The 55917-nt window shown below is 70.3% G+C and carries 53 protein-coding genes and 3 pseudogenes (2 of these 56 running past the window's edge); 31 read left to right on the top strand and 25 right to left on the bottom strand.

All coding sequences use genetic code 11. From position 1 onward, the window contains the following. Positions 1-224: the 5' portion of a DUF4180 domain-containing protein gene (locus ACH5AF_RS04700; protein ID WP_398899943.1), read on the bottom strand. Its footprint begins 133 nt before the window's first position; only the first 224 of its 357 coding nucleotides appear in the window; its start codon is at positions 222-224; its stop codon lies off the left edge, out of view. A 292-nt stretch (positions 225-516) separates the two neighbouring features. Beyond that, a complete protein-coding gene (locus ACH5AF_RS04695) occupies positions 517-966 on the bottom strand; it encodes a nuclear transport factor 2 family protein (protein WP_398899942.1) in 450 nt (149 codons plus the stop codon). A gap of 94 nt (positions 967-1060) precedes the next feature. Here ACH5AF_RS04695 and ACH5AF_RS04690 point away from each other — a divergent pair, with 94 nt between their 5' ends. Further along, positions 1061-1630 (top strand): PadR family transcriptional regulator, encoded by a 570-nt coding sequence (locus ACH5AF_RS04690; protein WP_398899941.1) that lies wholly within the window; start codon positions 1061-1063, stop codon positions 1628-1630. Next, entirely contained in the window at positions 1617-2450 is an 834-nt protein-coding gene (locus ACH5AF_RS04685; protein ID WP_398899939.1) for an SGNH/GDSL hydrolase family protein, read from the top strand. The genes ACH5AF_RS04690 and ACH5AF_RS04685 overlap by 14 nt, the downstream gene beginning before the upstream one ends. A 403-nt stretch (positions 2451-2853) precedes the next feature. Here ACH5AF_RS04685 and ACH5AF_RS04680 read toward each other — a convergent pair whose 3' ends face one another. Further along, complete coding sequence (locus tag ACH5AF_RS04680; RefSeq protein ID WP_398899938.1) at positions 2854-3216, bottom strand: signal peptidase I; 363 nt, start codon at positions 3214-3216, stop codon at positions 2854-2856. Positions 3217-4150: 934 nt separating this feature from the next. On the opposite strand from ACH5AF_RS04680, the gene ACH5AF_RS04675 reads away from it, so the two are divergent. The 13 genes from ACH5AF_RS04675 to ACH5AF_RS04615 all read left to right on the top strand — a co-directional run bounded on the left by ACH5AF_RS04675 (position 4151) and on the right by ACH5AF_RS04615 (position 14997). Then, entirely contained in the window at positions 4151-4582 is a 432-nt protein-coding gene (locus tag ACH5AF_RS04675; RefSeq protein WP_398899937.1) for a cupin domain-containing protein, read from the top strand. Further along, positions 4579-5622: a methyltransferase gene (locus tag ACH5AF_RS04670; RefSeq protein ID WP_398899936.1), complete on the top strand. Its 1044-nt coding sequence runs from the start codon at positions 4579-4581 to the stop codon at positions 5620-5622. Before ACH5AF_RS04675 ends, ACH5AF_RS04670 begins: the two co-directional genes overlap by 4 nt. A gap of 9 nt (positions 5623-5631) precedes the next feature. Continuing rightward, positions 5632-6714 carry a methyltransferase domain-containing protein gene (locus tag ACH5AF_RS04665; protein ID WP_398899935.1) on the top strand — a complete coding sequence of 361 codons (1083 nt, stop codon included), beginning with the start codon at positions 5632-5634 and terminating at the stop codon, positions 6712-6714. After that, complete coding sequence (locus tag ACH5AF_RS04660; protein WP_398899934.1) at positions 6711-8012, top strand: beta-ketoacyl-[acyl-carrier-protein] synthase family protein; 1302 nt, start codon at positions 6711-6713, stop codon at positions 8010-8012. Before ACH5AF_RS04665 ends, ACH5AF_RS04660 begins: the two co-directional genes overlap by 4 nt. Then, positions 8009-9250 (top strand): beta-ketoacyl-[acyl-carrier-protein] synthase family protein, encoded by a 1242-nt coding sequence (locus tag ACH5AF_RS04655; RefSeq protein ID WP_398899933.1) that lies wholly within the window; start codon positions 8009-8011, stop codon positions 9248-9250. The genes ACH5AF_RS04660 and ACH5AF_RS04655 overlap by 4 nt, the downstream gene beginning before the upstream one ends. Beyond that, positions 9229-9720, top strand: a complete 492-nt coding sequence (gene acpS, locus ACH5AF_RS04650) for a holo-ACP synthase (RefSeq protein ID WP_398899932.1) — start codon at positions 9229-9231, stop codon at positions 9718-9720. Before ACH5AF_RS04655 ends, acpS begins: the two co-directional genes overlap by 22 nt. 71 nt (positions 9721-9791) lie before the next feature. Continuing rightward, positions 9792-10064 carry an acyl carrier protein gene (locus tag ACH5AF_RS04645; protein ID WP_398899931.1) on the top strand — a complete coding sequence of 91 codons (273 nt, stop codon included), beginning with the start codon at positions 9792-9794 and terminating at the stop codon, positions 10062-10064. A 3-nt stretch (positions 10065-10067) separates the two neighbouring features. After that, positions 10068-10523: an SRPBCC family protein gene (locus ACH5AF_RS04640; RefSeq protein ID WP_398899929.1), complete on the top strand. Its 456-nt coding sequence runs from the start codon at positions 10068-10070 to the stop codon at positions 10521-10523. A 139-nt stretch (positions 10524-10662) separates the two neighbouring features. Next, a complete protein-coding gene (locus ACH5AF_RS04635; protein WP_398899928.1) occupies positions 10663-11646 on the top strand; it encodes a PfkB family carbohydrate kinase in 984 nt (327 codons plus the stop codon). Continuing rightward, complete coding sequence (locus ACH5AF_RS04630; RefSeq protein WP_398899927.1) at positions 11643-12203, top strand: methyltransferase family protein; 561 nt, start codon at positions 11643-11645, stop codon at positions 12201-12203. Before ACH5AF_RS04635 ends, ACH5AF_RS04630 begins: the two co-directional genes overlap by 4 nt. Further along, entirely contained in the window at positions 12200-13036 is an 837-nt protein-coding gene (locus ACH5AF_RS04625) for a cyclase family protein (protein ID WP_398899926.1), read from the top strand. The genes ACH5AF_RS04630 and ACH5AF_RS04625 overlap by 4 nt, the downstream gene beginning before the upstream one ends. Positions 13037-13047: 11 nt before the next feature. Next, positions 13048-14310, top strand: coding sequence for an acyltransferase domain-containing protein (locus ACH5AF_RS04620; protein ID WP_398899925.1), 1263 nt, complete (start codon positions 13048-13050; stop codon positions 14308-14310). Between the two features lie 162 nt (positions 14311-14472). Continuing rightward, positions 14473-14997: a TetR/AcrR family transcriptional regulator gene (locus tag ACH5AF_RS04615; RefSeq protein WP_398900439.1), complete on the top strand. Its 525-nt coding sequence runs from the start codon at positions 14473-14475 to the stop codon at positions 14995-14997. Positions 14998-15025: 28 nt separating this feature from the next. Here ACH5AF_RS04615 and ACH5AF_RS04610 read toward each other — a convergent pair whose 3' ends face one another. The 5 genes from ACH5AF_RS04610 to ACH5AF_RS04590 all read right to left on the bottom strand — a co-directional run bounded on the left by ACH5AF_RS04610 (position 15026) and on the right by ACH5AF_RS04590 (position 22598). Beyond that, positions 15026-16273, bottom strand: a complete 1248-nt coding sequence (locus ACH5AF_RS04610; protein WP_398899924.1) for an FAD-dependent oxidoreductase — start codon at positions 16271-16273, stop codon at positions 15026-15028. 91 nt (positions 16274-16364) lie between these two features. Beyond that, entirely contained in the window at positions 16365-17909 is a 1545-nt protein-coding gene (locus ACH5AF_RS04605; RefSeq protein WP_398899923.1) for a DHA2 family efflux MFS transporter permease subunit, read from the bottom strand. A 90-nt stretch (positions 17910-17999) separates the two neighbouring features. Next, positions 18000-18674 (bottom strand): response regulator, encoded by a 675-nt coding sequence (locus ACH5AF_RS04600; protein WP_398899922.1) that lies wholly within the window; start codon positions 18672-18674, stop codon positions 18000-18002. A 425-nt stretch (positions 18675-19099) separates the two neighbouring features. Continuing rightward, positions 19100-20107 (bottom strand): NUDIX domain-containing protein, encoded by a 1008-nt coding sequence (locus ACH5AF_RS04595; RefSeq protein WP_398899921.1) that lies wholly within the window; start codon positions 20105-20107, stop codon positions 19100-19102. 667 nt (positions 20108-20774) lie between these two features. Next, the gene (locus ACH5AF_RS04590; RefSeq protein WP_398899920.1) at positions 20775-22598 is read right to left on the bottom strand and encodes a glycoside hydrolase family 15 protein; all 1824 of its coding nucleotides are present in this window, start codon (positions 22596-22598) and stop codon (positions 20775-20777) included. Between the two features lie 391 nt (positions 22599-22989). Here ACH5AF_RS04590 and ACH5AF_RS04585 point away from each other — a divergent pair, with 391 nt between their 5' ends. Beyond that, entirely contained in the window at positions 22990-25287 is a 2298-nt protein-coding gene (locus ACH5AF_RS04585; RefSeq protein WP_398899918.1) for an MMPL family transporter, read from the top strand. A 180-nt stretch (positions 25288-25467) separates the two neighbouring features. Here the strand turns inward: ACH5AF_RS04585 and ACH5AF_RS04580 are convergent, their stop codons facing one another. The 3 genes from ACH5AF_RS04580 to ACH5AF_RS04570 all read right to left on the bottom strand — a co-directional run bounded on the left by ACH5AF_RS04580 (position 25468) and on the right by ACH5AF_RS04570 (position 28168). Beyond that, complete coding sequence (locus ACH5AF_RS04580) at positions 25468-25992, bottom strand: hypothetical protein (protein WP_398899917.1); 525 nt, start codon at positions 25990-25992, stop codon at positions 25468-25470. Between the two features lie 360 nt (positions 25993-26352). Next, complete coding sequence (locus ACH5AF_RS04575) at positions 26353-26850, bottom strand: potassium channel family protein (RefSeq protein ID WP_398899915.1); 498 nt, start codon at positions 26848-26850, stop codon at positions 26353-26355. Between the two features lie 355 nt (positions 26851-27205). After that, the gene (locus ACH5AF_RS04570) at positions 27206-28168 is read right to left on the bottom strand and encodes an antibiotic biosynthesis monooxygenase (protein WP_398899914.1); all 963 of its coding nucleotides are present in this window, start codon (positions 28166-28168) and stop codon (positions 27206-27208) included. 100 nt (positions 28169-28268) lie between these two features. On the opposite strand from ACH5AF_RS04570, the gene ACH5AF_RS04565 reads away from it, so the two are divergent. Next, positions 28269-28835 (top strand): nucleoside deaminase, encoded by a 567-nt coding sequence (locus ACH5AF_RS04565; protein WP_398899913.1) that lies wholly within the window; start codon positions 28269-28271, stop codon positions 28833-28835. A 52-nt stretch (positions 28836-28887) separates the two neighbouring features. On the opposite strand, the gene ACH5AF_RS04560 is transcribed toward ACH5AF_RS04565, so the two are convergent. Further along, positions 28888-31356 carry an ATP-binding protein gene (locus ACH5AF_RS04560; protein ID WP_398899912.1) on the bottom strand — a complete coding sequence of 823 codons (2469 nt, stop codon included), beginning with the start codon at positions 31354-31356 and terminating at the stop codon, positions 28888-28890. A 177-nt stretch (positions 31357-31533) separates the two neighbouring features. On the opposite strand from ACH5AF_RS04560, the gene ACH5AF_RS04555 reads away from it, so the two are divergent. Together ACH5AF_RS04555 and ACH5AF_RS04550 are read left to right on the top strand one after the other, a co-directional pair. Continuing rightward, positions 31534-31989 (top strand): carboxymuconolactone decarboxylase family protein, encoded by a 456-nt coding sequence (locus ACH5AF_RS04555; RefSeq protein ID WP_398899911.1) that lies wholly within the window; start codon positions 31534-31536, stop codon positions 31987-31989. Positions 31990-32349: 360 nt separating this feature from the next. Further along, positions 32350-32745, top strand: a complete 396-nt coding sequence (locus ACH5AF_RS04550; protein WP_398900437.1) for an iron chaperone — start codon at positions 32350-32352, stop codon at positions 32743-32745. Between the two features lie 98 nt (positions 32746-32843). Here the strand turns inward: ACH5AF_RS04550 and ACH5AF_RS04545 are convergent, their stop codons facing one another. From ACH5AF_RS04545 to ACH5AF_RS04530, 4 genes and pseudogenes are all read right to left on the bottom strand, one after another. Beyond that, positions 32844-33125: a hypothetical protein gene (locus tag ACH5AF_RS04545; protein WP_398900436.1), complete on the bottom strand. Its 282-nt coding sequence runs from the start codon at positions 33123-33125 to the stop codon at positions 32844-32846. 69 nt (positions 33126-33194) lie between these two features. After that, a pseudogene (locus tag ACH5AF_RS04540) lies at positions 33195-35212 on the bottom strand (fructose-specific PTS transporter subunit EIIC). A gap of 4 nt (positions 35213-35216) precedes the next feature. Beyond that, positions 35217-36164 (bottom strand): 1-phosphofructokinase family hexose kinase, encoded by a 948-nt coding sequence (locus ACH5AF_RS04535; protein ID WP_398899910.1) that lies wholly within the window; start codon positions 36162-36164, stop codon positions 35217-35219. A gap of 930 nt (positions 36165-37094) precedes the next feature. After that, entirely contained in the window at positions 37095-37883 is a 789-nt protein-coding gene (locus ACH5AF_RS04530) for an MBL fold metallo-hydrolase (RefSeq protein ID WP_398899909.1), read from the bottom strand. A 110-nt stretch (positions 37884-37993) separates the two neighbouring features. Here ACH5AF_RS04530 and ACH5AF_RS04525 point away from each other — a divergent pair, with 110 nt between their 5' ends. Continuing rightward, positions 37994-38626, top strand: coding sequence for a CGNR zinc finger domain-containing protein (locus ACH5AF_RS04525; RefSeq protein WP_398899908.1), 633 nt, complete (start codon positions 37994-37996; stop codon positions 38624-38626). A 175-nt stretch (positions 38627-38801) separates the two neighbouring features. On the opposite strand, the pseudogene ACH5AF_RS04520 reads toward ACH5AF_RS04525, so the two are convergent. Beyond that, positions 38802-39494, bottom strand: a pseudogene (locus ACH5AF_RS04520) (response regulator). A 109-nt stretch (positions 39495-39603) separates the two neighbouring features. Here ACH5AF_RS04520 and ACH5AF_RS04515 point away from each other — a divergent pair. After that, positions 39604-40872 (top strand): cytochrome P450, encoded by a 1269-nt coding sequence (locus tag ACH5AF_RS04515; protein ID WP_398899907.1) that lies wholly within the window; start codon positions 39604-39606, stop codon positions 40870-40872. 175 nt (positions 40873-41047) lie between these two features. Here ACH5AF_RS04515 and helR read toward each other — a convergent pair whose 3' ends face one another. Next, positions 41048-43210 carry an RNA polymerase recycling motor ATPase HelR gene (gene helR / locus ACH5AF_RS04510; RefSeq protein WP_398899906.1) on the bottom strand — a complete coding sequence of 721 codons (2163 nt, stop codon included), beginning with the start codon at positions 43208-43210 and terminating at the stop codon, positions 41048-41050. Positions 43211-43399: 189 nt separating this feature from the next. Beyond that, positions 43400-44587, bottom strand: coding sequence for a glycosyltransferase (locus tag ACH5AF_RS04505; RefSeq protein WP_398899905.1), 1188 nt, complete (start codon positions 44585-44587; stop codon positions 43400-43402). Positions 44588-44829: 242 nt separating this feature from the next. Between ACH5AF_RS04505 and ACH5AF_RS04500 the strand changes: the two genes are divergently transcribed. Together ACH5AF_RS04500 and ACH5AF_RS04495 are read left to right on the top strand one after the other, a co-directional pair. Continuing rightward, positions 44830-45036: a hypothetical protein gene (locus tag ACH5AF_RS04500; protein WP_398899904.1), complete on the top strand. Its 207-nt coding sequence runs from the start codon at positions 44830-44832 to the stop codon at positions 45034-45036. Positions 45037-45158: 122 nt separating this feature from the next. After that, positions 45159-45611: a DUF4383 domain-containing protein gene (locus ACH5AF_RS04495; RefSeq protein ID WP_398899903.1), complete on the top strand. Its 453-nt coding sequence runs from the start codon at positions 45159-45161 to the stop codon at positions 45609-45611. A 111-nt stretch (positions 45612-45722) separates the two neighbouring features. Here ACH5AF_RS04495 and ACH5AF_RS04490 read toward each other — a convergent pair whose 3' ends face one another. Then, positions 45723-45944 (bottom strand): hypothetical protein, encoded by a 222-nt coding sequence (locus tag ACH5AF_RS04490; RefSeq protein WP_398899902.1) that lies wholly within the window; start codon positions 45942-45944, stop codon positions 45723-45725. Between the two features lie 376 nt (positions 45945-46320). Between ACH5AF_RS04490 and ACH5AF_RS04485 the strand changes: the two genes are divergently transcribed. Then, a complete protein-coding gene (locus tag ACH5AF_RS04485; protein WP_398899901.1) occupies positions 46321-46455 on the top strand; it encodes a hypothetical protein in 135 nt (44 codons plus the stop codon). Between the two features lie 129 nt (positions 46456-46584). Here the strand turns inward: ACH5AF_RS04485 and ACH5AF_RS04480 are convergent, their stop codons facing one another. After that, on the bottom strand, positions 46585-46761 hold the full coding sequence (locus ACH5AF_RS04480; protein WP_398899900.1) for a hypothetical protein: 177 nt from the start codon (positions 46759-46761) through the stop codon (positions 46585-46587). Between the two features lie 404 nt (positions 46762-47165). Next, positions 47166-47528, bottom strand: a complete 363-nt coding sequence (locus tag ACH5AF_RS04475; RefSeq protein ID WP_398899899.1) for a DUF5335 family protein — start codon at positions 47526-47528, stop codon at positions 47166-47168. Between the two features lie 147 nt (positions 47529-47675). Here ACH5AF_RS04475 and ACH5AF_RS04470 point away from each other — a divergent pair, with 147 nt between their 5' ends. After that, on the top strand, positions 47676-48248 hold the full coding sequence (locus ACH5AF_RS04470) for a YceI family protein (RefSeq protein ID WP_398899898.1): 573 nt from the start codon (positions 47676-47678) through the stop codon (positions 48246-48248). A gap of 15 nt (positions 48249-48263) precedes the next feature. Here ACH5AF_RS04470 and ACH5AF_RS04465 read toward each other — a convergent pair. After that, positions 48264-48365: pseudogene (locus tag ACH5AF_RS04465) on the bottom strand (IS481 family transposase); the annotation flags it as partial. Between the two features lie 246 nt (positions 48366-48611). Here ACH5AF_RS04465 and ACH5AF_RS04460 point away from each other — a divergent pair. Next, on the top strand, positions 48612-49754 hold the full coding sequence (locus tag ACH5AF_RS04460) for a site-2 protease family protein (RefSeq protein WP_398899897.1): 1143 nt from the start codon (positions 48612-48614) through the stop codon (positions 49752-49754). A 380-nt stretch (positions 49755-50134) separates the two neighbouring features. Continuing rightward, a complete protein-coding gene (locus ACH5AF_RS04455; protein ID WP_398899896.1) occupies positions 50135-50974 on the top strand; it encodes a hypothetical protein in 840 nt (279 codons plus the stop codon). Here ACH5AF_RS04455 and ACH5AF_RS04450 read toward each other — a convergent pair. Together ACH5AF_RS04450 and ACH5AF_RS04445 are read right to left on the bottom strand one after the other, a co-directional pair. Then, on the bottom strand, positions 50952-51290 hold the full coding sequence (locus ACH5AF_RS04450) for a hypothetical protein (protein ID WP_398899895.1): 339 nt from the start codon (positions 51288-51290) through the stop codon (positions 50952-50954). The two genes, ACH5AF_RS04455 and ACH5AF_RS04450, sit on opposite strands and share 23 nt — an antisense overlap. Positions 51291-51469: 179 nt before the next feature. Then, entirely contained in the window at positions 51470-52567 is a 1098-nt protein-coding gene (locus tag ACH5AF_RS04445) for a M20 family metallopeptidase (RefSeq protein ID WP_398900435.1), read from the bottom strand. A 204-nt stretch (positions 52568-52771) separates the two neighbouring features. Between ACH5AF_RS04445 and ACH5AF_RS04440 the strand changes: the two genes are divergently transcribed. The 4 genes from ACH5AF_RS04440 to ACH5AF_RS04425 form a co-directional block, all read left to right on the top strand. Next, positions 52772-53671, top strand: coding sequence for a LysR family transcriptional regulator (locus ACH5AF_RS04440; RefSeq protein ID WP_398899894.1), 900 nt, complete (start codon positions 52772-52774; stop codon positions 53669-53671). A 129-nt stretch (positions 53672-53800) separates the two neighbouring features. Then, positions 53801-54229 (top strand): alpha/beta fold hydrolase, encoded by a 429-nt coding sequence (locus tag ACH5AF_RS04435; RefSeq protein ID WP_398899893.1) that lies wholly within the window; start codon positions 53801-53803, stop codon positions 54227-54229. Continuing rightward, on the top strand, positions 54141-54755 hold the full coding sequence (locus ACH5AF_RS04430) for an SDR family NAD(P)-dependent oxidoreductase (RefSeq protein ID WP_398900434.1): 615 nt from the start codon (positions 54141-54143) through the stop codon (positions 54753-54755). Before ACH5AF_RS04435 ends, ACH5AF_RS04430 begins: the two co-directional genes overlap by 89 nt. A 148-nt stretch (positions 54756-54903) precedes the next feature. Beyond that, positions 54904-55917, top strand: the 5' portion of a protein-coding gene (locus ACH5AF_RS04425) for a PucR family transcriptional regulator (RefSeq protein ID WP_398899892.1). Its footprint extends 633 nt past the window's final position; the window shows 1014 of its 1647 coding nt (coding positions 1-1014); its start codon is at positions 54904-54906; its stop codon lies beyond the right edge, outside the window.

Raw genomic sequence — 55917 nt, 5'->3', positions numbered from 1 at the left:
CCCACACGGTAGTTGACGAACTTCTGGATAATGTCGCCGGCGACGCGCGTGCGCAGAAGGAAGAACGCCTCGTCGAATCGTCCCGCGGGGACGACGACCCACTGGACACCCTGGTACGCGGCATTGCCGACGAGATCCAGGACGTCGCGTTCGCTGCGAATCGTCTCGCCCTCGGAGGCGCACATCAGGACGGAAACGTCACGGATCTTCTCCAGAGTGGTCATGGCAGGCAAGGCTAGTTCTGTTCGCGGACGAGGTCGACGTCATTGTGTTCCGCCACCTCCGACCACTGGCACCAGAGCCCGCGGCAAAGGGCGTTCGCGTCTCACGACGCGATCGGCCGGTACTTCAGCGCCTCGTCGACGATCCGTTCCGCGGAGGCGTTGTGCGCCAGCGTGGGCCGGCGGCATCAATGCCGCCGGCCCGGGCCGGGCCACGCCGGGTCCGGAATGAGCCTTGTGGGCCGGCTCGGCCGTTCCCCGTACCCTGCCCCTACGCGGTCGACTCGGCCCGCCCCTACGCCGATTGCCGCCCTGCGGGGACCGCGGGCGCGGGGACCAGGCCGTCGTCGATCAGGCCGGCGAGGACCGCCTCGCCCAAGGCGTGGACGGCCGACTGCGGGCGGACCATGACCGTGAACTCCTTGATCCGGCCGTCGCTGTGGAAGTGCAGCAGGTCGATGCCGTGGATCTGCTTGCCGTTGACGGTGGCCCGGAACAGGAGCACCTCCGAGGGAGAGGTGGTGCCGTCGGCGCTCGTCTCGGCTGTGCCGGCGAAACCGCCGACATAGCGGAAGTCCTCGAAGGTGCGCAGGAGGACCCCGAAGAGGCCCAGCACCATGGGCCTGCCCTCGAAGGGCGTGAACTTCACGGGGCTGTAGAGGCGGATGTCGTCGGTGAACAGGTCCTCCAGGGCTGTGAGATCACGGCTCTCGACGGCGGCGCGGAAGCGATCGGCTGTGGTCATGACGTACCCCTCCATACTCATGAATGTGACTAGTCAGATTCATGAGTATCATGAAGGTGTTCGTGAGCGGACGCAAGAAGGAGGAAGCGACCCGATGGCGCTGCGGCACGCGGTTCTGGCGGCACTGCTCGACGAGGAGCTGAGCGGGTACCAGCTGGTCAAGGCGTTCGACCTCGGGGTGGCCAACTTCTGGCACGCCCAGCCCCAGCAGGTGTACGCCGAGCTGACCCGGCTGGAGAAGGACGGGCTGATCACGGGCCGTGAAGTGGTCCAGGACACCCGGCCCAACAAGCGCCTGTTCAAGGTCACCGACGCAGGCCTGGCCGAGCTGGACCACTTCACCGGCACCGCCGCCAAGCCGTCGTTCCTGCGCGACGACCTCGTCGTCAAAGTCCAGGCCGCCGACCACGTCGACACCCGGACGCTGATCGGTCAGCTCACCGAACGCGCCGCCATGGCACAGGCCAAGGTCGAGGTGTTCACCAAGTTGCTGCACACCATGCGGGGGGAGCGCACCGAAGAGGAGTTCCTGCGCCACGGCGAGCGCATCGGCCCCTACCTGACCTGCCTGCGCGGCCTCGCCTTCGAGCGGGGCAACCACGACTGGTGCGTACGTACGGTCACCATCCTGCGGGAGAGAGAAGGCATCCATGCCCGGCGATGAGCCGCACGACCTGCCCCGCGCCGATCTGCGCCGCGCCGACCTACCCCGCGCCGACCTGCGCTATGTCGCCCTGGGCGACAGTCAGACGGAGGGACTCGGTGACGGCGACGACACCGTCGGACTGCGTGGATGGGCCGACCGGCTCGCCGAACACCTCGCAGAGCATCACGCCGGTCTGAGATACGCCAATCTGGGCGTACGAGGACGCCTGGCCCACCAGGTACGCGCCGAGCAGCTCGCTCCCGCCCTTGCCCTGCGCGCCGACCTGGCCACCGTGGTCGCCGGGGTCAACGACCTGCTGCGGCCGCGGTTCGACGCCGATGAGGTCGCCGGCCACCTCGAGGCGATGTTCGCCGCACTCACCGCTCAGGGAGCCCGCGTCGCCACCCTCACTTTCCCCGACATCGCGCGTGTCACCCCGCTTGCCCGGCCGCTGAGTTCCCGCGTCACGGCTCTGAACGACCGTATCCGCCGAGCGGCCCGACGCCACGGCGTGATCGTCGCCGAGACCAGCCGTCATCCCGTGGTCACCGACCCCCGCCTGTGGAGCCCGGACCGACTCCACGCCGGCCCGCTCGGCCACCAGCGGATCGCTGCCGCCATGGCCCACGCCCTCGCCCTGCCCGGCAGCGACGACACGTGGACGCACCCCTTGCCCCCTCCCGAAACTCCCTGGCCCACGGGATGGAGCACCATCACCGCCGAACTGCGCTGGGCCGGCACCTTCCTCGGCCCGTGGCTGGGCAGACGCCTGCGCGGCCGCTCAACAGGCGATGCCCGCACGGCCAAACGCCCGCACCTTGAGCCCGTACGGAGTTGAGGGCAGCGCGGGTGCCGACGGCGGAACACGTCTCGTCGGCCCCGTGCGGACCGGCAGCCGACGCCCGGGCCGAGCCGCGGCGGCCGGTGTTCGTCACCCACCGCCGCCCCGGGCCGGGCGAGGTCGTCAGCCCCCGCGGTGTCTGCCCCGACACCGGGCCGGCCCGGCTGTCCTAGGGCCAGGCCCGTGCGCCGCTGGACGAGCACACCGCGGTGCGCGGGACGGGGTCGGGCTGGGAGGCTTCCCGAACCGCCGCGGGAGTTTCCGGGGCCGGCAGATTCGCCGCTGCGGCACGATCGCGGACTGCCTCGACCACCTCGTCATCCGTCATGGAAGCACCTTCGTAGACCAGGAGAGCGGCGACGAGGCGAGATCGAAGGGGAAGCGACTCCCGGTCTCGTGCCTACGGGGTCGCGTAGCCGGGTATGGACGGCCACCGAACCGTCAGCACGACCGATTCTTCTTCCGCACACCATGAGTGGCCGACACCGCGTCCCCAGACCACGTAATCGCCCTGCTCTTTCAGCAGCACGCTCCGATCGGGAAGTTCGACCCTGAAGCGCCCGCTGACGAGGACGAGAAGAGCCGTTCTGACCTCGCCGTTCACCCAGTGCATGCGCTTGTCACCGCGCGGGTGGACGCCCCATTTGATCTTGATGTCCGTACTGTGGCGGGGGTCGTCAGCACTTTTGAAGTGCCCCAGGAGCCATCCCCGGTCCAGTGCCGCGTCCTTCCCCGCATTGCCCACGTACACGCTGTCGTTCACGCTCTCAGACGCTAGCAGCCGCGCCCGACGCAGCGATCAGCTTGGCTGATGCTTTCCCCGCGACGGCCATCGCGTGATCGTTTGTCTTCACACACCGATGATCAACGGTGGCCGCATCCAAGGGCCGACCGGTCCCGGCCAGCAAGATCGTGAAGTGCGCGGTCGGCTGGGAACGGCCCGGACGCCGGTCACCCCTCCTTGCGGACGCCCCGGGCGACAACCGCCTCGCGGAGGCGTGCTGCCATCTCGGCCGCCTGGCCTGGCGGCAGCGACAGACGATGACTTCCCAGTCCCACCAGGATCCCTCAGGCAGTTGGATCGCGGTGTGCACGCGTTCGGTACCCACCTCCACACACTAACCCGGTCAACAGACGGACAGACTGTGCTGCCGTTGCCTCCCGCGTACTGCCTGCCCAGAGCGGTGGGGCACGGTCGGCGCTGCGGTGTCAGTTCTTGCCGGCATCGTTGCCGCCCCTGCGAGCCCGAGGCCTTCCGCCACTCGACGGCGCCACGGTACCGAACTCGTCCACCCAGCACGGGGTGACGCCGTCCGCAGTGAAACCGGCAGACGAGGACCCCGCCGTGCGGGCAGACGCTTCCACGACGCCCCCAACCACGGCGCGGACCGCGGCCATCCGCGGGGGAAGCCGCCGGGAGCCACGGCGATGCGCAGCCGGTGCCATCGGCGTCTCGTGCGTCCTCCCCGGAGCCGCTCCCCGGAGCCGCTCCGCGGATTCCGGTTGCCCCGGCCGGGCGGCGACCCTCGCTTGCGCCTTGGGCACATGTCCCGGACACCTGGGCGGACATCCCTGCCCACCACGGGCAGATGCCACGGGCCGGCCGGGAGGTGTGCCCATCGAAAACCCGTCGAACCGCGTCTAGTTTCGAATGCGTCAGGCACGAGATCACGAGTGCAGATGGCGAAGGGAATTCGATGAAGAAGGTCCACAGGACGGACGTGAAAGCGGAAGTCGTCAGGGAACCGGGAGCGAAAGAGGCGCTGCACCGCAAGCTCATCGACACCCCGGACGGCGCGGACCGGTTCGTCCTCACGGAATTCGAGCTCGCACCCAACGGTTCCACTCCGCCGCATTACCACGAGTGGGAGCACGAAATTTATGTCATCGAGGGCTCGATGGGCCTTGTGATGCCGGGCGAGAGCCGTACCGAGCAGGTGGGCCCCGGGGACGCCGTGTTCATTCCCCGGAACGAGCCGCACGGCTTTGTCACCGGCCCGGACCAGTCCTGCCGGTTCCTGGTCGTCGCGCCCTGCGAGCGGCCGCCGGTCCGGAACTTCTTCCTCTCCGACGACCCGTACGAGTACACGCAGCTTCCCGAGTACGCGAGCTCCCAGGAGGGCAAGTGACGACCGCATCCGTCCCCGTGACGCCGGTGGCTGGCACCGCTGAGGACTCCTCGCGGGTCCACGGCATCCTGACCGCCTACCTGCAGTCCAAGGCCGTGTTCACCGCCCTCGACCTCGGCGTCTTCGAGAACCTGGAGAAGGGCCCGCTCACGATCGGCGAGCTCGCCGACCGTCTCGGTCTCGAGCAGCGCCCGACCCGCGCCCTGCTGGTTGCGCTCACCGGTCTCGACCTCGTCCGGCGTGACGGCGAGGCGTACACGAACACCGCCGAGACCTCCCGCTATCTGGTGGCCGGCCGGCCCGAGTACATGGGAGGTTTCGCCGAGCACCAGAACAAGCACTTCGCGCACTTCGACAAGCTCGCCGACGCGGTGCGGGAGAACGCCTCCCTGAACCAGCGCGTGCTGAAGCAGGGATACCGCGACCAGGGCGCGGCTGCGGGCGAGGGCCGCGAGGGCACCGCGCGGCTGATCCAGGCCATGCGCGTCAGTTCGCGTCTGCAGGCCGACAAGCTGGCCAAGGCCGCCCCGCTGGAGGGCGTCGACCACATCATCGACCTGGGCTGCGGCTCCGGCGACTACTCCATCGCACTGGCCCGCCACAATCCCGGCCTCAAGGTGACGTCGCTCGACTACCCGGCGGTCATCGACCTCGTCCGCACGAACGTCGCGGACGCCGGTATCGGCGATCAGGTCACGCCGCACCCCGCGGACATCATGAACGACACGTGGCCCGAGAGCTCCACGGTGCTGCTGTCCCACGTGCTCGACGGCTACGGCCCCGAGCGCGCCTCGCACCTGATCAAGCGTATCTACGACCATCTGCCCGAAGGCGGGCGGCTGCTGGTGCACGCGCACATGCCGTCGCTGGCCACCGGTTTGTTCCCGTACATGTTCGGCCTGATCCTCCTCGTCAACACCGAGGAGGGCGAGGTCCGGGACGACGAGGACATCATCGGCTGGGTCAAGGAGGCCGGCTTCAGCTCGGTGGAGACCAGCAACATCTCGTTGCTCTCCGGTCTCGTCGTGGCGACGAAGTAGGGGCGGTCGGTGACACGCGACACTCAGCGCGGCGTCCAGGGAAGCCCCACGGCTTCCGGCGGAGCGCAGGGAACCGACGCGGCTCACCCCGATGCCGGGCGCCGTCCGGATCCGGGACCCCTGCTCGCGTTGAACTTCGGCTTCGCCCGCGCACGGGTGCTCGGTACGGCCGTCGAACTGGGCGTGTTCACCGAACTCGCCGGCGGCCCCCGGCCGGACGGGGAGCTCGCGTCGGTGCTGGACTGCGACACCGGCGCTCTCACCCGGCTGCTGAACGCCCTGGCGGATCTCGACCTCGTCGCCGGGGACGAGGCCACCGGGCGCCGGCTGACACCACTGGCCGAGGAGTACCTGGTCCCGGGGAGGCCGGGAGATCTCGGTGACCACTTCACCGAGGTGCTGGACCAGTGGGACAACTGGGCCCGTCTCACCGACGCGGTGCGCACTGGCGCCCGCGGGTCGCGGCTCGGGCCTCCCGGCGAACGCGGCCGCCACCCCGGCATGTTCGCCGGAGCCTTCCCGCTGGCCGCGCCGATGGCCGCCGCCGTGGTGGCGGACCTCGGACTGCGGCCCGCCGGACGGGTTCTCGACTACACCGCGGGCAGCGGCGAGTGGGGCATCGCGCTCGCCGCCGCCGACCCGGCCGCCGAGGTGACCGCGCATGACGTGCCGGGGCTGCTGGAGGTCGCCCGGCGCCATGCGTCGCAGAGCCCGGCGGCGGCCGGCCGGTTCAGCTTCGTCCCGGGCGACTTCGGGCCGCGGCAGCCGTTTCCCGACGGCACGTTCGACACCGTCGTGATGGCCCACGCCGGAAGGTTCGCGGGGCCGCGCGAGACCGCCCGGATGATCGACGGCTGCGCCCGGATGCTGCGCCCGGGCGGAACGCTGCTGTTCGCGGACATCATGCGGGCCGGGCCCGGCGGTCCGCCGCTGCCCCGCGCGATGCTCGATCTCAGCCTGCTGGTGAACACCCCTCACGGTGGGCTCCGGGACCCTGCCGACTGCCGCGCTGCGATGGAGCAGTCCGGACTCGTGCCGAAACAGACCGTCACACGGGGGCTGGTCACGGCCCTGACAGGACAGAGGCGATGAATATGCGAGAAGTTGTGGTCACCGGGCTGGGAGTGGTCAGCCCGGCAGGCGTTGGAACAGAAGCCCTGTGGGACGTCGTGTCAGCAGGAAAGAGCGTCACCAAATCCCTCTCCGAGATCACGGTTTCGGATCTCTTCGGTTCCTTCGAATTCATCTCCGACGCGATCGCGGAGGTCCCGGACTTCGAGGACCACATACCGGCGCTGCCGCCCGAGGTGCAACGTCTCGACAGGTTTTCCCAATTCGCGGTCGCGGCCGCCCTTCAGGCACTGGGCGACGCCGGTCTCGAACCCGGGAAGTACGCTTCCGAGCGTGCCGGAATATCGCTGTCGACGGCCATTTGCGGAACCCCGAAGATGGAGGAGGAGTTTCTCGCCGTCACCGACCGGGGGCGCAAGCCCATCGACCCCTCCCTGGCCGGCCGCGGGCTGTATCTGGCATCCATGTCCAACACGCCCGGTGTCGTGCTCTCCGCACTCCTGGCCGCGCAGGGCCCCTGCGTCACCCTGTCGACGGGCTGCATCGGCGGCATCGACGCCGTCGGCCATGCCTTCGAGGCCATCCGCCACGGTGAGGCCGATGTGATGATCGCCGGCGCCAGCGAGGCCCCCATCACGCCCGTCACCGTCGCCTCCTTCGAGATCATCAGCTGTCTCTCGCGTGCCTACGGCGACCGTCCCGAGGCCGCGTCCCGGCCCTATGACGCAGGGCGCGACGGCTTCGTGCTCGGCGAGGGCTGCGGCATCGTCGTCCTGGAGGAGAAGGAGCACGCGCTGAGGCGCGGCGCCACCCCGTACATGGAGATATCCGGCTTCTCGCACACCTCGAACGCCGTGCACATGACGGACCTGCTCTCCGACGGAGCCGATCTGACCCGCGCCATGACTCAGGCCATGGAGTACGCGGGGGTGCGGCCGGAGGACATCGACCACGTCAGCTCGCACGGCAGCTCCACCCCGCAGAACGACACCTGCGAGACCAGCGCCCTCAAGCTCGCGCTCGGCGAACGCGCCCACCAGATCCCGGTCAACTCCGCGAAGTCGATGCTCGGCCACGCGCTCTCGGCCGCGAGCGCCATGGAGATCGTGCTCACCGCACTGGCCCACCGCAGGCACTTCGTGCACCCCACCGCCAACTACGAGACGCCCGACCCCACCTGCGATCTGGACTACGTGCCCGGCACGGGCAGGCCGTGGCACGGCGACGCCGTCCTGAAGGACGCCAGCGGCTTCGCCGGACTGCACGCGGCCATGGTCACCCGCGCGGTTCCCACGGCATCCGAGGAGGCCACCCGATGAGCGCGATCGTCATCACCGGCATCGGCGCGGTCACGCCGTCCGGCGCCGGTGTGGAGCCGCTGTGGGCGGACGTCCGCGAAGGACGGCGGCGGATCACCGGCATCGACCGGTTCGACGCGGCCCACTACGCGTGCACCGCCGCCGGACAGGCCGACTTCTCCGCGCGCGACCACCTGCCCTCGCGGTTCGTGAAGCGCACCGACCGATTCACTCATCTCGCGGTGCACGCCGTGCGGCAGGCACTGGCCGACGCCGGTCTGACGGTCGGCGAGGACGTCCCGGCCGAGCGCACCGGCGTCATGGTCGGCAACGTCCTCGGTGGCTGGGAGTTCGCCGAGCGCGAGCTCCGCAAGCTGTGGACCGACGGCCCCCGTGCGGTGAGTCCGTACCAGGCGACCGCCTGGTTCCCCGCGGCGCCGCAGGGCAACATCTGCATCGACCAGGGCATCAAGGGGCCGGCCCGGACCTTCGTGGCGGACCGGGCGAGCGGTGCGTACGCCCTGATCGGCGCCGCCGAGTCGCTCCAGCGGGGCCACGCGGACATGGTGATCGCCGGCGGCGTCGAGGCACCTCTGTCGCCGTACGGCTGGCTGTGTCTGGAGACCAGCGGGCTGGGCGCGAAGAGCCGGGCCAGTCTCCAGCCGCATGAGCTGTACCGTCCGTTCGACGCGGGCCACGGTGGCAGCGTCTTCGCCGAGGGCGCCGTCTTCCTGATCATGGAGCGGCGGGAGACCGCCGAGGCGCGCGGCGCCGTCATTCACGGTGAGCTGGGCGGCTGGGGCGTCAGCACCGACGGTTACATGCCGTACTACACCGTCGAGCCCACCGGCGAGGTGCTGGGCCGGGCCATGACGACGGCGGTCGAGCGGGCCGGTGTCACGGCCCGGGACATCGGAGCGGTGTTCGCGCACGGCTCGGGCGTGCCCTTCGAGGACGTCACCGAGGGGTACGCGCTGCGGGAGGCGTTCGGCGCGGACGCCGACCACCTGCCGGTCACCGCGCCCAAGGCCGGTTTCGGACATCTGCTGGGAGGCGCGGCCCCCGCGGACGCGGTGCTGGCACTGAGCGCGATGCGCGAGGGCCTGATCCCTCCGACGCCCAACCTCGACCGCCCCGCACCGGGTATCGATCTCGACCTGGTGCGCGGCGAGGCACGTCGGACCGGCTCGTGGGGACACACCCTGGTCGTCTCCCGCGGCCTGGGAGGTGTCAACGCATGTCTGCTGCTGCGCAGTTGAGCGCCTCGGTCGCCGACGAGGTGGCGCGCCGGATCGCCAACCCGTGGTCCGTCCCGCGTCCGCCGAGGCCGTCGGAGGAGCTCGCTCCGGCCGGGGTGCGGGCCGTCGGGATCGACGTCGTCGATGTGGCCCGGCTGGAGACCCTGGTGGCCAGGCGCGGCGACCGGCTGGTCGCCCGGCTGCTCACGCCCGCCGAACGCGCCCTGTGCGCGGGCACGTCGGCCGGGTACCGGCTGAACTGCATCGCCGGCCGGCTCGCCGCCAAGGAAGCGGTCCGCAAGACGCTCACCGGATACGGCACACGGGCCGGCTGGCACGACGTGGAGATCACCCGCGGCGGCTCCGGTGAGCCGCTGCCCCTGCTCACCGGCCGTGCCCAGGAGGCCTTCCGGATGGCCGGGCTCACAGCGCTCCACCTGAGCATCACCCACGAAGCGGGCGTGGCGGTCGCCGTGGCTCTGGCGAGCTAGCAACTCTCGCCCCCGAAACAGAATCGCGCCCGGGCCGGATCAGCGAAGGAAGCGAAGGAATGGAAGGACACATGGACACGGACATACGCCGCGAAGTCGTCTCGGTCATGTGCGAGGTCGGTTTCCAGGAGGACGAACTCCTCGACGGGGCACGGCTCGCGGAGGACCTGGACATCGACTCCACCGAGATGGTGGAGATCGTCGTGGCACTGGAGGAGCACTTCGGCATCTCCATCGACGCGGATGGCGAAGGTGCCTTCAAGACCCTGGGCGACATGGTCGCCTGTGTGACCCGGCTGCGCTCCCCGGGCGTGCCCGCCGGCGTGGCCGCGACGGAGGGATGAGACGTGCCCAGGATCGAGAACACCATCGACATCGCCGCGGACCCGCAGGACGTCTTCGCCATCATCAACGACATCGCCCGCTGGCCCGAGATCTTCAACGAGTACCACAAGGCCGTCGTCATCTCGCAGGAGCGCGAGGGCCGCTGGACCGAGATCGTCTTCGAGCTGACCAACGAGGAGGGCAACAGCTGGCGTTCCTGGCGGCTGGTGGACCACCGCGAGCTGGTGGCCGTCGCCGAACGGCGTGATCCGCTCTTCCCGTTCGGCTTCATGCACCTGAAGTGGACGTGCACGGCGATCCCGTCGGGAACGCGGATGACCTGGATCCAGGACTTCGAACTGGACGAGGCGTTCACCGTCCCGCTGGACACCGTCCTTCAGCGCATGCAGACGCACACCGTCGAGAACCAGGTCAACATCAAGGAAAAGATCGAATCGGGCGCCGTGAAGGCGTCCTGACGACCGAGGGGTGACCGGCCGAGATCTGTCGGCGAAACCCCCAGGGCCGTGCGGCTGCTCCCCTCTCTCGCGGCGGAGCAGCCGTTCCCCCGCCGGCCCCCTGAGCCACGCACCCTCTTCCGCCAGGAGGCACACCGCCATGCGAATCGCCGTCTCCGGATCGATCGCGACGGACCATCTGATGCACTTCCCCGGACGTTTCACGGAGCAGCTCGTGGCCGGGCGGCTGCGGGTGCTGTCCCTGTCGTTCCTCGTGGACCGGATCGACATCCGTCGTGGCGGGGCCGGTGCCAACATCGCCTTCGGCCTCGGTGTCCTCGGACTGACACCGATGCTGGTCGGTGCGGCGGGCGCGGACTTCGACGAGTACCGGAGCTGGCTCGAGCAGCACGGTGTGGACACCGGCTCGGTGAGCGTGCTGCCGCACGAACAGACCGCGCGGTTCGTCTGCACCACCGACGTCGAGCAGAACCAGATCGGCTCCTTCCACGCGGGCGCGATGCGCGCCGCGGCCGGGATCCCGCTGGGTCCGGTCGCCGAACGTGCCGGCGGTCTCGACCTCGTGGTCGTCTCACCGGGCGAACCGGCCGCGATGCTGCGGCACACCGAGGAATGCCGGACGGCAGGGATTGGGTTCGCCGCCGATCCCTCGCAGCAGATCACCGGCATGAGCCGCGGCGACGTCCAGTTCCTGATCGGCGGGGCCGACTACCTGTTCACCAACGAGTACGAGGCGGGGCTGCTCCAGGAGCGGTCCGGCTGGGGCGCCCGGCGCATCCTGGACTCCGTCGGCACCTGGGTGACCACCCTGGGGGCCGACGGTGTGCTGCTCGAACGCGACGGGCACGAGCCGGTCGTGGTGCCCGCGGTGCCCGATGTGGCCGTGGCGGACGCGACCGGCGCGGGCGACGCGCTGCGCGCCGGGATGCTCGCGGGCATCGCGCGCGGCCTGGCACCGGAGGACGCCTGCCGGCTCGGCTGCGTCGTGGCGTCACTCGCCCTGGAGACCGTGGGGACGCAGGAGTACGGCCCGGCGGCCATGGGCGTTCTGGACCGGATGCGCGCCGTCTACGGGGACGGCCCCGCGACGGCGGGTGCGCTGGTCATGGCGGGCGCCGCATGAGCCGGGGCCGTACGCTGCGAGCCGGCCCGCTGGCGGTCCCGCTGGTGGTGGCGGGCGTCGTGCCCACCCTGCTGGGTCTCGGGCTGCCGGGCCCTGCCGTGCCGTTGCCCGGTGCGGCCGCGCTCCCGGCCGGGATCGTGCTGGTCCTGCTGGGCGCGTGGATGACGGCGTTCGCCGTGGACCGGGTCTATCTGCGCCAGTCCACCCCGCTGGGGGATCTGCCGCCGGACCATCTGGTCACCGACGGCTGGTACCGGGTCGTCAGAAACCCGATGGCGGCCGGAATGACGCTGGTTCTCGTCGGCGAGGCCCTGCTGTGGCCCGCTTCTTCCGTCGCCGTCTGGGCGGCCGTGGTGTTCACCGTGTCGTACATCGCCGCGGTCCGGGTCGAGGAACCGAGTCTGCTGGCGACCTTCGGCGAGGAGTACGCCCGCTACCGCCGGTCCGTGCCGTCATGGCTGCCCTCCCTCCGCACGGGGCGGACCCGCGCCCCCGCATCCGGTGCACGCACCGGTACGTCCGCGAACGACTCTGCTGCGAACGAGGTTCGACCGTGACCACCCACAGCATCGGCTCCGGCCCTGTGTACACCGATCTGAGCATCCCGGTCCGCCGCCGGTCACCCGGCGTGCAGTTCGAACAGTGGCTGCACGAGGAGGGTGTCGGCATCCTCTCCCGCCGTATCCGGGCGCTGCCCGGCGACACCCGGCGCGACCGGATCGTCAACTATCTGCGCTGGCTGTCGGGCCGCCGCCGACTGAGTGCGCAGGACGTGCCCGGCGGCTGCTTCCTGTCCAACGAGTTCTACCGGATGTCCGTGCACCAGGGCACCCATGTGGACGCGCCCTTCCACTACGGGCCGACGTGCGAGGGACAGCCCGCGAAGAAGGTGATGGACCTGCCGCTGGAGTGGTTCTGCGGTCCCGGGCTCGTGCTGGACGTGCGCGAGTGCGGCGGAACGGTCACCGAACGGCACGTCAAGGAGGCGCTGCAGCGTTCCGGGACCCAGCCGGGGGCGGGAACGGTGGTGCTCTTCCGCACCGACTCCGACCTCCGGCTCGGCACCCCGGCGTACTACACCGAGTCCACCGCCATCACTCCGGAAGCCGTCGACCATCTCCTCGACCTCGGCGTGAAGGTGCTGGGCACCGACTGCTGGAGCTTCGACGGGCCGGCCCGGGCGATGGTGGAGAAGTTCTTCGGCACCCGCGACTCCTCGGCGCTGTGGCCCGCGCACATGCACGGCAGGGAGCGGGAGTTCATCCAGATCGAGGGCCTGGGCGGACTGCGGCATGTGCCCGAGGGACCGTTCACGTTCATGGCATTCCCCATAGCGCTGGCCGACGCGGGAGCGGCGTGGTGCCGCGCGGTCGCGCGTACCGACGGCTGAAGGAGATTCCCGTGACTGCGCAACCGACCGCCCATCTGCTTCCGCTGGCCGCCCGCACCCCGGCGGCCCTCGCTCAACTCGCCCGCGAGAACGTTTCCTCGCTCACCTCCATGGAGGACCGGTCACCCCGGTCACTGTGCGCCGACGCGCTCGCGGCCGTCGAGCCCGGTGACCGGTACCGGCTCGCGGTGACCGGTCACAACGCCGCCGAGCTGGCCGACCGCCTCTCGGCGTATGTGGACGGCGGCCTTGTCCGTGAGGTCTCCGCCGGGACGGTCGCGGACGAGCCGTTGCGGATCGCCTTCCTGTGCAGCGGCCAGGGTGCACAGTTCGCCGGGATGGGCATGGACCTGTACCGGTCCGAACCCGCCTACCGTGAGGCCTTCGACCGCTGTGCCCAGGCCGCGGCGCCGTATGTCAAGGTACCGCTTGCCGAGATGCTCGAGGCGGGATCCCGCCTGGGCCCCGAGATCCATCGCCTCCCGCACGCGGCGCTCGCCACGTTCGCGGTCGGCTGCGGTCTGGCCGCGCTGTGGCGGGAACGGGGGGTGGCGCCGGACGCCGTCATGGGCTTCAGTTCCGGCGAGTATCTCGCGGCCCATCTGGCCGGTGCCCTCGCACTCGAGGACGCGGTCACGCTGCTGGCCGCGGAGACCAGCCTGGCCGCACGGGTCGACGACGGCGCCATGTGTGTGGTGGGCGCCGGGGAGGAGTTCGTCCTCGGGGTGCTCTCGGATCTCGCCGGGCCGGCTCCACGGGTGGGAGTGGCCGCCGTGCTCTCCCCGGAGGACGTGTCGCTGTCCGGTTCAGCCGCCGAACTGGCCGTGGTTGTGGAGCGGCTGACCGCTCTGGGGGTGCGGACGTCCGCCCTTCCCGTGCCGCAGGGGCTGCATTCGCCGCTCCAGGAGCCGTTCCTCGACGAGCTGCGATCCGCGGCGTCCGGCGTACGGGTGTCCGCGCCGCGCGTGGAGATGATCTCCACGGTGACAGGGGAGAGTTCAGGCCAGACTGCGCTGGACGATCCGGATCACTGGAGCGCTCACATGCGTGGCCCGGTGCGTTTCGACGCCGGTATCCGGTCACTGGACGCGCTCGGTGTCACGGTCTATGTGGAGATCGGTCCGGGCCGGGCACTCGCCGGTCTCGGCCCGCGCTGTCTGCCCGGCGAGGACCGGCTCTGGCTCGCCTCGATAGGCCGCAGCACGGACGGCGCCGAGGCGATGCTGCGCGGGCTCGGGCGGCTTTTCACCGCGGGTGCGCCGATACGTCCCTGAGGGCGTGCCGACAAATCCGCGAGGACGCGGGGAACGCCGGCGGCCGACGAGGCAACTGGCCGGTAATCCGGCCGACCGGCGGTACACTTACCGATAATGAGACAGGAAAGAAATGGCCGCCCGACACCCGGCCGGCCGCGCAGTGCGGACGTTTCCCGGGTAATCGTCGGCTCTGCGCTGCAACTGCTGCGGGAGCGCGGTCCGCAGGGTGTCACGATGGAGGCCGTCGCGCTCCATTCCGGTTGCGCGAAGACGACGATCTACCGTCGTTATCGCAACCGTTACGAACTTCTCCGTGCCTCGCTCGGCTTCGTCGAGGGAATTCCGGAACCGCCGCCCGACCTTTCGACCAGGCAGCGTCTTCGTTTCCTTCTCGGGCAATTCCGTCAGGGCCTCGAAGAAGTCGTGGGCCTGCGTGCGCTGGCCGCTCTCCTGCGCGGCGACGAGGACGACCCGGAATTCTCCCGCGCGTTCCGTGAGAGCGTGCTGCAGCCGCGGATCGATGTGCTGCTGACGGCTCTCCAGCAGGGGATCGCCGACGGCGATCTCCGGCCGGAAATCGACTGTCCCACGGTGGTCAGCATGCTGGCCGGATCCTTCATCGCCCGCTCGGCGATGCAGGGAACCGTGCCCGCCGACTGGGCGGACACGGTTCTCGACACGCTGTGGCCCGCCGTCGCTGCCTGATCCGACGGCGGGCCCGGGTCGGTTGGCGTCAGGACTCGGTCCGGCGCCCCGCCCTCGCGCCGGCCCCGGCCATCGCGGGCCCGATGTGCTCCGGGCGAAGGCCGACACCGATGAACATGGCAGTCCACTTGTTCAGGAACGAGAATCGGCGCACCACACGTGCCGCGAGCGGCCGTTCGACGGTGGTCTGCCGGTTCTTGGGGTACAGGTCGGCGAGCATGTGGACCTGGGCCAACTGGACCGCTCGTACGGGAAGTTCGCGGCGTCGCTGCACCTTGTTCAGGTCGCGCCGGTCCGGAGCGCGCCCGGCGCGCAGCACGGGCCCCAGAATGCGGGCGGCGGCGACCGCGTCCTGAACGGCCAGGTTGATGCCCACGCCGCCGGCGGGGGACATCGCGTGCGCCGCGTCCCCGATGCACAACAGGCCCGGCCGGTGCCAGGTCCGCAGCCGGTCGACCCGTACGGTGAGCAGCTTCACGTCGTCCCAGCTGCCGATCTCCTCTGACATCCGCGCGCCGAGATCGGAGTTGACCGCGCTCACGTCGGCGCGGAGCCGCTCGATTCCCTCGTCCCGCACCTTTTCGTAGGCACCCTGCGGGATCACGTAGGCCATCTGCCAGTACGTACCGCGGTCGATGGTGATCAGCACGAAGCCCTGCCCGGTGTGCAGGAAGGTCAGCCGTTCGTCGGGCAGCCGGCTGATTCGGAACCACAGCACGTCCATCGGCGCCTGGCTGACGGACGGCTGGAGACCGGCAGACCCGCGCATGGCCGAGTGCCGGCCGTCCGCGGCGATCACGACGTCCGCGCGCAGTTCCATCGGACCGTTCGGCGTCATGGCCCGCACGCCGAGCACCTCGTCGCCGTCGCGGACCAGTTCGGTGGCCTCCGCCTTCTGGATGAGCCGGAAGCCGGGGTACTGGCTGCCCTTCCTTGCCAGAAAATTGAGGACGTCCCACTGCGGCATGAAGGCGATGTACGGGTGCTTGCCGCCGATCTTGGAAAAGTCGGCGAAGTCCGTGCGCCCGGCCGGGGTTTCCACGCTGATGGTGGTCACCTTGCTGTGCGGCAGGGCGAGGAACTCGTCGATCCAGCCGAGTTCCTCGATGAGCCGCAGCGTCGACGGATGGACGGTGTCCCCACGGAAGTCCCGTAAGAAGTCGCCGTGTTTCTCCAGTACGACGACCTCGACGCCCTGCCTGGCGAGCAGCAGGCCTGCCATCATGCCGGCAGGACCACCGCCCACGACGACGCAGCGAGTGTATTCGGTGTGCACCGCGATGACTCCTGAGAGTGGGAGGAGGAGGGGCCATGCGCCTGGTCACCCCGGGCGCACGGCTCACAGGTAGGCGCAGCCGTGGTGAGGGTCAGTGACCGGCGACGGCGGCCATCTGCGCCGTATCGCCGCTCAACTGCATGTCACGGCTTCTGATCAGCGGAACCACCGCCACGGCGCCGGCGAAGGCGACGATCGCGGCGAAGACGAGGATCGAGTTCAGCCCGTCGATGAAGCCGGCCTGAGCTGCCTGGGCGAAGATTCCGCGCTCCTGGGGCGGAAGTTCCCCCACCGCCTTGCCTATCTGTCCCGAGGACACGGCGTGGGCGAGGCCGTCGGCGCGGTCGGCGAGCGGGGTGCCCGCCAGCGCGCCGGACACTGAGTCCTTCACCCGCTCGGCGAACACGGCACCCATGACGGCCACTCCGAGCGCGATGCCCAGGGAGCGGAAGGTGTTGTTGAGGCCCGAGGCCACGCCGGACCGCTCGGAGTCGACCGCGCCCATCGCCGCCGCCACGACGTTGGGATTGACGAGGCCGACGCCGAGGCCCGTGACCAACTGACCCGTCAGCAGCGCCGTCCAGTCGTCGGAGGTCTCCAGCCCGCCCATCAGGAGCAGCCCGACGCCGATGAGGGCAAGCCCGCCCGAGACCAGCCAGCGGGCGGGCACGACCGAACCGGCCCGGGCGGCGAGCGCCGAGGCGACGAAGATCGACAGGGTGAGGGGGAGCAGCCGCAGCCCGGCCTCCAGGGGCTCCAGTCCCAGCACCGTCTGCAGATACAGCGTGAGATACAGCAGCAGGGCGAAAGCGGTGGAACTCATCGCGAGCACGCCGAGGCTGGCGCCGGTGGTGGTGACGCGGCCGAAGACGACGCCGGGGAGCATCGGATTGCTGCGGGTCCGTTCGATCCACACGAACAACGCGAGGGCCACCGCGGCGGTGATGAACGCCGTGACGACCTGGGTGCTGCTCCAGCCCGCCTCGTTGGCACGCAGAAGCGCGAAGGAGAGGGCACCCAGGGCGGTGCTGAGGGTGAGGAATCCGGGCCAGTCGACACGGCCGGACACCTGCGCCCGCGACTCCGCCATCCGGGTGAGCGCCCCGATCAGGGCGAGGACGCCGATCGGCAGGTTGACCAGGAAGATCCAGCGCCAGCCGATGGCCTCCACCAGGACGCCGCCGGCCAGCGGCCCGACCGCGAGGGCCGCGCCGCTGACGGCACCCCAGACTGCGAGGGCCAGGTGCCGTTCCTTGTTGCCGGGATAGGCGGCGGCGAGCAGGGCCAGCGAAGTGGCCAGCAGCGCCGCCGCACCCAGCCCCTGGAGGACCCGGGCGGCATTCAGGAACAGCGGATCGCCCGCTATGCCGCACAGCAGGGACGCGATCGTGAACAACGCCATGCCGACGGCGAACACCGCCCGCCGGCCGAACCTGTCGGCCAGCGACCCCGCTGTCAGCAGGGCCGCCGACAGGGCGACCGCGTATGCGGCGACCACCCACTGCAGATCACTGAGCGAGGCGTCCAGCGCCTCCTCGATGTCCGGCAGGGCGATATTCACAATCGTGACGTCGAGCAACAGCATGAAGCTGCCGACGCACACCAGTACGAGGGTCCACCAGCGGCTGCCGGTCATGGGGCGCTCCTCCGCGAATGATCATTTAAATACGCTACGAGGAGCGTAGCGTAATTGCCCCGACACGCGCAAGGAGAACCCAGGGGGTGGCTATGGCTCGACCGGCACGCCGTCCGGCTGTAGGGACCGGCCCATGAAGCGCTTGGCGTAGAGCGTGGTCTGCACGCGGTTGGGCGTACCGAGCTTGGCGTAGATGCGGCTGAGGTAGTTGCGGACGGTCTTGGGGCTGATGCCCAGGTGCTTGGCGATGTGTCCCGTGTCGTGGTCGTCGGCGACGAGCGAGAGGATCTGCCGCTCGCGCCCCGTCAGGTGGGACAGTGGGCAGTCGTCCTCGGGAGAACGCCCCGAGGCGATCTGCAGGATCAGCCCCGCCGCCGCGCCGGAGAGCGCCGCGCCGTCACGGTGCACCGCGAGCAGGGTCTGACGCAGCTCCTCACCGCTGATGCGGCGCGAGAGGTAGGCGTTGGCACCGGCCACGAACGCCTCCCGCATGAAGACGGGCTGCTGGTTGGAGCTGAGGATGACGATCCGGACGTGCTCCGAATCCTTGCGTATCAGCCGGGCGGCGTGGATTCCGCCCGCCCCCGCGATGCTCAGACCCGTGACAACGATGTGCGGCCGGTGCGCTCGCAGGGCCCGGATCGCCGAAGCGCCGTCGAGTGCCGTGGAGACCACGCTGAACTCGCCGAAGCTGTCGAGAAGCTTGCGTAAACCCTCGAGTACGATCTGTTCGCTGTCGACCAGGAGGACTTTGATCACTGTCATCGACGATCCCTCGGTTCGCTTGCAGAGTGGGAAATCCGACAGGACGAGGACACCTGTAAGTCCCTCCTCCCCCGTTCCGCAGTCGTTTCGTCACTGAAACGACTGTGGATGTCCGACACTACCTCCGCAGCGAACTTTGGGGCGGATCATCGACGACTTGTTTCCCGCGAGAGGGCCGGTGAAATGGTGAATTCACCATTCCGCCCTTGCTCAATTTGGTTGCGGGAGAGGGCCGGTGGCGCCAGAGAGAGCGATGTGCGGCGTGGGGCATATGCCAACTTGGTCTCAGCTGCGGCGTGTCCGTGTCCCAATCGTTGCCGGAGACCGCCGTTCCACTCGGCGGCGCAGAGTTCGGTGACTCACCGAACAGCTCAAACGCGCCTTTTTCCAGTGGAGCGTCACGTCCGGATCCGCCGGCTCGGTGTTCATGACCACCCCAGTTCGGTGTAATGCCGGCCTGCCAGGATGCCCGCGATCGCCGCCCTGGTGTAGGGCACGATCCGCGCCGGGAGAGCATGCGGGTCCCACCACTTCCAGGAGAGGCACTTGTCGGGCTCACGAAGCTGGGGCTGCCCCTCCCAGCGCCGGACGCGGAAGACCAACTGCATACGAGGCTGCCTGCCCGGCTCGTCGACGAGGTGGACGGCATGCGCGAACTCTGCGTCCTGGGGCCGGATCACGAGGCCCGCCTCCTCCCGCGCTTCACGGACGAGGCAGGAGATGGAGCTCTCCTGCTCGCAATGGCCCGCCAGGAAGTGCCACACCCTGCCGGCATAGCCGGAGTCGGGGTGGCGCAGACCGAGCAGGACCTCGCCGGCAGGGTTCTCCAGGTAGAGGTGGACACCGATGACGTTGGGGACTGTCCGGTGTGCAGCCGGTCGTGAGGCGGTGCCCGGTGCCGCAGGCCCGTGCGGGGCCGCAGTGCCCCCCTCGCGTACCGTGGCACCGCTGTGGGGCGAGGAGTGCCCTTCGGCGTGGTGGCGCACCAGCTCAAGCGTCGAGGGGCTCAGACGAAGCCGGGGCATGATCTCCGGACGGAACCAGCGCAGCATGACCCCTTCGGTCAGGCGCAGGGCGTCAGGGTCGCCGTTCCAGCGGCCTTCGTAGATCTGAACGGCGACGGTGGAACCGTCGGCGTCTGTCGCGTTCTTCACCAGGAAGGGCTCGAGCACCGGCAGAACGAGACCGGTCTCCTCCAGCAGTTCCCTCCTTGCCGTCTGCTCCAGCGACCCGTCCCCGGGCTCCCGGCCGCCCCCGAGCAGGGACCAGGATCCCGGCTCCCAGATACCGGGCACATGGTCACGCAGATGCAGCAGGTACTCGCCGGTGTCGTTGAAGATCAGCACCGATGCGTTCTCGGGCTCGCCTGTGGCCCCGGTGGTCCCCGGTCGGGTGGTGCCGGTGACGGGTGTGCCGTTGTGCGATGAAGCCAACTGGTCCTCCTGAGAGCCGGCTGCGCGGAATGCTGCCCAACTCAACGACGCGGCAGCGCTTTCGCACACATGTTTTTGAGATGTCCTGGGAAGTGTGCGGCGGCCCGCCGCCCGGCCGTGGAGCTGACCCGGTGCGTCAGGCAGACGAACGCGGCCCGCTTCGCGGCCTCGCCGACGTGGGTGACACGCCCCCGGAGCGGATCCTCGTGGACCTGCGCACCTGCGGTGGCGGGATCTCAATGGGCGGCCGGGCCACTGACGAGCCGCCGGGGCGGTTCGGACGGCACAGTGGTGAGCGGCCGGTGACAGGACGGCAACCGCCCACGGGCGAGGTGGGCACCTGTGCTGCGCGAGGGCCGCTTCGCCCCCGTGCAAGGCCGCTGACGGCTCCCGGGCGCGCCTTCTCCGCCGCCCGGGGCCGCCGAAGCCGGGGCGGGGCGCGCAGCGGGCGTCCCCCCAGCGCCGGCAGCGGCCACTGCTCCTCTGTGGAGGATGGTGCAGGGGCGATGGCGGTCAGCGCGGGCGAGGCGCCGGCCGGTGGGTGGACACCTGCCCCCGCCAACCAACCGGTCGACCGCGGGCCCGGCAGGCACCTGGAGTCGCGGCGGACCGCCCGGCCCCGGAAGTCGTGCCTACGCGGCACCGGTCCGGTGTGCCGGCGCCGGCATCACGCCTCGGCGCGGTCCAGTTCCTCGTCGAGGGCCACCGCGGCCATGATCAGCGCGAGATGTGTGAAAGCCTGGGGGAAATTCCCCAGTTGCTCGCCGGTGGGACCGATCTCCTCGGCGAACAGCCCGACATGGTTGGCGTAGGTGAGCATCTTGTCGAACGCGTAGCGGGCTTGGCCGAGTCGCCCGGCCCGCGCGAGGGCACTCACGTACAGGAAGCTGCACAGGGAGAACGTCCCCTCGTCCCCGCGCAGCCCGTCCGGTGAGGCGGCCGGGTCGTACCGGTGGACGAGGCTGTCGGCCACCAGCTCCCTGTCCATGGCGTCCAGTGTCGACAGCCAGCGACCGTCCTTGGGGGAGAGGAAGCCGACGTCCGGCATCAGCAGCAGCGAGGCGTCCAGGACCTCGCTGCCGTAATGCTGGACGAACGCCTCGCAGCGGGTGCTGTAGCCGCGTTCCGTCACCTGGTGGAAGATTGCGTCGCGAACGGCCGTCCACCGGGCGACGTCGGCCGGCCGCGCCAGCTCCGCGGCCAGCCGGATGCCGCGGTCGAACGCGGACCAGCACATCAGACGGCTGTAGGTGAAGTCCTTGCGCCCGCCACGTGTTTCCCAGATGCCCTCGTCGGGGCGGTCCCACGTGCCCGCGAGCCAGTCGAGCAGCGCGCTCAGATTCTGCCATCCGTCGTATCCGGCCAGCTGTGCCGCATCGCGTGCCTGGCTGAGTGCGAAGACCACCTCGCCGTAGATGTCCATCTGCAACTGGTCGGCGGCGCTGTTGCCGAGCCGCACCGGGGCGGAACCCCGGTAGCCCTCCAGATGGCCGAGGATCTCCTCGGCCAGGTGCGGGTCGCCGTCCACCCGGTACATGATCTGCAGGGGCTCACCCGTGGTCGTCCTGCCCGCGCGCACTCGGACGCCGAGCCAGCGACGGAAGTCGTCGGCCTCCTCGTCGAAACCGAGGTCCAGCAGCGCCTTCACGGACAGGGACGCGTCACGCACCCAGGTGTAGCGGTAGTCCCAGTTGCGTTCTCCGCCCAGCTGCTCCGGCAAGCCCATCGTCACCGCTGCGACGGGCGCACCGGTGGGTGCGTACGTCATCAGCTTCAGCGTGATCGCGGACCGATTGACCATCTGCTGCCAGCGCCCGCGGTACCGGCTGCGGCGCAGCCAGCGGTGCCAGTAGTCGTACGTGGAAAGGAACTCCTGCCAGACGCCCCGCTCGGTGAGCGGTGGAGGCGACGTCGCGCCGCTCTCGCACACGGTCAGTACGGCCGCGGCCCGCTGCCCCTCGTGGAGCACCACGTCGCCCCGCACGTCCTGCCCGTCGCGTTCCAGGTGCACCGGCCCCGCGACATGGAGGAAGGCGGCGTTGTCCGGTCCGCCGAAACGGGCGACGCCCGGCTCCAGTTCGAGGCTGTGCTCCGCGCGCCCGTAGTCGAACCTGGGACGGCACGCCAGCCGAAAGCCGATCGTGCCCCGGGTCGCGCGCATGACGCGGACGATGCGGTGCCGGTCCGCGGGGGCTTCGGCCGCGCCCAGGGGCATGAAGTCGACGACTTCGCCGACGCCCTCGTTCGTCATGAACCGCGTGACCAGGACGGCGGTGTCCGCCAGGTACAGCTGCCGGGTGGTGGCACCGGTCGCCTGCGGAGTGATCGCAAAGTGACCGCCGCGGTCATGGTCCAGCAGCGCCGCGAACATGCTGGGGGAGTCGAAGCGTGGCGCGCAGAACCAGTCGAGCACGCCTTCGGAGGTGACCAGGGCGGCCGTGCGCAGATCTCCGATGAGCCCGTGGTCCGCGATCGATGGATAACGACGCATGGCGGTCCTTTCGCCTGGTCACCCGTTCACCACGCTACGGCGGGACGGCTCGGCGGGCATGCCGCCGTTGTCGGACCAGGCCCCACCGGCTCCTCCACCGACGCCTGCGGCCGCGGCGCACACCAGTACGCCGGCCCCGGCGCACACCAGCACGCCGAGCGTGGGGTGCGCCGTCCCCAGGGGCTCCGTACGGCTGCCGCCCGGGGCCCGCCCTTCCTGGCCCTGCCGCTCGCCGTGCCGCTCGCCGTTTCACCCGTTCTCCCGTCCGGGGGTGCCGGGCAAGCCGCAGCCGCCTTCACTGTCCGTAGTCCGGTGCGTGCCTCCTCAGGAGTGCGCACGACGACTCACGGACCGTGGCGGTGATCTCGCCCCGCGGTCGTCGGGAGTACGCATGCCGTCGTCAGAGTCCCCGGCCGGGAGTGCCACCCTGACACGCCCGAAGGGCGCGCTGCGGCGCATCGGTGAGTGGTGCGCGCGCCATTTCGTGACCGTCATCGTCCTGTGGCTGGCCGCCCTGCTCGGACTGCAGGTGCTGGACCATACGCACGGCGGGGCGTATTCGGACGACTTCGCCCTGCCCGGCTCCCAGTCGCACGACGGCCTCGACGTTCTCAAGGCCCACGACCCCGCCGCCGGTGGCTACGGCGCCCAGATCGTGCTGTACGACGCCTCGAAGCCACTCACCGACGTGAGCAGCCAGGTCTCGACCGCGGTGGCGAACCTGCGGAAGCTGCCGCATGTGCTCAGCGCGCAGAACCCGCTGCCGTCACCCGGTACGGCGCCGCCGCCGACCGGGACCAAGAATGTCGGCCCGCTCTCCACCGACGGGAAGACGGCGTACATCTCCATCCGGTTCGACGTCCAGCCCTCCACACTCGAGTCGTCCTACCTGGACGGCGTGGACACCGCGGTCCAGCCGCTGCGCGCGTCCGATGTGACCGTGGAGTACGGCGGACCGCTCGGTGAACTGGCCCGTCCCGAGCCCGACGACCGCACCAGCGAGGTCATCGGATTCACCGTGGCGATCCTGGTACTGCTGGTGGGCTTCGGCAGCGTCGTGGCCGCCGTCCTGCCCTTGGTGACCGCGCTCATCGCCGTGATCTGCGGACTGGCGCTCCTGGGACTGCTGGCCGCGGCGTTCACCTTCGCCACGGTGTCGCCGACGCTCGCGACGATGATCGGCCTCGGTGTGGGCATCGACTACGCGCTCTTCCTCATCACCCGGCACCGCCAGAACCTCATGAACGGGCACGACCCGGTGACCGCGGCCGGCCTCGCGACGGCCACCAGCGGACGCGCGGTGCTCGTCTCCGGCTGTACGGTCGTCATCGCCCTCTCCGGCCTGTGGGTGTCCGGAATCAGCTTCATCGGCAAACTCGGCCTGGCCGCCGCCGTCACCGTGGTCACCGCCGTCCTCGGCGCGATCACCCTGGTCCCCGCGATGCTGGCGCTCCTCGGACGGCGGATCGACAGACTCCGGGTGCGCAGGCCCATCGCCGAGACGGACGCCGAACCCGGCGAGGAGGCCCACGGCACCTGGCACCGCTACGCCCAGCGCGTGGAGCGCCGCCCCTGGTGGTTCCTGGCGTCGGGCGTGGTGGTCCTGGCGGTCCTCGCCATCCCGCTGTTCTTCATCCAGCTGGGACACATCGGTGATGGAGCGGACCCCAAGTCCTTCACCGACCGGCGCGCCTTCGACCTGATGTCCACGGCCTTCGGGCCCGGTTCCAACGGCCCGATGACCCTTGTCGTCGATCAGACCGACGTGCCGCGGGCCGACCGCTCCGCGCTCGCCAGCGCCGTGCAGAAGGCCCTGAGCGATGTGCCGGACGCCGCCGTGATCACGCCGCCGACCGCCACCCAGGACGGCGACGTGCTCATCTCGACCGCGTACTCCACGGCCGCGCCCCAGGACGAGAAGACCACCGACCTGGTCAACCGCCTCGTGGACGACGTGCTGCCCCAGGCGGTCTCCGGCACCGATGCCCACACCTATGTGACGGGCACGACCGCCGCCCAGGTCGACTTCCTGGACATCGTCTCCAGCAGGCTGCCGCTGATCATCGCCGTCGTCGTCGGGCTCGCTTTCCTCGTCATCCTCGTGGTCTTCCGCGGCGTCCTCGTCGCCCTCAAGGCAGCCGTGCTCAATGTGCTGTCGATCGCGGCCTCGTACGGTGTCGTCGTCGCCGTCTTCCAATGGGGCTGGGGCGGCCCGGCACTCGGTGTCTCCGGCGACGTCCCGATCGAGAGCTACGTACCGATGATGATGTTCGCCATCGTCTTCGGCCTCAGCATGGACTACGAGATCTTCCTCCTGTCCCGGGTCCACGAGGCGTGGCTGCGCACCGGGGACCCGAAGGCCAGCGTCGCGCACGCCCTGGAGATCACCGCGCGCGTCATCACCTGCGCGGCGCTCATCATGGTCAGCGTCTTCGCGGCCTTCATCCTGAGCGACAACATCGTGGTCAAGATGCTGGGGCTGGGACTCGCCGCCAGCGTCCTCATCGACGCGACGATCGTCCGGCTGCTGCTCGTGCCCGCGGCCATGACGCTGCTCGGCACGGCGGCCTGGTGGACGCCGCGCCGGCTCGACCGGCTGCTGCCGCACGTGGACACCGAGGGCGAGGGCGAGATCGCCGCCGAGACCGGCACGGCGGTCCGCGTGGGACCCGGCGGTCAGGCCCTGTGACGGGGAGGTTCCCATCGGACATGGCGGCGGTCGCATGCAGCGCCGGCGGGCCGCAACTGAACACCGGGTCGGCGAGCCGGCCAGGGGCGCCGCACGGCACGTCCCGCGGCGTCGGCAACGACCCGCCCGCATGCCGGCGGCGTTCCGATGTGTGACCGCGCGGGCTGGGTGAGGTGACGTTCACACGTGCTTGACGGCGACCTTGGCGGCCACGATCAACAGGCCGAGTACGAGGTTGACGGCCGCGGCCGTCAGCACCACACGACGAGAGGCCCCGGCCCGGACCACCGCGGCGCTGGCCCAGGCGACCTGCTGGACCACAGCGACGCCGAGCGCCAGCCAGGCGGCCGCTTCGAGGTCCATGCCGAGAAGCGGACTGATCGCGACAGTGGTGGCGGGCGCGACGGCGGCCTGCGCGATGGGCCATTCGTGGGCGCAGACGTCGCGGACTTCCCGCCAGCTCGCCGGCGTGTGCAGGAACCGGTCGCCGACGAGTGTGCAGTAGGAATGCGCGGCCCAGAACACCACTCCCGTGCACAGCAGGAGCACCACCAGCTGCAGACGCGGGTACGGTCCCGGCGTGCTGGCTCCGGCGATGACCGAGGCGGACAGCAGCGAGCCGTACACGGCACCCGTGTACGGCGTCCTGTCGGTTGCGGGCGGCTGCCCGGTGTCCCGTTCCTGCCCCGCGGTGTGCCGTGTCATCTTTTTATGATCACCAAGCGGGGCCGCATCGCCGCGCCGTACTCGCGGCAGCCGGCACAAGGTGAGGAAAAGCAGACACGCACGGGCGTACCGCAGTCCGGCGCGCTGCTGCTGCGGGTGACCGTTGCGGTCGTCGAAAGGGGGCCGACGCTTGTATACGCCTCGCCCGCCGGTAACCGCACGCACGTGAGCGTCGGTCGCCGGCTTCCCGCCGCGGGCGCCTGGGCGGGCGCAGTCGGGCTGCGGAGACCGCGCCTGGGCGGGCGCGGTCCTCGCCCAGCCGCGGCGGGGGCTGCGGAAACCGCGGGCAAGGCCCGCGCCGGAGGTCCGGGCAGCGCCACCGCGATCGCACCCGGTTTGTCACCGGCGGTCGGGCCCGTCGGTCCGGCTCCCTCCCCCGGAGAGCATCTGCTCCAGGCGGTCGAAGCGTTCGTGCAGCTCGCGGACGCTGTCCTCGCTCAGGCGGTGCGCGGCCTGTTCGGCCCTTCGGGCCAGGTGCCGGCGCCGCTCCGTCTCCCGGCCGACGAACCACGTCGCCAGGGCGGCGGTGACCATGCCGTAAGTGGTGATGCCGACGACCATCACCACGGCGCCGACGACCCGGCCCCACAACGTCACCGGATAGAAATCCCCGTAACCGACCGTGGTCGCCGTTTCGACCGACCACCACAGAGCCCTTGGGTACGTCGTCAGATTCGCGCCGACAGCGCCGCGTTCGGCGACGACGACGGCCCATGAGCCGGCCACCATGGTGAGTCCCAGCACGATCGTCGCGCCACCGGCAGCCTTCGCGTGCAGCGAGTGGCCTTCCCGGCGGAGCAGGAAACCGATCGCCCTGACCATGAATGCGGGCTGCATGCTCCCTCCTCGGGGGCTCGGACGGCTACGGGGGCTCGGACGGCTACGGCGGATGTCGGCGGTCAACGCCCGAGCGGGCGAGCCCGGCAGCAGATCCTGCAGGCCTGGTCCTTGAGGCGTCCCGGCATGGTCCCAGTGTCGGAGGGAGTCCGCGCGCGGGCGCTGCGATCAGGGCATTGGAGTGGCGCGGCCCCCTGAGCTTGTTCTTCGAGGTCGCCCGTCTCGGCAACTCCTCACCGGTCCCTGTGGGACGCTTAAGGCCCTGTCCGCGCATCATGAACCCCAGCGCACTCATTGCCAGGTGCTCAGGTGCTCAGGTGCTCAGGTGCTCAGGTGCTCAGGTGGTCAGGCTCGGTCAGGTGGTCAGGCCGAAGATGGTGATGATCACCAGACAGCACACCGCCACGACAACAGCGCCCGCCACATGGACACGGCGGGAGCGCGCTCGACCGGGCAGCAGCCAGAAGGCGAACGCTCGGTTGACCAGTGGCATGAGCAACCAGGTGAGGATGCTGACGCTCAGCACGTTACTGATGAACAGAGCTATGTATCCGGGAATTCCCAGGTTGTCGAACCAGTCACCGGCCGTCAGTTCCAGGATCATCACCGTGGGATACAGGGCCAGCACCACGGACATGGCCTGCTTCCAGTTGGGCGGAATGCCTTCCTCCGTACCTTCGCCGAAGCGGAACCAGCCGCTGAACGCCGACCCGATCTTGCGTACGTCGTACGAGCGGAAGTATTCGCGTCCCTCCTCCAGGAGCTTCTCGCGGTCCTCGGAGTCGAGCCACCCCTCGAGGTGCTCGCGCGTATCGAAGCGGAAGGCGACCACCCAGCGGTCCTGCACGCCCTCCACCGGCCTGAACAACTCCGACCCCATGAAACCGGGATGCCTCTCCTGCGATTTCAGGATCTTGTCCTGCCAGCGCATGAACTCCCGCTCGCGCCCCGGCCGTACATCGTGCGAGATCACAGCCGTGACGACATCCTCGACCGGTGTCCCACCGGTGAGCACCTCTTGTGTCGGGGTTCCTTCGAACAATGGACGGCCTTCATCGAGGAGTTGTTGACGGTCGCTCGAATCCAGCCATGCGGTCAGCTGCTCAACCCCGGAGAAGCGGAATACGACGACCCACTCGTTCTCTGCTTCGGAGGCGGGCGGGTACAACTCCGTGCCCTGGAATCCGTCGAAGCGCCTCACGATCTGGTTCGTCTTCTCCTGCCACCGCTTGTAGTCGTCGTCCCGGCCCGCCCGGACCTTCTGGGAGGTCACGACCGTGGCGCTGCCGCCGGGGACCCGGCTTGCACGGGTACTCATACGGAGTAGCCTAGATCAAAAGGTAATTGCCAGACAATTGGGAGAGGCGTCCGCCGGTCCGTGAGCGGAGGATTCTGAGATGTGAGCGGAGGATTCTGAGATGGGACACAAGGAGTTCATGGCCGAAGCGGTTCGGCTGGCCACTGAGTCCGTAGTCAAGGGCTGGGGCGGGCCGTTCGGTGCAGTGATCACCAGTGATGGAGAGATCATCGCTCGCGGCCAGAACCGCGTACTCCTCACCGCCGATCCGACCGCGCACGGCGAAGTGGAAGCCATCCGCAAGGCCGTTCAGCTGTTCAATCCTGAGGCGCCCACCATCTCCGAGGAGCACCAGAACGAGTACACGCTGGAGTTGGTGCCCCGACCTGAAGGCTCAGCCGACGTCGTGCCGGAGCGCGCCCGCATGCTTCAGGGGTGCACGATCTACACCAGTGGTGCCCCCTGCCCGATGTGCATGAGCGCCATCTACTGGTCGCGTATGGACACCGTCTACTACAGCTGCGACTGGACGGCGACTCAGAAGATCGGCTTTGACGACGCCTTCCAGTACGAGGACTTCGCGAAACCCCCGGCGGAGCGGAGCATCACCCTCGAACAGCTGCACCCCGAGCTCGGGGCCACGTCCTACGAGGCATGGACGAACAAGCCGAACCGGCACCCCTACTGACGCATCGTCATCCCGGGGTGGTGCGAGCGCCGGCCATCTCGTGCCGGACCGATCAGTGAGCCCCGGGGTCGAGCTCCTGCAGGACGGCCTGACCCGCCGCACGGTGCTCGGCGGCCGCAACCGGATCCGTCTCGTCGAGGACGGTCGCGATGCCTTCGTGGGCCAGCGCTTCCGCGTGCCGGTTTCCCAGCCTCGGGGCCAGCTCCAGCGCCTGCCGGTGCAGCCGTAGGGCCTCTTCGGGGAGGCCCGCAAGCCGGCAGGTCTCGCCGTAGCCGTTGAGGAAATGGATCTTCCAGTGTTCCTCGAACAGCTCGTCGAGCAGGGCGAACGCCTCCCGGTGGCTGGCCAGTGCCTCCTCGTATCGGCCCATCTGCCGCAGCGCGACGCCCAGGCAGTTGAGGCACCACGCCTGGTTGTTGAGGTGCCCGTCCTCGCGGGCCAGCGCCAGCGCCTGATGCAGGTGCTCCGCTGCCTCGTCGGGTTCGTCGTGGGCGATGGCCACACCGAGCGTGATGCGGGCAGTCAGAGCGGGCGGCCATGCGGGGTCGGTGTGCGGGATGCCCAGCACCTCCCGGGCTCGCTGCGCCGCCTCCTCACGGTGTCCCAGCTGCAGCATCGTCCAAGCCTCCGCCGCGGTCGCGTGGGCCGCGCCTGTCGGGCAATCGGCCTGCTCGTACAGCTTCCCTGCCAGCCGGAAGAGTTCGAGCGGCTCCTCGACGTGCCCCGCGTCCCAGCTCAGATAGCCGCGGCGCAAGGCCAGTTCGGCTTCCGCCCGCGCGTCCCCCGTCCGGGACAGCCGGAGTCCGGCCGCCTCGTACGCGGCGGCTGCCTCCGCCATCCGGCCCGCGTTGTAGCGCGCAAAGCCGAGATCGCTGTGCGCCTCGGCCAGTTGCAGCGGATCGCCCAGGCGCTCGGCGGCGGCAAGCGACCGCTCGAAAAGGAAGTTGAGATGCGTCGTGCCGCAGCGCCGTGCGAAGTAGGCCCGCAGGAAGCGCGGCAGCTCACAGAGGTGCATGTCGGCCCCGACGGCGGCCGCCGTCTCGAAGGCGGCCATCAGGTTGCCGTACTCCGCGACGAGCCAGGCGAAGGCCGCGTTCTTGTCCGTGAACCGCGGCAGCTCGGCCGGGGGCCGGCCGGCGGAGGCCGCCCGACCGGCTGACAGGAACGGCATCGCGGCGTCGGCGGCGGCCGCCGCGTGCACGTAGTAGTCGAGCACCCGGCCCAATCCCCGCTCACGTTCGGTCGCCGAGTCCTGCTCCGCCGCGGCCCGGCGCGCGTGCTGGTGCACCAGGTCGTGCAGCCGGTAGCGGCCCACCGTCGGCTGCTGGACGAGGTGCGCGTCGAGCAGGTCCTCCAGCATCGCCTGGGCGCTGCGCAGCGGCACGTCCGCCAGCGCCGCCACCACGTACTCGTCGAAGGACGCCCCGGGCAGCAGGCCCAGCATCCGGAACAGGTGGGCCTGGGACCGGTTCAGCTGCCGGACCGACATGGCCAACGCTGCGCTGAATGCGGCGTCGAACTCGCTCGAGCCCTGCGCCATCCGTTCGACGAGAACGCCCACGGTCCAGCCCGGCCGGTGCCGCAGCCGTGCCGCGGCCAGCCGCAGGGCCAGCGGCAGATGCCCGCACAGCCGCAGCACTTCGGCGACGGACTCCGGATCGCGGGCCAGCCTGCCGTCGGGGCCGCCGGGGTCGCCGCTGGCACGGGCCAGCAGCTCCGCGCTCTCCTGCGGGCTCAGCACGTCCAGCGACACCGGGGGCACCTCGTCCAGGCCGAGGAGCCGGTTGCGGCTCGTGATCAGGGCGACGGAGGGGCCGGCGCCGGGCAGCAGCGGGCGGACCTGGTCGGCGTCCGCGGCGTTGTCGAGGACCACGACGACCCGTCGGCGGGCCAGTTCCGACCGCCAGCAGGCGGCCAGCTGTTCGACACCCTCCTGCGGCACCTTCTCGGACGGAACGTCGAGCGCGCCGAGCAGCGTCCGCAGCGCGGAGTCGGGGTCGAGCGGGGGCCGGCCCTCGGTGAACCCGTGCAGGTCCACATAGAGCTGGGCGTCCGGGAATTCGGCGGCGAGCCGGTGCGCGGCGTGCACCGCAAGACAGGTCTTGCCGACGCCCGCCATGCCGTCGACGGAGACCGCCCGATGGCTGTCGATCGCGGCGAACACGGCGGCGAGCCGCTCCTCGCGTCCGGTGAAGTCGGGCACCTCGCGCGGCAGATCGTTGCGGGGCATCGGCCGGACCTGGCGGCTGCTCTTCGGGGGCGCGGGCAAGGGGTTCGAGATCCGTTCCCACAGGGGACGCAGGGGGCGGGGGTCGCGCTTGACAAGGCGGCACAGCGCGACGACCGCGGGCCAGGACGGCACGGTCTGCCCGTTGAGGTAGCGCGACAGTGACGAGGAGCTGAGGCCGGTGTCCCGCGCGAGGGCCCGTACGCCGAGCCCGGACAGTTCCTGGAGCAGGCGCAGCCGGGCCGCCAGCTCGTCCTGCGGGTCGGCCTTCCCCGTCCGTTCTTCCACGTCCACCGTTCCCCCGCCTTCCCGTCCCGCTCCGACAGAACTCTCCCGGGTCAAGTAGCCGCTGGTCAAGGATGTTTCAGCTGTCCCACGGTGTCCCATCGCCATGGTCGTGGCAAGCCGGCCCGGCTGTCATGGAGTCACGCCCCGAGGGAACGGGGCACCGACCGGAAGAGGAGAACACCGATGCAGTCCCGTATGCACAACCCCGCCGTCGTGCTGTCCGGTGCGATGCAGCCCATCCAGGAGATCCTCAAGGCCGTGCACTCCGGTGGAGTGGACGGGCAGACGCTGGAGCTGGTGCACCTGCGGGTCAGCCAGATCAACGGTTGCAGCGCCTGCGTCGACGGCGGAGCCAAGACGGCCCGGAAGGCCGGAGTGAGCGACGAGCGGCTGGCCACGGTTGCCGCCTGGCGGGAGGCCCCGTACTTCACCGAGGAGGAGCGGGCGGCCCTCGCGCTGGCCGAGGCCGCGACGCGGCTGGCCGACCGTCCCGACCCGGTGAGCGACGAGATCTGGGACACGGCCGCCACCTACTTCGACGAGAAGCAGCTCGCCGCGATCGTCCTGATGATCGGCGTCACCAACCTGTTCAACCGGCTCAACGCCACGACCCGCCAGATCGCCGGTGCCTGGGGATGACGCCCGCGAACCCCGGCCGGCGGGCACGGATCCGCCGGCCGGGGCCGGCTCGTCGGTTTCCTCGCCGCCCTGCCGCCAGCCGACACCCAGCAGGCATCGAAGGCGCCATTCGTCCACCGACACCGGAGGAGTCGGCGAGCGATCTCCAGACCGTTACCGATCGGAGTCCGCTGGGGTGAAAGCCCCATGACTCCGCGCTTCGGAGCAGCCGTCGCCGCGGCGCCTCTCCAGCATGAAGATGTACCCATCAATCCGCATACCGGGAGGAAACCCGCCGTGAAGGACGCACAGAAGCCCGCCAAGAGCACCGCCGCGACCGACAAGACGTCCGAGGGGTTCACGGACGAGGAGCGAGCCGCGATGAAGGAGCGCGCCCAGGAGCTGAGGGCGTCCGCGCGCCGTGGATCGCGCGCCGACAAGGCGGCGGAGGACGAGGCCGCCGTGCTCGCGAAGATCGCCGAGATGCAGGAATCGGACCGTGCCATGGCCGAACGGCTCCACGCCGTCATCAAGGCAAGCGCGCCGGACCTCGCGCCGAAGCTCTGGTACGGGATGCCGGCGTACGCCAAGGACGGCAAGGTCCTCTGCTTCTTCCAGAGTGCGCAGAAGTTCAACGCGAGGTACGCGACGTTCGGCTTCAGCGACAGGGCGAACCTCGACGAAGGCGCCATGTGGCCGACTTCCTACGCCCTGAAGGAGCTGACCGCCGCGGATGAGGCGAGGATCGGCGCGCTCGTGAAGAAAGCGGTGAACTGAGCCCGAGGTGGGCTTTCTCCGGGGCTGCGGGCGAGGGGCCCTGCCGACCGCACTCGGTCCACCGGTCCGGCGTCGACGCGGCGAGGGGGAGTAGAACGTCACACGCGCAGGCCCGCCTCGGCGAAGTCCCCGGCGGCCTCTGCCTCCATACCGGTGTCGGTGACCATGACGTCGAAGTCGCGGACTTCGGCGAACCGGCAGAAGGTGTCGTTCCCGATCTTGCTGCTGTCGGCGAGCAGCACCCGCCGCCGCGCGCGCTGGCACATCGCCCGTTTGTCCTCCGCCTCGGCCAGGTCCGGTGTGGTCAGGCCATGTTCGACCGAGACACCGTTGGTCGCCAGGAAGGACACGTCGATGAGGAACATCCCCAGGGTGCGGATGGCGACGTCGACTTCCGCGAGCGTACGAGCCCGTACGCGGCCGCCCAGGGTGAGGACCGTGCGGCAGGTTCACCGACCCGTGGTCCCGGGCAGTGCCGCCGCCCCTTCGGGCACGCGGTGTCCGAGGTGCTTGGCGACAAGCACACAGACCGCGCCCACCAATACGCCCGCCGCGATGGCTGCCAGGTACAGGACGGGTCGGCCGATCAGGCCGATGACCCACAGACCACCGTGCGGGGCGCGCGAGGTGGCGTCCACGGCCATGGACAGGGCGCCGGTGACCGCGCTCCCGGCCATGATCGACGGGATGACCCGCAGCGGGTCGGCCGCCGCGAACGGGATGGCACCCTCCGTGATGAACGAGGCCCCCAGCAGCCAGGCGGCCTCCCCGGCCTTGCGCTCGCTGTCGGTGAAGAGCGCCGTCCGCACGACCGTGGCCAGGGCGAGGGCGAGCGGAGGCACCATGCCCGCGGCCATGACGGCGGCCATCACCTCCAGATCGCCGCTGGCCAGGCCGGCGACGCCGAAGGTGTACGCGACCTTGTTGACCGGACCGCCCATGTCGAAGGCCATCATCAGGCCGAGCAGAGCGCCCAGCAGGACCGCGTTGGCCCCGGTCAGGCCGTCCAGCCAGTCGGTGAGACCACGCTGCGCGGCGGCGATCGGCTCCCCGATGACGACGATCATCAAGAAGCCCATCACCAGGGAGGACACGAGTGGAATGCCGACCACTGTCATGACCCCCGCAGCCGCACGCGGCAGGTGGATCCTCCGCAGAGCCATCACCACCGCACCGGCGAGCAGTCCCCCCGCCAGGCCGCCCAGGAAGCCTGCGCCGGTCGCGGTGGCCAGCAGACCGGAGACCACGCCGGGTACCAGGCCCGGCCGGTCGGCGATGGCGTAGGCGACGAAGCCTGCGAGGATCGGCACCAGCATGGAGAAGGCCGTTGTACCGATCTTGAACAGCACCCCCGCGTAACCGGCGCTGTCGAGCAGCTCGGACAGGTCGGTGACTGGGGGGTAGTTCTGCCCCTGCCAGGTGCCGCCGTCCACCTTCACGGCGACCTCGGCGCCGCCGATCATGAAGGCGAGCGCGATCAGGATGCCGCCCGCGGCGACGAACGGAATCATGTAGCTGACTCCGGTCATCAACCACTGACGCAACCGGGTGGCCGGGTGGACCTTGGCGCCCTCCTCCGAGGGCGCGCCGCGCGCGGGGCCGCCGCCCGCCGCTCCACGGGCCCCTGCGGCCTCGTCGCCTCCCGCGCCTGCGCTGACGCGGTCGGCGGCATCGCCCGGACCAGTGCTCGCCGCCGTGGCCGCCGAGGATGTCGCTTCCGCGGCCTCCTGGGCCCGCGAGATGAGCTCGCGCGGGTGGTTGATGGCCTGTTTGACAGGGACGATCACGATGGGTTTGCCCGCGAACCGCGCACGGTCCTGGACCTCGGTGTCGGTCGCGAAGATCACTGCGTCGGCCGACGCCACCTGTGCGGCCGTCAGCCTGACCGCACCGGCGGCGCCCTGCGTCTCCACCACGATGTCGTGCCCGGCGTCGGCGGCGGCCTGCACCAGGGCCTCGGCGGCCATGTAGGTGTGGGCGATACCGGTCGGGCAGGCTGTGACAGCGACGATCCTCACCTTCCCCCCACCTCCTTGTTGATGAGGTCGACGACCGCCCGCGCGTCCACGGCTTGGCGCAGGGCCTGTTTGAAGGAGGCGTGCACCAGGCGGCGGGCGAGCGACGCCAGGATGTCCAGGTGCTCGGCGTCGCCGCGGGCCGGCGCGGCAATCAGGAACACAAGGTCAGCCGGGCCGTCCGCGGCGCCGAAGTCGACGCCGTCGGCGCTGCGCCCGAAGGCGAGTGTGGGCACCATGACATGGGCGGAGCGGGCGTGCGGGATGCCGATGCCCCCTTCGATACCGGTGGGCATCTGCTCCTCCCGGTCCCGCGCGTCGGCGAGAAACCCGTCGAGATCCGTGACCCGGCCGTCGGCGGCGAGCCGGGCAGCGAGGGATCGGACCGCCTCGTGACGGTCCGCGGCCCGCAGGTCCAGATCCACGAAATCCGCGGTGATGAGCTCGGGCATGATGTCAGTTCCGTTCGGAGATCAGTCGATCGGGATCGATATCCGTGTGCACGACGACAGCCGACCGGTCCAGGTCCCACTGTCCGGGCATTCCGCTGCCTGGCTCCGACACCGCGGCAGCACCCCAGGCCAGGGCCTCGGCGAGGGCGGCCGGCCCCTCGCTGAGGGCCGCCAGGTACCCCGCGAGGAGAGCAACCCCGGCACCGACGGAGCTGCGCAGTTCGGCGACGCGCTGCTCCCCGTGCAACACGGTGGAGTCGCCGACCAGCAGGGCACCGTCGGGACCGAGACTGGCCAGCACCGTCCGGGCGCCACGCGCACGCAGGATGTACGCCGCGGTCAGGGCCTCGCCGAGGGTGGTCACCGGCATCCTGGTGGCCTCGGCGAGTTCGCACCGGTTGGGCTTGACCAGATCCGGACCGGCGGACAGGGCAGCGGCGAACGGGGGGCCGCTGGAGTCGACGGCGATACGCAGCGCTCCGCTGCCGCGCAGGCGCGACACCAGGCGTGCGTAGAGGTCGACGGGGGCACCGGGCGGCAGGTTGCCGGCGAGAGCCACCCACCGGACGCCATTGGCAGCGGCACAGGTGGCTGCGGCAAGCGCGTCGATCTCGGTGGCGGAGAGCCGTGGGCCCGCCGCGTTCAGCTTGGTGACGGTGCCGTCGGGCTCCACGACGCTGATGTTGACCCGGATGCTGTCGGCGATCGGGACGGTGACCACCTCGACGCCCTCGGAGGCGAGCAGCTCGGCGAGTTGTTCGCCCTCGACGCCGCCGCAGGGCAGGACGGCCACCGTCCGGTGACCATTGGCGGCAAGCGCCCGAGAGATGTTGACGCCCTTGCCGCCCGGATCGAGACGGGTGCCGGTGGCACGGATGACCGAGCCGGGCCGCAGGTCCGGAACCTCCAGGGTGCGGTCCAGGCTCGGATTGGGGGTGAGGGTGACGATCACGCGCACCACACTCGAACCGGCGGCAGCGGGGGTGCCGGATTGCCCTCCGTCGAACGGAAACCCGACGGCCCTGTGGCGACGAGCCGCCACGGTCGCGCTGCCGAAGCGGGCGAAGCAGGCGAGGGGACACTTCGTTGACCGGCAGAACAACACTACCTCTGGCGGGTGAGAACGCAGCGGGAGCGAGTGAGAACGTGGCAGGTGGAGCCCGATCGGTTCTCCGGCCGCACACCGGTGGTTCGGGGATCCGGCGGCCTTCCCGGCGCCAAGAGCGCCGCCGGTACGGTGCGTCTGCGCTGCACGGACGGGCGTTCCACCATGCCATGGCCGGCATCTGCGCCCCAGGCGGCGGCCCAGCCGAAGTCCACTCGCGCAGCCGGGCGGGCAGCGTCTTTGAAATTCGGCCCGGCAGGACATCGACCGGTCTCCGGGGCTCGATGCCGATACGGATGGGGCCATAGCGGGCGCTCGCCGGAAGGCGAACTCGTCCACCCCCGATACTCGTGGGCCCGCTCAGCTACCACCGGGTTGTGGATCGGCCGCGGCAGTCTCCTTCGCCCGGCGGGCATGGAAAGGATCCTGCACAGTCGTGCGCCGGTCCGGCCACCCAACTCTGCGGCGACAGCAAGGAGCCCGGCTCCGTAGTCCAGTAATGGCTCGCCGGGGTCGTTCCGTCAGGCATGTGACTGGCTCGACGGACCTGCCGTAGTGGGCATGTTGGAGAGTCGCAGGAGAACCGGCGCACGGTCAGCGGGGCCGGCAGCGGCCGAGCGCAGCTTGCCCCTCAGGGGAACTGGGCCGGCAGGCCGGTGCATGGTGGGTGCGGTGTTGCGTTCCGTGGGGCCCGGCGGGCCGTCGGACCCCACGGGTGTGAGGGGCGCGGATCAGGTCTCACCGCTGTTGTCGACGCTGGTCGTTCCGCCTCGGGGGTCAGTTGCGGTGGCCCCAGTCGAGGCGGTCGGCCAGTCCTGCGGTGGTGAAGGCGGCCGCCAGGTCCTTGCGGCCTTCGGTGAAGTGGGCCCAGCTGTCGTAGTGGACGGGCACCACGCGGCGGGCGCCGAGTATCCGGGCGGCTTCGGCGGCTTGGGCACTGTCGAGGACGAGGCACTGGCCGTCGAAGAGCACGGGGAAGCGAGGTGCTCCCGCGAAGAGGAGGGCGGTGTCCACCGGGGCGAAGCGCGCGGCGATCTGCTGGACCAGGTCGAGCGAGGCGTTGTCACCGCTGACGTAGACGGTGGGCAGGCCGTCGCCGGCCAGGACGAAGCCGATGACCTGGCCGGCGATCGGTTCGACATCCTCGCGCACGCCGGGCCCGTGAATGGCCGGCACGCCGGTCACGGTGATCGTGCCGCCGCCGGGGCGGTCCAGCTCGATGGACTCCCAGTCGGCCATGCCCGTGGCCCCTTCCCCGAGGCGCTTGCCGCCGCTGGGGGTGGTGAGGGTGAGCGGGACGTCGGCGAGCAGAGCGCGGCCGGAGTTGTCGAGGTTGTCGGCGTGCTCGTCGTGGGAGAGCAGGACCACGTCGACGCGGCCGAGGTCGGCCGGAGTGCCGACGGAAGGTGCGGTCTTGGTCAGGACCGGGCCGCCCGGCACCGGGTAGTCGCCGGGAGCGTCGAAGGTCGGGTCGGTCAGGAATCGCAGGCCGCCGTACTCGAAGAGGGCGGTCGGGCCGCCGAAGACGCGGACGGGGAACTGCTCGGGGGCAACGGAAGAAGACACGAAGGAACACCTCACGGATGATTTCGATTTAACCGTGAGGTGACCGTAGACGCTTCTCACGGATGAATGCAAGTGAAAACGTGAGAATCCCGGATCGGGCAGGCCGTACCATGAGGGCTGTGGAAGAGAACGCGATCGCCGAGCCCGCTCTGCCGCCCGCTCCGGGGGCGGAGCAGTACCCCTCGCTCGCCCTTGCCAACAGCACCATCGCGCTGCCCGGCGGGCACTACATCGACCAGCTCGGCACCCCCGCAGGGGCGAACCACTGGCTGACGGAACGCGGTCTCGCCCCGGTCGATGCGGGCATGCGGGAGATGTGCGCGACACAGCTGCGTTCCCTGCGCGAACAGATCAGGTCGCTGTTCGCCTCACGCGTCGCCGGGCTGTCCGCCCTCCCCGCAGCCCTGGATGCGGTCAATGACGCGCTGACCAGGGTCCCCACCGCCCCGCTGTTGCAGTGGGACGACAAGGCAGGCCCCTACCGCGCGGCCCCGCATCCCACCAGCCAGATCGTCGACCACGCCGTCGCCGCCCTCGCCGCCGACGCCGCCGACCTGCTCACTTCCCCCGACGCCGAACGTCTCACCGCCTGCGGCAGCGCACCCTGCAACCGCTACCTGCTCCGGCACGGCCGCCGCCACTGGTGCTCGACCCGTTGCGGCGACCGGGCCCGCGCCGCCCGTGCGTACGCCCGGCGCGCCCGGCCCGAGGAGAACTGGACCCGCCCCGCACAGGGCGGTTGAGGCCACGGGGCCCAGCTCATTGCCGACGGCCTGCCCCCACCAGGCGCAGGCACGACGGGCGAGGCCGGCGATGACGGTGTCCACCAGGCCGGGCTCGGCATCGCCCGCCCGCATACCCTCGTCCTCGCCGTACAGCGAGACGTACACCGCCTGTCCCACCGAACTCAGCAGCGCCTCAGAGATCATTCCCGGGACCGTGCACGAGCCGCTCTCGCGGGCGGTCCCATACGAACCGGTGCTCGGGGCGTCCCGTCTCGCCGTAGCGCAGGCTCAACCTGATACAGCCGTCCGCTCGAGCATTTTCAGGTACCGCTCTGCCGTCTGCCGGCTCCGTCCGCACCGGCTGGCGACATCGTGGGCCGAGAGGGGTCCCTCGGCCGACCGCGGGACCTCCCGCACCAGGTCCGCCGCCGAGTGGCCCTTCGGCAGGGGGACGATCCGGCGGAGGCACCACCGAGCACACCGGAGATCCGGTCGACCTCGTCCTGTTCGGCCTCGCCGCCGCTGTCGAGCGTGCGCCGCAGCGCCGCGTAGCCCTCGAGCGGGACGCGTAGCCCGGCGAAGGTGAAGGGCTTGACCAGGTAATGCAGGGCGCCGTGCCGCATCCGGGCCGGATGGTGGCGACGCCGAGGGCGGCGGTCACCATGATCACGTCCATGTGCGGCCCGCGCTCCCGCATCCGCCTCACGAGCGCGAGCCCCGTCTCGTCCGGTGGGTAGTGGTCGAGGAGGACGAGGTCCATCTCGGTGTGCTCGAAGCAGGTTTCACCACCGGTCCGCGCAGGCACGGTCTCCGGCCCCGCACCGTGACAGCGCCCGGCCGGTCCCCCGCCCGGCCCCGGGCTCGTACCGGGGCGGGGGCGCGCCATGCCAGGCCCACCCCGTCGGTTATCGTGTGGCCTCGGCCCCTCGCGGGCAGTGTTGATCAACTGTCCCCCGTCGGGTGATGGTCCGTACGCCTTGACGGAGAGCACGCGCGTGGCAAGCACGGAGACACGTCCGGCACCCCTGCCGACCGGCCTTCCCGGCCTTTTCGACCCGCCGTTCGTCGCCGACCCCTACCCCACGCTGGCAGCGCTGCGGAGCACCTCGCCAGTCCACTTCGATCCCGGCACCGGCCTCTGGCTGGTCAGCCGCTACGCGGATGTGCGCAGCGTGCTGCTGGATCCCGGCACGTATCTGCCCGACAACGCCCAGCACTCCGTGACACGCCTGCCCGTATCCGCCCTGCGCGTGCTCGCCAGGGCGGGCTTCTCCCTGCCGCCCGCCCTCGCCAACAACCGCGGCGCCGAGCACGCGGGCCTCCGACGCCTGGTCATGCGCTTCTTCAACGCCGAGCGTGTGGCGGCGGCGGTGCCGACGGTCGAGCGGACGGCTTCGGAGATGCTGGCCGCTCTACGGCCCCACTATGCCGCCGGCGACCACTGCGACCTGGCCGCCGAGTACGCGCGACTCCTGCCGTGCCGGGTGATGATGCGACTCCTCGGCATCGAGGGCGTATCCGCCGCCACACTCGCGGCGTGGAGCGATGCTTCACTGGAACTGTTCTACGGTCGTCCTCCGGCCGAACGGCAGCTGCACCTGGCGGAGCAGGTCGGCACGTTCCACCAATGGCTGACCGCCCAGGTGTCCGCGGCCACGGCGCCGGACGGGCTCATCGGCGGACTGCGACGGCACCGCACGCCGGACGGGACCCCGCTGGATGTCGCGACCGCCGTGGCCGTGTGCTTCTTCGTGTTCATCGCCGGGCAGTCCACCACCGGGCAACTGATCTCCACCACGCTGTTGCGGGCCGTGGCCGACCCAGAGGTCTGGGCGCGCGTCGAGGCGGAGGACGGCTTCGCCAAGGCGTGGGTGGAGGAGATCCTGCGCCGGGAGCCGCCGGTCACCACGTGGCGCCGAGTGACCGCACATGAGACGGAACTGTCCGGCGTACACCTGCCGGCCGGTGCGCAGCTCTTGCTGATGCTCATGGGCACCGGGTCGGACCCTGACGTGTTCGACGACCCCGACCGTCTGTGCCCGCACCGGGAGAACATCCGTCACCACCTGGCCTTCGGTGCGGGACGGCACCGGTGCCTGGGCGCCTCCCTTGCCCGCACCGAAGCCGCAGTCGCGCTGCGTGCGGCAGCACGCGCCCTGCCGGACGCGACGCTCGCGGAGCCGAAGGCACAGCCGCCGATGCTCGGCCTGCTCTCCTTCCGTGCGCCGCTTCAGGTCGTGGTGCGCCGCTGCCCCGGCCGGTGACGGTTCGCCCGCTCTGAGGCGGGCGAACCGTCGAGGCGTCGGCGACCCCGTCGATTGACGGGTGGCGGGGATGGGCCGCGCTCACGCCGTCGGCGAAGCCCACGCACACCGGCGTGCGCCGGCGTCCAGGAACGCCTCCGACCCGGCCCAGGAGTGGGCGTTCGTCCGGCCGATGTCAGGAGCTCCTGAGGATGACGAGTTGCCGGGTCGCTCGGGTCATCGCGACATAGCGGTCGACAGCTCCTTCGATGCCCGTGCCGAACGCCTCTGGGTCGATGAGGACGACGAGGTCGAACTCGAGCCCCTTCGTCAGTTCCGGGGGCAGCGACCGGACGCGGGGCGTCGTCCGGAATGCGCCAACTCCGATGTCACCAGCGCCGATGACGCAGGCGATCCCGTCGGCATGTGCGGCGAGCCAGGTGTCGAGGATCGAGCTCAGATCCGAAGAAGATCCGTGTACGACGGGGATGCCGCTGCTGCGGATCGAGGTCGGCACGTTGGCATCCGGGAGCACGGTCCGGATGACCGGCTCGGCTTCTGCCATGATTTCCTCCGGCGTCCGGTAGTTGATGCTCAGGGAGGCCAGGTCGATCCGGTCGAGCCCGATCCGCTGGAGCCGTTCCTGCCACGACTCCGTGAACCCGTGCCTGGCCTGGGCACGATCCCCGACGATGGTGAAGCTCCGGGACGGGCACCGGAGCAGCAGCATCTGCCACTCCGCATCGGTCAGTTCCTGAGCCTCGTCCACGACGATGTGCGCGAACGGGCCGGCGAGCAGGTCCGGTTCGGTGGCGGGCAGTGCGGTCTCGTCGGCCAGGGTGTCCTGCAGGTCCTGACCGCGCAGCATCGTCACCGCACCTTCACCGTCGTCATCGGCCTTGAGCAGGTCTTCGATGACGCCCGCCATGCGCTCGCGTTCGGCGGCGACAGCGGCGTCGTTCCGACGCTTTCGTCGTGCCGCTTCCGGGTCGCCGAGCCGCTTCCGGCTTGCGTCCAGGAGCGGCAGGTCGGACACCGTCCATGCCCGGGCGTCCGGGCGCTGCAACTTCCGAACGTCATCGGGGCCGAGCCAAGGTGCGCACATCCGCAGGTAGGCGGGTACCGACCACAGGTCTCCGACGAGGTCAGCCGCTTCGAGCAGCGGCCACGCGTGGTTGAAGGCGGTGAGCAGCTCCCTGTTCTGCGACAGTGACTTGCGGAGCAGATCGGCTGAGACGTCGGCGTCGTGCTTGTCCAGCACGATCGCGACGAGCTCCTCCCAGACCTGGTCGCGCGCCTCGTTGTGCGGAGTACCGGGTTCTGCTGCTTCGAACGCCGCGGCCCAGTCGTCCGCGCTCAGCCAGATGTCGGACCAGTGGGTCGTGACCGTCATCCCCGCGGTGGGCGGCGCCTCGTAGAACCTGACGGCCGTCTCGATCGCCGTCACCATGTTCGCCGACGACTTCAGGAGGGCCACGTTCGGGTCGGTCTCGATCGCGGCTCCGGCTCCCTCGGCGACGAGGTCCCGCAGGGTGCAGGTCTGCACCCCTTCCTCTCCGAGGCTGGGGAGGACATCGGCGACGTAGGCCAGGTAGGGCCGGTGCGGACCGACGAACAGCACGCCGCCCCGACGGTGACCGAGGCGAGGGTCGGAGTGGAGGAGGTAGGCGGAGCGGTGCAGAGCGACGACGGTCTTTCCCGTACCCGGACCGCCGTCGACGACGAGAGCGCCGCGGGATCCCGCCCGGATGATGGCGTCCTGGTCGGCCTGGATGGTGCCGAGCACGTCGCGCATCCGTGGCGACCGGTTGCCGCCCAGGCCGGCGATGAAGGCGGACTGGTCGTCGAGCGCGGCGTGCCCGACCAACCCGTCCGAGGTGAACACCTCGTCCCAGTAGTCGCTGATCCGGCCGCGGGTCCAGCGATACCTGCGGCGGCTCGCCAGACCCATCGGGTTGGCGTGGGTGGCTGCGAAGAACGGCTCAGCCGCGGGGGAGCGCCAGTCGATCAGCAGCCGACGGCCCGCGTTGTCGGTGAGGCCAAGTCGTCCGACGTACACGGGCTCGCGGTCGTCCGCGCCGACCATGCGTCCGAGGCACAGGTCCAGACCGAAGCGCCGCAGTGCGCGCAGGCGAGCGGTCAGCCGGTGGATCTCCATGTCCCGCTCCATCGCCTGCTGGCCCAGGCCGCCGGGTGCCCTGCGCTCGGCCTCGAGGCGGTCGGACAGATCGGCGATCGACTGCTCAAGGCACTCCGAGATGGCCTCGAAGTGCTGCTCATCTCCGGCGATCAGCGCCGGGTCGGCCTTGGGGGAGAGGCGGTGGGGAAGGTCGAACGCGTTGGTGGTCAGGGGGTTCACGTCATCAGCTCCGATATGAGGCCGCTTGCGGCCATTGCGCGCGGCAAGGCGTCCGGACCGGCGTGACGAACCCGGTGGCCATGACGAGCAACGCTCCGCCTGACATGGACCCCGTGGCCGTCGTCGGTTCAGGTCGCCAGGCTCTGTGGGTTCCCGTGTTCCGGGTCCTGGCTCGACTGTCCCGAGGGGTTACGCGGACACTGGCGGCCTTTCCCGGCTGATCGCGTCGAGCAGCAGCTTCGCGGCCACCGCCGCCCCGTCGGTCCGGATCGCGCCGGCCACAGCCTTCGCCCGTGCACGGGTCTGCGAGGTCAGGGCCGTCCTGAGCGCGGCCGACAGAGACTCGACGGTAGGAGTCGGGCCGTCGTGTGCCGCGCCGATGCCCAGCTCGGCCACCCGGCCGGCCCAGTACGGCTGGTCCACGAACTGGGGTACCACCACTTGGGGCACGCCGGCCCGGGCGGCCGTCGTCGTGGTGCCCGCGCCGCCGTGGTGCACGACGGCGGCCACCCGGCCGAACAGCTGCTGCTGGTTGACCTCGCCGACGACGAAACAGTCGTCCCGGTCGTCGATCAGGGCCAGGTCGGCCCAGCCGCGGCCCACGACAGCGCGGTGGCCCTGTGCGCGGATCGCCTCGATGGCCACCTGGGCGACGTCCGTCGATGCGCGCATGGGCATGCTGCCGAAGCCCACGTACACCGGTGGTGTGCCGGCGTCCAGAAACGCCGCCAACTCGGCCGGCAGCGGGCGTTCGTCCGGTAGGATCCACGCGCCGGTCTGCACGAGGTCGAGATCCGTCAGTTCCTGCCACGGCCCCAGGGTCGGGTCCGCCGCCAGCCACGGCTGGTCCGTGAAGACGTGGTCGCGGACGTTGTCCACCGGTGGCAGGCCGATCGAGGCCCGGTGGCTGTTGAGTGCCGCGCCGTACAGCGCGTTCACGCGCTGGGCGTCCAGGTCCCACAGCACCCGGTTGTCCGTCACGTCCGATGGGAACGGCGGGCCCGGCCGGGGCGACGGCGGGTAGTGCGGCGACGGCAGTTCGAACGGGTGGTAGCACGCGTACACGTAGCGGATGCCCAGTTTCTCGGCCACCGACCGAGCGCCGGCCGGCATCAAGCCGGCCGCCACCAGCGCGTCACATCCCTGGGCCGCCGAGGCGAGCGTGTCGAACCGTGCCGCGACCAACTCGACCGCGAGCCGGAACGCGTCTGCCGCCGACGGCGGCGTCACGCCGGTCACCAGCGCGCGCACCGACGGGCCGCACGGCACCAGGGGGACGCCGACACCGGCCAGCAGTTCCGCGAACTCCTCGTCCGGCGGCGCGCACACCCGCACCTCCGCGCCGAGTTCGCGCAACTGCACCGCGAGTCCCGCCATCGGTTCGACATCCCCGCGCGACCCATACGTCAACAACAACACACGCACTGAGCGACTCCCGTTTCCGCAGGTCCTGGCTTCGGCCGGCAATTCTGCGGCACGCCTGGGGCCTTGCCGCAAGCCCCCCGGTGCGCTATACCTTGAGAGTGGCAAGGAGTGGGTGACCTCCTTGCTTTGTCTTTGTTCGTCCGCGCGCGGGCAGGGCCGCAAGCGCCGACCAGTCCCCGCGGACGTCGAACAGTGTGAGCCGGCCGCCCTCGACGAGCCGCCGCGCCCCCGAGCAGCACACAGCCGTATCCGCCTATGTCACCCGCGTCCTGGAAGCCTTCGGCTTCCACGACTGCCCCTCGCACACCGAGGTCGTGCTGACCAGGCGCGGGCCGCGGATCATCGAGATGCACAACCGGATCGCCGGGGGCGCCATCATTGACCTCGTCTGCCGGAGCTGATCAGCATGATCGCCAAGCACACCGGCGTCCGGGCACCGCGCCGGAGCATGTCGCCGGCTTGGGGGAGGTCGACAGGGGTACTCGCGGCCGAGAAGCGGAGGCACACCCCGGAAGGACACGTCATGACCAGCGCACACCGCACATCAGTGACCAGGTCACCGGTCCAGCAGGCCGCGATGCTCGTCGGAGCGGTGTTCCTTCTCGTGGGCATTCTGGGCTTCATCCCGGGCGTCACCACCAACTACGGCGCGATGGAATTCGCGGAACACCACTCGCAAGCCAAGCTGCTGGGCCTGTTCCAGGTGTCGATCCTGCACAACGTGGTGCACTTGCTGTTCGGTATCGCCGGCCTCGCCATGGCCCGTGCCGCCGCCACCGCCCGTACCTTCCTCATCGGGGGCGGCGTCATCTACCTGGCCTTGTGGCTCTACGGATTGATCATCGACAAGGACAGCGCCGCCAACTTCGTTCCGCTCAACACCGCCGCCGACTGGCTCCACTTCGTCCTCGGCGCCGGCATGATCGCCCTGGGCGCCCTGCTGGCCCGCCCCGTGACCCGCACCCGGGGCCTTTGATCCGACCGCGCACCACCGCCAACGAGCCGTCCGGCGGTGCCGGCGAATGCGCCATGGGTGTTCGGGAGTCCGGGTCGGCGGGCACCGGCGCCGGTCAACCGTACGCGTAACTCACGGCGGCGGCTTCGGCCAGACATGGGGACCGCCGCCCCGCCACTCGATCAGCTCGGTGTTCTCGACGTCGAGGACGTCCGGGTCGAGTCCGGCATGGCGGAGGAAGTCCGCAAGGTCGCGCAGTTCATAGGCCACCCCGAGGATCCGCGAGTCCAGCCGCACGCGGCGGCCACCCGTCGATGACGGCGGGTACACGACTACAGGCGGCATGATGGCCATGCCCATAGCTTCCACTCGCCCCGGTAGGGGCGCATCCGGTAGCAATCACACGAAGATGCACGTCCGCGAACGGGCGTCATCGGCGTACGAACACCCTCCCCGGCCTCTCTTCCAGGCGGAGTGGCCGCGATTCCAAGAGGGCTTCACCGCTGCGCGTGCGGGGGAGCTGATGCACATTGCTGACGTACATCCCAGCAGGGGTGTGCCCGCCCGACGTCGGCATGGCTCGTGATCACGTGCCCAGACGCGAGAGGCTTCTGCCTGTGGTTCAGCCTGTGAGATTGCGGACAGAGTCGTGGTGTTTGCCGTGTGCGGCTGCATATGCTCGCCGCGGCGGGCGGGCTCATGCGGAGCCGCCCATGATGGAGCGGTTTCCATGAGTCAGCAGCACGTGCACGTCCGGGTACGCCGGGACATGGCTGTCTCCGACGACGGCGAGCTGGTTGAGCAGTACGCCTGCCGGTGCGGCGCCTCCTGGACGAGGAGGTACGAAGACCCCGGGCCGGAGTGACGCCGCGCTCCGGGCGCTCGGGGCCGTATCTGAGCCGTCAGGCGGTTTCGCCGCCCTCGATCTGCCGGTGCTTCCCGTTGACCCGGCCCTCCGGGGTCGTTGCCCACGAAGATGTCTCAGGCCTGCTCTCTACGGGGTCTGGCTCTTCCCCACGCCCACCCCGCGCCCCAGGGAGGCGCGGAGACGGTCGTAGCGATCCACGTCCGTCCAGACGTCGATGGGGTGCGGGCGCGAGACGTACCACGCCCAGACGCTAACGCCGAGAGCGGCCGTCAGCGGGATGAGCAGCCAGACAAGTGCTTCCATGGGCGTTCCCCGCTTCGCGGTCGGTCTTCCTTCGTTGCATTCCGTGGACGCCGCGCCTGCGGCTTGACAGCCGCAGGGCGACTCGTGGTGCACCGGTCAGGACTGCGATTCCTTCTGACCGGCACCGCTGATCGCGATCTTCCGCGGTGTCGCTATTCGGCGACCGGGATCCGCAGGCTCAGCGATTTATATATGTTCAGAGAAACCGTTTATTTACAAGAAACGACTCAAGCTTCTTTTCGCATCGATGGCCCAGGTAATCGTGGAAGAAAAGGACATCGTCGTCCGCTGGGCGGTGAACGAGCCGGTGCCATGCGTCGAACTGCGCCGGCGGGCACCCCTCTCCTGCCTGGCCGTCTCCCACCCGTACCCATACGAGGCGCTCCATGCAGGCGCCTTCGGTTTCAGGAACCGGAGGCCGGTTCCACCGGGTAGAAGGTGATCAGGGTGGCGGTGCCCTCTGGGTCCAACACCCGGACGGCGGTCTGAGACGTCGCAAGCGTGGTGATGTCGATCTCCTGCGGGTGCGGCACCATGTGTCTCAGTACGACGGGGCAGCGGGGCGGTTCTCCGCCGACTCCGACGATCGCCACATCGTCCTTCGGGTCGTAGGCGAGGTAGGAGAAGGGCAGCCGCTCGGCTTCGTACTGGTGCCCGATCGACGGGTCCACCACTTCGATGGTGACGAGTTCCCTGTCGTGGGCGGCGGTGACCTCATCGAGGGCCCCGCTCCAGCCGCTGCGGTCGAGCGATGGAGTGCCGGCCATTGCTGTCGCTCCTCCCTCCGGCCTCATGAACCGGGCCCCTTCCCATGCTCGCGCGTGCCGTTGCCTGTCGCCACGGCCGGCGATCGGGGACACGCCGAACCGGCTGCTTCAACGCCCCGGCCGCATCCGCCCCGTAGCCTCGGCACCGTGACGCTCACAGACGGAAGATACCGGCTCGGACCGTCCACCGGCCGCCTCTTGATCAAGACCGGCCGCGCCGGGCTGGGCCGCAGGGCGGGGCACGACCTCACGATCGAGGCCACCCGATGGTCGGGGGAAGCGGTCGTGGCCGTCAGTGCCCCGGATACGTCGTCGGTGTACGTGACGGTTGAGACGGCCGCGTTGGAGGTGCGGGAGGGAACGGGCGGACTGAAGCAGCTCACCGACGCTGACCGGGCGGAAATCAATCGGACGATGGGGGACCAGGCCCTGCTGCACACCGCAGAGCACCCTACGATCACCTTCCGTTCCACCGCCATCGCGGGAACACTCCAGTCGTTCGAGATCACCGGGGACCTCACCATCAAGGGCCGGACCCACCCGGTGACGCTGCACGGTGAGGGGAATGAGAACGGGCTCCTTCGCGGATGGGCGACCGTCACGCAATCCACCTGGGGAATCAAGCCCTACACCGCGTTCTTGGGCGCGCTGCGGCTGGCCGACGAGGTCCGCGTGGAGTTCGAGGTGGCCAGGCTCGAGCAAGCCGACCGGCCTGCGTAGCCGCCGCCGCGTGGCAGGCCGGCTGGAGCGGTCGGCCATTCCCGCCTCGCCCAGCGCGCGCCAGCGGTCCGCCCATCGCTCGGCAGAGGTCGCGGAGCCCTGGAAGCGGTCGGCGGACCCGTCGCAGGGGCCCGGTCGTCCTCGCCGGCGCAGCGGGCACCGCACAGAAACGCGATCCTGGTGAGGATCAGGGATCCGGGTACTCGAGCTTCCGGACGTGCCTGTCCCGCGGCCGTTCGTAGCGTCGCGGGTACCGGTCCCGCCGACAGTGATCCGCCGTTCCCCCCACGGGACAGGCACCTCGCCCAAGCGGACCCGGCTGAGACCGCCGGGCTCCAGGGACCGAGGTGAGGAGGCGAGGTCATGGGGGCGACATTCTCGCTCGGGCGGCTGGCCGGCGTGCGTGTGGGAGTGCACTGGAGTGTCCTGGTGATCTTCATCGTGATCGCCATGGCATTGGCGCTGGGACGCCTGCCGGAGGCTCACCCGGACCATCCGGCATGGCGGTACTGGATCGTGGGGCTGGCCGCCGCCGTGGTTTTCCTGGGGTCTCTGCTGGCACACGAGATCAGCCACGCGGTCGTCGCCCGCCGCAACGGCATCGAGGTCGAGGACATCACCTTGTGGATGCTCGGCGGCGTGGCACGACTGAAGAGCGAGGCGGCCACCCCGGGCGCGGAGTTCCGTATCGCCGGTGTGGGGCCGCTGGTCAGCCTCGGCGCCGGCCTGTTCTTCGGCATCCTGGCCGGTGTGCTGGCGGGGCTCGTCGGCGTTGGTCTGGCGGTGGAGGCTCTGGCCTGGCTGTCGGGCATCAACATCCTTCTGGCCGTCTTCAACGCGCTTCCGGCCGCGCCACTGGACGGCGGACGCCTGCTGCGGGCGGCGCTGTGGAAATGGACCGGCGATCAGCTGCGAGCCACCATGGTCGCCACGACCGCAGGGCGGCTCCTGGGATGGGTACTGACCGGACTGGGCCTGTACCAGGTGTTCCTCGGGGCCGCGTTCAGTGGGATCTGGCTCATGCTGCTCGGCTGGTTCATGATCGCCGCAGCAACCGCCGAGAGCGGCCAGGCCGGTATGCGGGAACTTCTACGCGGAGTCCCCGTGCGGCAGGCCATGACCGCCGACCTGCTGGTGACCTCCGCCCGCACCACCGTCGCCGACTTCCTCGCGGACCCCGTCTTCCGCTACCGGCACTCGGCCTTCCCCGTGATCGACGACCAGGGTGACCCGGTCGGGCTCGTCACCGTCAACCGTCTGCACCAGGTCCCCGCGGAGCAGCGGGCCGCCACCACGCTCGCCGAGACGATGATCCCGCTGCGGGACCTGCCGACCGCCCGACCCGACGACCCCCTCATGCACCTGCTGCCAGAACTGGACACCAGCCCCGCCAACCGGGCGCTCATCCTGGACGAAGGCCGCCTGGTCGGCATCGTCACCTCCTCCGACATCAGCCGCATCACCTCATGGCTGACATCCACCCAGGTCTGGCGCTCAAGGAGCTGAAGCCCCCTCACACGCGTCGTCGAGAGGGCCGGGTCAGGCGCCGGGGCCATGAGCCTGGATGGTGAAGGCGACCGAGCCCTCTCCGCGGAACGCAGGGTGAGGTGAAGGAAGTCGCCGTCACGCGTGATGTCGCGCACCGGCCCGCTCGGTGCTCGAGCTCCATGGCCACAGCCCAGGCCCAACAGCGCATACAGGGGCAGACCTTCTGCAAACGACAGCCCCCGCGACTGGCAGAGGGCCCGTCAAGGGCGCGGATGACCGTCACCCTGGAGGACGACACCGTCCGAAGCCTGCGTACAGTCACTGTGACGTGGACCGGACTGATGGCACGATAGCGGACAGGCCGGACCACGGTCGGTTCCACCTCTCCTGGGGCACCTATGAACATCTCGCTCCCGTTCCGACTCTTCGCCGCAGCGACCGCGATCGGCCTGTTGCTCACTGCATGCAGTGGTTCCGGCGGGTCCCCGAGCGCATCGGGATCGGCGCCCGCCGCACCCGGGACGCCCGCGTCCTCGCACATGACGCCCACCGTGGCCCCCTCGGCGGCCACCTCCTCGGCCACGAAGGCCCCGACCACGCCCACGCCGACGCCCAAGGGCACACCGGCGCTCGGCTCTTGGAGCCTCCAGCCGGTGTGGCCGTTCGCCACGCTCGCCCAGGCTCAGGCCTGGGAGCGCGCCTACCGCGACGGTGGCCACCAGCCCTGGCACCGCGACCCCGGTCAGACCGCGCTGGCCTTCACCCGTGACTTCTTGGGCTTCAAGGAGATCGACCGGGTCTCCTCGCGCAAGGTCAGCGGTCGGCACGCCCGTATCGGCGTCGCACCGACCGGGCCCGAGAGCGGCACCGCAGCGGTGATCCACCTCGTGCGGTTCGGCACCGGCCCCGATGCCCCGTGGGAGGTCGTCGGCACCGACGACACGACGTTCTCCCTCACCACGCCCGCGTACGGGTCGCTCGTGCACTCACCGCTGGTGACCGGCGGGCGGATCTCGGGAGTGGACGAGAGCATCCGTGTCCAGGTGCGCCAACCCTCGTCCGAGGCGCCGTTGGGCACCTCCCCCTGCTGCACTCCCGCGGGCGGCGACGACCAGCCATGGAAAGTGAAGGTGTCCTTCTCCGGGGCTCACGACCCCGTGCTCACGGTTGTCGCCTCCACGGGCGGTCACGTGGCCGCCGTCGAACGCTTCACCATCACGGCGGTACGCGCCGGCTGACCGCTCCTGACGTATCCGCCATGCGGCGCCCTGCTCCAGTCGGGGTCAGCTCCAGCGCGATCAGATGGACGGTGCTCGCGAGGTAGCCGGATCCGTCGATCAGAATCGCGCTGACGCCCCCGGAAACCTGGACCGCGTCGTGTGCGGCGGCTCCGGCGGTGCACTCGGACGCACCATTGCGCAGGGTTGCCAGAGCGGTTGACCACGAGGACTGGGCGTCTTCGTCCGGAATCGGGTCGTAGGCTTCGGCAGCGGCGAGATTGTTCAGGAGTTCCTGGCATGCGGGCCCGATGATGCCGATGGGGGCCGTGCTCACGTCATTGACCCTGGACGTGCCATCCGTCAAGCGCATTATGTGCGTTTCGCCGCCTGAGGTGTACCAGCTCTTGAGTTTCGCCTCGGGGGTTGACGCGCAAGCGCCGGTGAGCAGCAGGGCGGCTGTGAGGGTGAGGACCAGGAAACGCAGAGGGTCTCCGTGAGTTGACGGGGTCCTGGTCATCGCAGGGCCCGCGTGATCAGCCGAGCGAGCAGGCGGGTGCGGGGAACCATCTGGTCGACCGCGACGAACTCGGCGTCTGTGTGGGCGCCGCCTCCGACGGCGCCGAGGCCGTCCAGCGTGGGGCAGCCGGTGCCCGCCGTGTAGTTGCCGTCGGAGGCGCCGCCGACGGCGACGCCGCGAAGCGGCTCCTGGCCCAGCTCCGAGGCGCTTTGGCAGGCCAGGTCGAACAGTTCGGCGGAGGACTCCGGTTCCATGGGCGGCCGCCTCCGGCCGCCCAGCACGCTCAGCCGAGCGCCGTGCGTCCGGGGGGTCAGCCCGCGTAGGAGAGCGTCTATCCGGTCCTGCGCCGCCGCGGTGGCTGCTCGTACGTCCACCGATACCTTCGCCAGCGCGGGCACAGTGTTGAGCGTGGTTCCGGCCGACAGCAGGGTGGGTGTGACGGTCGGGGCCCCCGGGACAGAACCAGCGCCGTCGCCCATCAGGGCTTCGAGGCCGGCGATGGCCAGGATCTGGTGGGCGGCCTCGATCGCGGCGTTGACTCCCTTCTCGGGCTCCAGCCCCGCGTGGGCGGCCTTGCCGTGCACCACGATCTCGTAGCGCGAGGTGCCCTTGCGGGCGGTCTTGAGCGCGCCCTGTTCGTCCGCGGCCGCCTCCAGTACGAAGGCGGCCGCGCAATCGCGCGCGGTCGCCTCGATCAGCTCCCGGGAGGTCGGGGAGCCGACCTCCTCGTCACCGTTGACCAGCACGCACACGCCCTCCGGGGACGGCAGGGCGGCCAGCGCGTGGAACATCTGCACCAGCCCCGCCTTCATGTCCAGGACCCCGGGGCCGCGCGCGATCCCGTCGACCACCGACCAGGGACACGTCTCCAGCGAGCCCACGGGCCACACCGTGTCGTGGTGCCCCACCAGGAACACCCGCGGTGTGCCGAAGGTCCACCGCAGATGCGTCACACCGTCGAGCACGATCGTCTCCGGCTCGGCACCCAGCACTCTCGCGCCCAAGGCGCCGACGACTTCGGCGCTGCGGGCCAGGGCCTCGTGGTCGGCCGAGAACGATTCGCAGACCACGAGCTCCTCGAGATCGGCCAGCATCGCCGGCAGTGCGATCGCGGCTGCCCCGGTCACCGGGCCCACCCCGTTCGTACCTTCCTCGATGACAGCATGTCTCCTCCTGGGATCACCGCCTTGGTGAAGTCACAACGGCCTCAGCGCCTGAAGTGAAGTGAGCGCGAGGCATGTGGGCGACGCTAGGGCGGGGGCAAGGCATTCCACCAGCGACTAGATTGCATGGAAGCCATGCGTAGGAGGAATGTGTTCGACATCGACGCGCTGCGGCTGCTCGTGACCGTCGCCGACACCGGGACGTTCACGAAAGCAGCGGCCCAACTCAACTACACGCAGTCCGCGGTGTCCCGGCGGATCGCCTCCTTGGAGCAGCAGGCGGGTGGGCCCCTCTTCGAGCGGCTCCCCCGAGGCGTACGGCTCAACCCGGCCGGCCAGGCGCTGCATCGCCACGCCGTGGAGGTGCTTGAGCGGTTGGCGACGGCGGAACAGGAGCTGGCCGTCCTCCATGCGGGTCAGGGCGGAGTGCTCCGCGTCGGAGCATTCGCGACCGCGAACATATTTCTGCTGCCCGCTGCTCTGCGGCGGTTCAAGCAGGCCACGCCGGAGGTCGAGGTCATCGTGCTCGAGGGGCGGACCGGCACGTTGATGCAGCGCCTTGCGGACGGGGCCCTCGACATCGCCGTGGTGAGCGACTATCCGTCAGGTCTGCCCCCGGCCGAGGGCGTGACAACGGACGTGCTGCTGGAGGACGAGTTGTTCGTCGCCCTCCATCGCGAGCATCACCTGGCGGGAGCCGGGACGATCGACCTGAGGGAACTGCGCGACGAGGTCTGGATCCAGGACACGCCCGCGGCCAGTCCCACGATGGTCGCCGATGCCTGGGCACGAGCGGGGTTCAGGCCCAGGAAAGTCATCAGAATCGCGGAGTGGAGCGGGAAGTTCGGTTATGCGGCGGCCGGTCTGGGGGTCGCGCTGGTCCCCTCGCTGGCTGCCCGGGCGGTCCCGGCCGAACTCGTCCTGTGCCGGCTCGGCGACCTCCCTCCGCACCGGACCGTGCATGTCGCGCTGCCCGCCGCCCCGCTGCCGGCGGCACTGGGCTTGCTGGATCTGCTGCGCGACGCCGCTGAGTGAACGGCGGCGCAGGCAACGGTACGTCGGCCCGCAGCGCTTGCCGTGGTCCGGCCTCGGCAACGCGGAGCCTTACTCCAGTCCTGAGTCATCCGGCCCGCCGTGGGCCAATTCGAGGAGCACGTCGAGAGCATGCGCCAGCGTGTCCGTCGGCGGGGAGGAGAGAGCGGCGGTTACGCCCAGGAGGTGCTGTCCAAGATGGTGGCCCCCTACAACATCAAGGCGCTGCCGGGTGTTGCGCACCATGTGATGGGCATGATGGCCCGTACGTCTCCCGAGGGTGCCGCGGCCGCGCTGCGAGGCAGGGCGGAACGGCCGGACTACGTGGAGATGCTCGCTCGTATAGCGGTGTCGACGCTGGTCGTGGTGGGGGCGGACGACGAGTTCACTCCGGTGAGCGATGCCCGAGTCATCAGTGACGGCATCCCTGATGCCGAGCTCGAAGTCATCCAGGGGGCGGCTCACATGCCGAATCTGGAAAGGGCTGCCGAATTCGACGTCGCCCTTCAACGCTTCCTCGACTCGCTGCCGGCCGAAGCGGACAAGAGGGAGGAGCGGTGACCCCTATGACGGCACCACAGTCGACGGTATTCGTCACGGGGCCAGCAGCGGTTTCGGCGTCGCGATTGCGCGGCGGTTCGCGGCAGCCGGCGCGCGTGTCATCATTTCGGGACGCAGGGGCGACAAACTCGCTGACGTCGCAGCGGACCTGGGGCCTCTTGTACTTCCTCTGGTGCTCGATGTGCGGGATCGCGAGGCGGTCGACTCCGCGATGACGGGCCTCCCCGACGACTTCTCAAGTATCGATCTCCTCGTCAACAACGCCGGCCTCGCGATGGGCCTGGAACCGGCCCATCAGGCTGATCTCGACGACTGGATGACCATGCTCGACGTCGTGAAGGCCCTGTTCAGGCTGAGCAGGGCTGTGCCGGGCGGCCGCAGCACCCCCGTCGATCCCGAGTGCCCGTTTCCGAGGCCGGCTGTGGGGCCATCCACCCCCCGCGCTCGGCGACTTGGCCGAAGGCAGCGACGCGGCCCCCGGCAGTTGGCCTACGCTACGTTCCCCGGGCGAGAAGAAAGCCGGTAGCGGCGGCCCGGCCCTCACGCCCGCCCCGGACGACTCCGGACCGGCCACCGACGTGCGGCGAGCACGGGGCGTACGTCGCTGTCCGGGCCACTGGGGAATGTCCGCTGCGGATCGTTGCGGGCAAAGGGGCAAGGCAGGGGGAGGATCGATGGAGTCGAGCGGGTTATCCGCGTGGGGTTCCACCGGGGCGTCGCAGGAGGTCACGCTGGAGCGCCTGCTGTCCGTGGTGGGTACGGGGGCCCTGGAGTTGTGCATGGCCCCCAGAGGCTTGGCGGCGGCGGTCGCCGGGGTGACCGTGCTGGACGCGCTGGAGCCCGGCATCGGGCCTGGGGAACTGCTTCTGGCGGTCGGTGTCGATCCGGAGTCGGCCGTTGCCGTCGATGTCGTGCGCAGCGTGGGCGGCGCCGGAGCGGTGGCCGTAGTGTTCGGGCCGGCCCGTTCGGATCGGGCGGCAGCGGCGCTGCGTTCGGCCGCCGAGGAGGCCGGCCCCGCGGTGCTCTTCCGTACGGCATGGTGCACCTGGGCGCAGTTGGTGAGCATGCTGCGGGCAGGGCTGGCCTCGGCGGGTGTCCCGCCCGATCCGGGCGTGGCGGCCGTCGCGCTGGGCGACCTGAACGGACTGGCCGACGCGGTGGCGGCCGTCGTCTGTGGCGCCGTGACGATCGAGGACACGGAGTCCCGGGTGCTCGCCTACTCCTCGACGGAGGAGGACGTGGACGATCTGCGCCGGTTGACCATCCTCGGCCGTCGCGTTCCGCCGTGGCGCGTCGCCGCGATGCACGAGGCCGGATTCTTCCAGGCGTTGTGGGGTGCCGGTGACGTGTTGCACCGGCCGGCGAAGGGCGAGATCCCGGAGCGTCTCGTGGTTGCGGTCAGGGCGGGTGGTGAGCTCCTGGGGTCGATCTGGGTGGCGGCCGCGGGCCGGCCCCTCGCGCCGAACGCGTCAGACGTCCTGCGGGCGGCGACCCGGGCGGCTGCCCCTCACCTGATCCATCACCGCACGCGCGGAGCGCACGCACGCCTCGTGGAAGACGCGGCCCGTGCGCTGCTGGAGGGGCGTGGAACCGCCGAGGTGCTGGCCGAGCGGGCTGCGCTCCCGGTGCAGGGAAATTGCGCCGTCCTGACGGTGCACACCGGGCCGGGGCAAGGAAACGGGGATCCC

The sequence above is a fragment of the Streptomyces sp. NPDC018833 genome (genome assembly GCF_044390825.1).
Lineage (GTDB): Bacteria > Actinomycetota > Actinomycetes > Streptomycetales > Streptomycetaceae > Streptomyces.
This window is presented reverse-complemented; position numbering and strand designations above follow the sequence as displayed.

Bases quoted from the DNA above. Each gene is read 5' to 3' on its own strand.
- ACH5AF_RS04645 (WP_398899931.1), top strand. From the start codon at position 9,792: ATGGACACGGACATACGCCGCGAAGTCGTCTCGGTCATGTGCGAGGTC.
- ACH5AF_RS04455 (WP_398899896.1), top strand. From the start codon at position 50,135: ATGAACATCTCGCTCCCGTTCCGACTCTTCGCCGCAGCGACCGCGATC.
- ACH5AF_RS04590 (WP_398899920.1), bottom strand. From the start codon at position 22,598: ATGCGTCGTTATCCATCGATCGCGGACCACGGGCTCATCGGAGATCTG.
- ACH5AF_RS04695 (WP_398899942.1), bottom strand. From the start codon at position 966: ATGACCACAGCCGATCGCTTCCGCGCCGCCGTCGAGAGCCGTGATCTC.
- ACH5AF_RS04580 (WP_398899917.1), bottom strand. From the start codon at position 25,992: ATGACACGGCACACCGCGGGGCAGGAACGGGACACCGGGCAGCCGCCC.
- ACH5AF_RS04655 (WP_398899933.1), top strand. From the start codon at position 8,009: ATGAGCGCGATCGTCATCACCGGCATCGGCGCGGTCACGCCGTCCGGC.
- acpS (WP_398899932.1), top strand. From the start codon at position 9,229: ATGTCTGCTGCTGCGCAGTTGAGCGCCTCGGTCGCCGACGAGGTGGCG.
- ACH5AF_RS04565 (WP_398899913.1), top strand. From the start codon at position 28,269: ATGGGACACAAGGAGTTCATGGCCGAAGCGGTTCGGCTGGCCACTGAG.
- ACH5AF_RS04505 (WP_398899905.1), bottom strand. From the start codon at position 44,587: ATGGCGGGACTCGCGGTGCAGTTGCGCGAACTCGGCGCGGAGGTGCGG.
- ACH5AF_RS04675 (WP_398899937.1), top strand. From the start codon at position 4,151: ATGAAGAAGGTCCACAGGACGGACGTGAAAGCGGAAGTCGTCAGGGAA.
- ACH5AF_RS04440 (WP_398899894.1), top strand. From the start codon at position 52,772: ATGCGTAGGAGGAATGTGTTCGACATCGACGCGCTGCGGCTGCTCGTG.
- ACH5AF_RS04525 (WP_398899908.1), top strand. From the start codon at position 37,994: ATGAGGGCTGTGGAAGAGAACGCGATCGCCGAGCCCGCTCTGCCGCCC.
- ACH5AF_RS04660 (WP_398899934.1), top strand. From the start codon at position 6,711: ATGAATATGCGAGAAGTTGTGGTCACCGGGCTGGGAGTGGTCAGCCCG.
- ACH5AF_RS04485 (WP_398899901.1), top strand. From the start codon at position 46,321: ATGAGTCAGCAGCACGTGCACGTCCGGGTACGCCGGGACATGGCTGTC.
- ACH5AF_RS04495 (WP_398899903.1), top strand. From the start codon at position 45,159: ATGACCAGCGCACACCGCACATCAGTGACCAGGTCACCGGTCCAGCAG.
- ACH5AF_RS04555 (WP_398899911.1), top strand. From the start codon at position 31,534: ATGCAGTCCCGTATGCACAACCCCGCCGTCGTGCTGTCCGGTGCGATG.
- ACH5AF_RS04435 (WP_398899893.1), top strand. From the start codon at position 53,801: ATGCGCCAGCGTGTCCGTCGGCGGGGAGGAGAGAGCGGCGGTTACGCC.
- ACH5AF_RS04490 (WP_398899902.1), bottom strand. From the start codon at position 45,944: ATGGCCATCATGCCGCCTGTAGTCGTGTACCCGCCGTCATCGACGGGT.
- ACH5AF_RS04600 (WP_398899922.1), bottom strand. From the start codon at position 18,674: ATGACAGTGATCAAAGTCCTCCTGGTCGACAGCGAACAGATCGTACTC.
- ACH5AF_RS04585 (WP_398899918.1), top strand. From the start codon at position 22,990: ATGCCGTCGTCAGAGTCCCCGGCCGGGAGTGCCACCCTGACACGCCCG.
- ACH5AF_RS04570 (WP_398899914.1), bottom strand. From the start codon at position 28,168: ATGAGTACCCGTGCAAGCCGGGTCCCCGGCGGCAGCGCCACGGTCGTG.
- ACH5AF_RS04575 (WP_398899915.1), bottom strand. From the start codon at position 26,850: ATGCAGCCCGCATTCATGGTCAGGGCGATCGGTTTCCTGCTCCGCCGG.
- ACH5AF_RS04635 (WP_398899928.1), top strand. From the start codon at position 10,663: ATGCGAATCGCCGTCTCCGGATCGATCGCGACGGACCATCTGATGCAC.
- ACH5AF_RS04630 (WP_398899927.1), top strand. From the start codon at position 11,643: ATGAGCCGGGGCCGTACGCTGCGAGCCGGCCCGCTGGCGGTCCCGCTG.
- ACH5AF_RS04550 (WP_398900437.1), top strand. From the start codon at position 32,350: ATGAAGGAGCGCGCCCAGGAGCTGAGGGCGTCCGCGCGCCGTGGATCG.
- ACH5AF_RS04480 (WP_398899900.1), bottom strand. From the start codon at position 46,761: ATGGAAGCACTTGTCTGGCTGCTCATCCCGCTGACGGCCGCTCTCGGC.
- ACH5AF_RS04445 (WP_398900435.1), bottom strand. From the start codon at position 52,567: ATGCTGGCCGATCTCGAGGAGCTCGTGGTCTGCGAATCGTTCTCGGCC.
- ACH5AF_RS04475 (WP_398899899.1), bottom strand. From the start codon at position 47,528: ATGGCCGGCACTCCATCGCTCGACCGCAGCGGCTGGAGCGGGGCCCTC.
- ACH5AF_RS04605 (WP_398899923.1), bottom strand. From the start codon at position 17,909: ATGACCGGCAGCCGCTGGTGGACCCTCGTACTGGTGTGCGTCGGCAGC.
- ACH5AF_RS04685 (WP_398899939.1), top strand. From the start codon at position 1,617: ATGCCCGGCGATGAGCCGCACGACCTGCCCCGCGCCGATCTGCGCCGC.
- ACH5AF_RS04690 (WP_398899941.1), top strand. From the start codon at position 1,061: ATGGCGCTGCGGCACGCGGTTCTGGCGGCACTGCTCGACGAGGAGCTG.
- ACH5AF_RS04460 (WP_398899897.1), top strand. From the start codon at position 48,612: ATGGGGGCGACATTCTCGCTCGGGCGGCTGGCCGGCGTGCGTGTGGGA.